The sequence below is a fragment of the Pyramidobacter sp. CG50-2 genome, from assembly GCF_003612005.1.
In the GTDB taxonomy this organism is placed as follows: domain Bacteria; phylum Synergistota; class Synergistia; order Synergistales; family Dethiosulfovibrionaceae; genus Pyramidobacter.
This window is the reverse complement of sequence record NZ_RAWT01000019.1, coordinates 1-43305: the sequence shown is the minus strand read 5'-3', so window position 1 is coordinate 43305 and position 43305 is coordinate 1. Positions and strand designations below refer to the sequence as shown.

Sequence of the window (43305 nt, the reverse complement as noted above, 5' to 3'; positions counted from 1 at the left end):
CAGTTTGGCTTCGATCTTCTTGTTGCGATTCTTTTTCCGCGCTGCTTCGATTTCCGCCTGCTGTTCCGATGTGATCTCGTATTTTACGGGCATTCTCCATCACCTCGGGTGCATTATAACTGAGGTACGGGAAGTTTGGCTATACTATAAAGAAGTAGTATCAGAACTCCCTCGCAGCGCCCTTGTGTTTGCCCTTTTAATTGAGAAGTAGTATAAGAAGCGCCGCTCCTCTAAAAACATTATAGGACTTTTTTGAAAAAAGATTTATCCTTACAGAAGATGTCGAAAGGCCAAGCAGGGAAGACGCCGTGGGCAACGGCCATGAAAGATTGTAATCCAGGCGGACTGTGCTAGAATGATCGTGCTACGTAAAAAATAGAAAGTAGCGTTATTTTTACTCTTTGAATCGGAGGTTATGGATATGGCATCGTTGAAAATTCCACCGGAACTAACGCTCGTCGTCGCTTTTCACGGACATCTGTGTCCCGGCCTGTTGATCGGCTGGCGCGCTTCTCGAATGGCCATGAAGCTGCTGAATCTGTCCCGCGACGTGGATGAAGAGATTGTGGCGGTTGTGGAAAATGACGCCTGCGGCGTGGATGCGATCCAAGCAGTTCTTGGCTGCACGTTCGGAAAGGGAAATTTCATTTTCCGCGATTACGGCAAGCACGCTTTCACCGTTTTCCGCCATTCTGACGGACGCGGCGTGAGGCTGGTCTATCGCTCGCCTGAAAACGCACTTTCGCGCGACGAACACATGGGCCGTCTTTTGACGGAACCTGATGAAGCTCTGTTCGACGTGAAGAAACCCGAAGAGGCGATCCCGCAGAAAGCGCGTATTCACGATTCGGAAAACTGTTCCGTGTGCGGCGAGAAAGTCATGGTCACTCGCCTCGAGACGTGCGCGGACGGACGAAAAGTCTGTGTGCCCTGCGCGGAAAAGATCAGGAGGATGACAAAATGAAGAGTTCGATGAAATTTCTTGCGTCCCTTGTGTTAGCGATGCTGTGTGCGTCTGCGGCATGCGGCGCGGAGATGACGGTCACGGACTGCCTCGGGCGTTCCGTGACCGTGCCCGTCGCGCCGCAGCGGATCCTTGGCTCGGGATCCGGAGCCTTGAGGCTGCTGACCTACCTTCAGGCGAACGATCGCGTGATCGCGGTGGATTCCATCGAAAAGCGCAACGATCCTCCGCAGAGCAAAGCATCGCGTCCTTATGCCTTCGCTCATCCTGAGTTTGCCGCTCTGCCTCTTTTCGGCGAGTTTCGCGGCAAAGACAATCCCGAACTGATTGCCGGGCTTTCTCTGCAGCCGCAGGTGATCTTCAAAGTGTCGCCTCTTTCCGGTCCTCATCCCGACCAGCTGACAGCCAAAACGGGGATTCCCGTGATCGGCCTGGAATACGGAAATCTGAGCGACGAAAAGGAACAGTTCTACGCGACGCTGCGTCTGATGGGGAAAGTCCTTGACAAGGAACAGAGGGCGGAAGAAGTGGTGGCTTTCTTCGAAAAGCACCTCGCCGAACTGCGCCGGAGGACTGCCGGCGTTCCCGAAGAAAAGCGCAGAAGCTGCTATATCGGCGGCGTATCCATGCGCGGCACGCATGGTTTCACCTCGACGGAAACGGGATATCCGCCGTTCCTTTACACCGGCGCGAAAAACGTGGCCTCCGACGGTTCCGGCAGATCGGAAACGGTCAACGTCGCCAAGGAAAAGATCTTGCAGTGGGATCCCCAAGTCGTCTTCATGGACATCAACACCCTGCGGGCGAAAGGCGAGGCCAGCGGCCTCTGGCAGCTCAGTTTCGATCCCGTCTACGCCGAACTGTCGGCCGTCGAAAACGGCGAGATCTGGAGCGTGCTTCCCTACAATTCGTACACGATCAATTACGGTTCCGTGCTGGTCAACAGCTATTTCGTGGGGAAAACTCTCTATCCCGACCGTTTCGCCGACGTCGAGATCGCGTCCGTCGCCGACGAGATCTATTCTTTCCTTGTCGGAAAACCGCTCTACGCTCAGATCAGCGAAGCCCTTTCCGGCAAAATTTTCTGCCGCCTGAACCTTGAAGGGAAATAAGTCGTGCTTCAGCAGGAGCATCTCCTTTCGTTGGAGTACGAAGCCTACGTCGGCCGTAAAAAGCTTTTCCTTCTCGGATTGGGGGGGCTCTGCTTGCTTTTGGGCTTGCTGTCCGTCGCCTGGGGAGCCGTCAGGATCCCTGTCTCCGAGGTGATCGAGGTTCTTCTCGGCGGCGGGGAAGGGCGGGCCAAGGTGATCGTCGTGAATATCCGCCTGCCCCAGACTCTGGCCGCCATGCTGGCGGGAGGCGGGCTGTCGCTCGCGGGGCTGGTCATGCAGGCAGTGCTGCGCAATCCATTGGGGTCTCCCTTCACGTTGGGGATCTCCAACGCGGCCGCTTTCGGCGCGGCCTTCTCGATCATCGTCCTCGGCTCGGGAACGATGCAGAGCACTGCGGCGGACGCGGTGACGATCATGGACCACTGGCTCACGACGGGGGCGGCCTTCGCAGCCGCTCTGGCCTGCATGGGCATCGTGCTTTTCATCGTCTCGGCGACCGGCGGCGCGGGCGAAGTCATGGTGCTGGCTGGCGTCGCGCTGAGTTCGCTGTTTACCGCCGGGACCATGTTTCTTCAGTATTTCGCCGACGACGCCCAGCTGGCGGCTACCGTCTTCTGGACTTTCGGCGACGTCTCGCGCGCGTCGTGGCGCGAGATCCCCATGATGTCGGCTCTGTTGGCCCTTTCTTCGGCGTTGTTCTTTTACAGGCGCTTCGATCTGAACGCTTTGTGCTGCGGCGATGAGACCGCTGTGTCGCTGGGCGTCTCGGCTTCGTGGATCCGTCTCGAAGCCATGGTCGTGACGTCGCTGCTTGCCGCCGTCATGGTGGCGTTTCTCGGCGTGATCGGTTTTGTCGGACTTGTCTGTCCCCATATGCTGCGCCGTTTCCTCGGGGGCGATCATCGTTTCCTGATCCCCGGCTCGGTTCTCTTGGGAGCGGCCCTTCTGACGGGCGCCGACATGGGGGCGCGGCTCCTGCTCGCGCCGCGTCTTCTTCCCGTCTCCGTCTTTACGGCGTTCATGGGCGCGCCGGTGTTCGTGGCGCTCCTGATGAAAAGGAGAAGCCGAAAATGACGCTGTCGGTATCGGGACTTTCCTTCGCCTACGGGCGCAACGACGTTTTGAAGGACGTGAGTTTTTCTCTGGAACAGGGGGAGATCGTCGTGCTGCTCGGTCCCAACGGCACGGGAAAGACCACGCTGCTGCGAGCCATTAACGGGATCCTGCGCCCTGCGATGGGGACGGTCTTTCTTGATGGGCGTACGCTCGCCTTGTGTCCGCGGCGCGACCGGGCCAAGATTTTCGGTTACGTCCCCCAGAGGGACGAACCGCAGCATCTGACCGTTTTCGACGCGGTCCTGCTTGGCCGCCGCCCGCACATCGCATGGACGATAAAGGACGAAGACGTTGAAAAAGTGGAAGCGGCGCTAAAAGCTCTGTCTCTCGAAAAATTTTCCCTGCGGTTCCTCGACGAGCTGAGCGGCGGCGAGTTCCAAAAGGTCGCTCTTGCCCGCGCTCTCGTGCAGGAACCCAAAGTCCTGCTGTTGGACGAACCGACGAGCAGCCTTGATCTCAAAAATCAGATCGACATGCTGCGGACGCTGCGGCAGATCGTTCAAGGACGGAACGTGGCGATTCTGATGTCGATCCACGATCTAAACACGTCTTTGCGCGTCGCCGACCGTTTGATCTTTCTGCGCGACGGCGCCGTTTGCGCGGCCTGCCGGCCGGCGGAGGCGACCGCCGATCTGATCGGCGACGTTTACGGGATTCCCGTAGACGTGATCGCGCACGACGGCGCGCCTTTGGTGATTCCGCGCCTGCGGAGCGATCCCGCTTTTCGCGCGTGATGCAAATTTTTGCTTTATGAAAAAACAATGACGCGGAACAAAAAAATGACGTTGGAAGTTCGTCCTTCCAACGCCATTTTTTTGTTCTTCACGCGCTTTTCCCTTGCGCGCGCCGTGTTTCAAGGTTCTAAATGTAGCTGGCGGCGGCGAGGATCTTGCGGGCTTCTTCTTCTTTGCTCTTGTTTAGCTTGACGACGGGGCCGGTGCAGCCCATCGAGCTTTCGGCGTAAATGCCGTGCTTCCACAGCTCGCGCACGGCGTCCTCGATGGCGAGCACGTCGACGCCGTGGATTTCCTCGTCGGTCGGCTCGGCCGCCGGGGCTTTGATTTCCTCTTCGGCCGCGGCCGGTTTGGGCATGAAGCTGGCGATGATTTCCTCGAGACCGCAGCCCTTGGCCGCTTCGACTTCCTTGGCGACCAGTTCGGGAAGTTTGCCTGCCGCCGCGGCGCCGCAATAGGCGACGGCGTTGGCGATCACGGGAGCGCCGGAAGCGCGGGAGATGATGTTGACGACGTGCTTCCAGCCTTCGCCGGCGGAGGGGCCGTAGCCCCAGCCCAGCGCTTCGTACGAACCGCCGGTGCTGAACGAGGAGAACATCTTCATCAGCACGTTGCCGGTCAGCGTGTCGCAGACGCACACGTCGACGACGCCCTGGAGGATGTCGTTGCCGCGCAGGACGGAACCGCCGTCGGCGCGTTTGCTTTCGCCGAAAGTGATGTCGTAGCCGTTTTCCTGGAGCTTGCGCAGCGCCTTGAAGACCACCTGCGCGCCTTCGACGTTGAGGATCCCCACGGTGGGGTTCTGTTTGCCGATGGACTTGGCGACGGCGATGCCGTAGACGGCGTTGCGGATCATGGCTTCGACGCGGTTGATGGCGCTGGTGCCGGTCGTGGAGGCGACGATCATGTCGCGGCCGCAGGCGGGCGTAAAGACGCGGCCGATCGTGGTCACGCCCATGGGGAACGGATGGTGCATGGCGACGATGCCGGCGACTTTGCCGCTGTCCATGGCTTCGTCCATGGCTTTCTCGAGGTCGATCTCGCAGTCGGGGGTCTCGATCCACTCGAGGTCGTCGAAACCTTCGACTTTTTTAGGGCCGATCATCACAACCTGGATGTTGGGGTTCTGGCGCTGGGCGAGGCGTGCGGCGTTGGCGATTTCTTCGGAGCCGTGCTCGCTGCCATTCGCCTGCAGGCCGACGCGGACGCGGGGGCCGCCGTGAGCGGCAAAATCGATGATCTCGGAGAGAGCCTCACCGATGAGCTTGCGAACGTCAGACATACAAAAGCCTCCTTACTTCTTGAGGTCTGCTGCGATTTCGGAAAGAGACTCCAACAGCAGGCTCTTGATGTCGTCCTTGCTCACTGCCGCGGCCACGGGCGCGGGCTTTTCGAGCAGGAACGAAGCGCCGTCGGCGAGATTGGTCAGGCGGGCGAGGAACAGGCTGCCCTTGCCGATGATCATGGCGCGGTTGATCTTGCCCTCCTTGATCCAGTCGGCGGCGGGGCCGATGAAGGGCGCGCCGGCGGGGATGTGTCCCTGAGTGTGGGCGAAGCCGTGCAGTCCCTTCTCCTTGACGAAGGTCATCATGTCCTTCTTTTCGATGCTCTTCTTCATGACGGCCAGAGCGGCGATCATTTTGATGTTGGCGAGCGGCACGTTGCCGGCGCCGGCGGGTTCGGTGATCTCGGGGATATGAAGTTCGGCGCCGAACTTGTCGACGTCGGCGAAGGTCAGGCCGGCCTTCTGGAGCGGCTCCCAGGTGAGGGCCTGCGTGACGGCCTGAGGCGAGGCGCCCGCGCCGACGGAGTGTTTGCCGAGGACGTCCAGACGCATTTCGGCGCTGACGCCGTCGCAGGGAGTGATCAGGATCGCGAACGAGCCAAGGCAGTCCTCGAGAGCGGGCATGTCCTTCTTGACGTGGTCGCGGCTATTCATGTAAAGCTTGGGGATGGCGCCGCCGGCCAGAACGACGACGTTCTTGCGGGCGCCCGCGGCGACCTGGGAAGCGCCGTTGATCATGGCGTTGACGGGGCCGGCGCAGAAACCGCGCACGTCGCAGCCGCTGGCGTTCACGCAGCCGGCGATCTCGGCGATGGCCTTGGCGAAGTTGCCGCCGGCGCGCTGGCAGGCGTCGCCCGCGCCTTCCTCGGAACACTCGATCACGAAATCGACCTCTTCGGGTTTCAGGCCGGTGTTGCGGAGCAGATGGAGCAGGGCGAGCACGGAGCCGGCCTTGCTGGCAAGATTCTCGAGCAGAACGTGGGCAAACAGATTGTCGTCCACGGCGTGCGCCGCGCGCGCCATGCCGACGACCTTGCCGTCGAAATAGAGCGGCAAAACCTGAGTATGATCGCTGCTCTTGAGGTGTTCTTCGATCTCGGCGCGATCGTGTCCGGCTTCGAGGCGGGCGAGAATGGACTCGGTGATCAGTTCGTGCTTGGAAAGCTTTTCGCGGACGGAGGCGGCAAAGTCCTTTTCGAGCCAGATCAGGTCGAAAACGTCGCAGATGTCGAGCAGGCCGAGGAATTCGTCTTCGGGCATGATCTCGCCGTATGTGCCGAAACGGGGCGCCTCGAGATTGTAGTTCTGGTACATGGGCGTCGGCTGCGCGTCAAGATCCTCAAGGGGCAGAGCTCCGATGTACGTCATGTTGGGAGCATATCCCTTCGCCTGTTCGTAGGTCTGAAGATGCTTGGGAAGAGCCTGAAGATACTCTTTCTCGCCTTCGCCAGCCGTATAGGGCGTGTTGCCGTAGTGAAGCCCCAGCTGGGGAACATGCTCAAGGCAGTAAGCGGAACCTTTGATTGCAACTCTGGACATTACTGAAAATACCTCCTCAGGGATTTTGTGGAGCGAAAATTTATCGCAAGGACTTTGCCTTGTAACCGACGCTATTATAATACAAGATGTCGCAATAAAAACCAAGATCCTTGATTTCTCAAGTGATGATGAAAGTTTTTATGTTTTTTGCTGAAATTGCCTTTTCCCCTTTCGCGACGAACATTCGCAGTTTTTATAATTGTAGTGATATTTCAATGAGAAGAGATTTTTTTACCGTGAAATGAGGCCTGTAGAAATACGATGGGCGACAAAATCAAGCAAATATGAAAAAGAGGCGGTGTCGAGCCGCCTCTCCTTATGATCATCGCCGCTGATTATTTGACGAAGACAAGTTTGTTCGATTGATCAGGCTGAATATCGTTTGTCTTGAGCTGATAGCCTTGGTTTGTCATGAAGCGGGTAACGTTCGTGATCGACGTCGGGTTATCGAGAAAAATCTCGATCTCCTTTTCTCCCGTCGCCGCCGCTTTTTTGGCCTCGACGACAGGCTGAGGACAGGAAAGTCCGCGTGCATCAACAACCATTTTTTCTCCTCCTTAAGCCTTCCTGCGCATCACGAAACCGACGCAGAGACAGAAAATCATGCCGATGACGAAAGCGGTCGGGGCGTGAGCGCCGATCCCGGCGCCGCTGCTGGCAAGACCGAAGTTATGGGCCACCGCCGCGCCCGCGATCATGCCGAAGACGAAAACAGCCGCATCGCCGTCGCCCTCGCCGGCCATGACCAGCTGACGGCCGGGACATCCTCCGGCGAGCGTGAAGCACAGGCCGGACAGGACCATGCCGAGGAAATTCCAGAGCGAGTCGGTATGAGCCACGGGCTGCCCCGCGAATCCGGACTTGAAGCTCCCCAGCACGAAGTTCATGCCGAACGCAGCCACCAGCAGGGCGACGATCCCCCAGAACAGATAGCCGTCGCGGGCGAGAACGAGATCCCTGAGCGCTCCGATCGTGCAGAAGCGGCTGCGCTGCGCAAGCCAGCCGACCAAAAGCATCACGGCCAGACTGACATACCACGGCGCGTGCATCGAGCCGGGCCCCTTTTCGGAGAAGAAAATCGGTCCCGTCCCCTCGGCTCCCAGCTTGGGCGCGATCAGCAGCAGCGCCAGCAGCCCAAGCGCGAACAGCGGCATCATCAAACCGGATAATTTCGCTTCGGCCGGAGCGGGATAGGCTCTACCCAAATTGTAGTTGGAACTGATAAAATAAATGCCGATCAAGATCCCCACAAAGAGTCCGGCGATGCCGTAAAGGGCGTTGAAATCGCCGCCCGCCAGACGGAGATACGCTCTCCAGGGGCAGCCGAGGAAGATCAGCGCGCCGATGGAAGCGAAAATGCCGAGCAGAAAGCGCACGGCGGGGGCCGATCCCGCGCGCGGCTTGAATTCCTTGAACGCCAGCGCGGAACCGAAAGCGCCGAGGATCAGGCCGATGATCTCCGGACGGATATACTGGACCACCGCCGCCCTGTGAAAGCCCAGCGCCCCGGCGATATCGCGCTCGAAACAGGCAACGCAGATCCCCATATTGCCCGGGTTCCCCAGAAGCACGAGAACCGGCGCAAGTATGCCCACGGCAAGCCCTGCGATAACGGGGCCCAACCGCGACACCATGAGAGAATCAAAATTTTTCAATGACAACCGCCTCCTGCGATGAAATGAAGTTTGAACAAGGCATAGTATAAATAACTATCATTGACCTTATTCTTGTTCTTTAGTATATTCGAAAAAAGCCGGAAGTCAAATTATCAAAACGCATGAATAAAACCCTTGCATAAATTCATAATCTATAAGGAGTTCTGTATAATGAAATGTCTTGCGACCTTTGACGTCACCAGTATGGCCCTGATGTTCGAGAAACAATGCCGCCGCGCCGGTTTCGACGTGAGGATCATCCCCGTGCCCCGGCAGATCTCGGCAAGCTGCGGGCTGGCCTGCTCCTATCCCTGCGACCGCGAAAACGAGATCATACGGCTTTGTGAAAAGGGGGGGATCGAGATCTCCGAGACGCATCACATGACAGACTGACGGTTTCACGGAAATTCCGCCTTGAGAGAAAATGTGCGATGCATTATACTGCAACCGTGTGAGACGCGTTCCCGCGTTTTCATATGGATAAAGTTTGGAGAAGAGAGAATGCTTGACAGGAAGTTGATCGAGATGATGTACGAAACGGCGGCCAAGAGCGAGCTGCAGGGCGCTCGTTCGGCGGCGGTTTATCGGCAGATGCTGGAGATGCCGCTGGATTCGCAGATGACGGCCCGTTTTCAGGAAGGCGAAGATTTTATCGTCACCTGCCGCGAAGAAGGGTATGAGCTTGCGTAGTTCCAAAAAGAAGATCGATCTGCAGAGCCTGGACGCCGAATCCTTCACGATTGCCGACGCCATGGGGCTGTCGCGGGAACCGGCCCGCCTGTCTGCGAAGGAGCCGTCTCGCGCCGACGCCGAACCGGCGCGAGACCACGCGCTTGAGACGGCGCCGTTGAGGCTTTTCCTGGAACGCAAGGGCAGAAGCGGAAAAAACGTCACGCGGCTTGTCGGTCTGCCGTCGGGAGAACGGAGCGGCCGTTTTGTGAAGGAGCTGAAGCAGAATTTGGGCTGCGGCGCCGCAATCGAAGAGGAGGATGTTTTCTTTCAGGGAGATCAGCGCGCGCGGTTGTCGAAACTTCTGAAGGATCTCGGCGCGCGGAATGTGAAGATCGTTTGAGGCAACGGGGATTTTTGTCTTATAATGATTTTATAAAACGGTGATCGAAAAATTTCATGCGGAGGCGTAAAAACGATGGTGTTCGATAAGGCTGTCAAAATAAATTCTTTTCAATGGGAAGAACTGCCGCCGGCCGAAGAGCGGCAGCTGGACAAAGCCGCGCAAGTCTGCAAGGGCCTCGCGGTGGCGATGGTCGCCCGCGCCAACAGCGGGCACCCCGCGGGGGCGCTCTCCAGCATGAAAATGTACATGGCCGCCTACGGCGCTGCGAACGTGTCGCCACAAAACTGCGACTCGCTCGACCGCGATTTCGTCGTGATCAGCCACGGACACACCTCGGCCGCGGCGTATGCGACCCTGGCGTATTACGGATTTGTGGACGCGTTCGACGCCTTGAACGAGTTTCGCCGAACGGGCAGCCGCTTTCAGGGACACGTCGAGCGCATGGTCCCCGGCATCGACTGGGGTTCCGGCTGTCTCGGCCAGGGGCTGTCCGCGGGAGCGGGGTTCGCCCTGGCGCAGAAGGCGCGCGGCTACGACGGCCGCGTCTACGTTCTGATGGGGGACGGCGAGCAGCCGAAAGGGCAGATCGCCGAAGCGCGCCGCTTGATCGCGGCTCGAAAACTGACCAGCGTGACGGCGCTGATCGACGTCAACGACATCCAGATCTCCGGGCGCTGCGGCGACGTCATGCCCGCGCATATCAAGGAGCTCTGGGAAGCCGACGGCTGGCAGACGCTCCTGTGCGACGGCGATTCGTTCGCGGAGCTGTACGCCGCTTTGAAGGCGGCGCGCGCCGCCGGGCGCCCGACGGCGATCCTCTGCCGGACGACTATGGGCAAGGGCGTTTCCTTTATGGAAGACAAGCCGGACTATCACGGCAAGGCCGCTTCGGGCGACCTCTACCGGCAAGCGATGAAAGAGCTGGGACAGCCGGATCTCGTCGCGTTGGCCGCGGAGCACAAAAAAGCGAAGTTCAGCGCCGCGCGCGCCGTCGAACCGCTTAAAGCGGTCCTCGATCTGGGCGCAGCCAAGGTCTACGGCCCCGCCGACACGACGGACAACCGCTCCGCCTTCGGCTCGGCGTTGGCGGAAGTGGGGCAGCTCAACTACAAAAAGACCGGGCGCGCCCCCGTGCTCGTTTTCGACTGCGACCTCGCCGGTTCGGTCAAGACCGGCGAATTTGCGAAAAAATGCCCGGACAACTTCATCCAGTGCGGCATTCAGGAGAACACCACGGCCACGGCCGCCGGAGCGGCGTCTGCCGGCGGCGTCGTGTCAGTCTGGGCGGACTTCGGCGTTTTCGGCCTGGCGGAAGCCTACAACCAGCAGCGCATGAACGACGTCAACCACGCGAACGAAAAGCTCGTCCTCACTCACGTGGGGCTCGACGTCGGCGAAGACGGCATGACGCATCAGTGCATCGACTACGTTGCGCTGATGTTGAACTTCTTCAACTGGAAGCTGGTCGTTCCCGCCGATCCCAATCAGACGGACCGCGCGACGCGCTGGGCGCTGAAAACGGCGGGCAACGTCTGCCTGGCGATGGGGCGCAGCAAGCTGCCGGCGCTGTGCGCGAACGGCAAGCCGCTGTTGGCGCGCGATTTCACGTACGGCGAAGCCGTCAAAGTCCGCGAGGGCAAGGACGCCGCCATCTTGGCGCTGGGGGCGATGGCGGGGCGCGCCGTGCAGGCGGCGGAGCTGCTTGCCGAAAAAGGCGTCGAAACGGCGGTCTACGCCGTCTCGTGCCCGCTGGAGATCGACGAGAGAGCGTTGACGGAAGCGTTTCAGACCGGTACGGTGTTGACCGTCGAAGATCACAATGTCGTCAGCGGCATGGGCAGCCTCTGGCTGGCCCGCGCCGAAGAACTGGGACTGCATTCCGTCGCGCGCCGTTTAGGCGTGCATCGTTACGGCGATTCCGGCCCGAGCGAAGAAGTGTACGCCGCCATGGGGCTTTCCGCGGACAAAATCGCAGAATCTCTCGAGGAACTGAAAAAAGTCGCGCGCTAAGAGCTGTCGATGGAAGAAAAATTACTGTTCCACGCCTGCTGCGGTCCCTGCGCGACGACCGGCGTCCACGCTCTGACCGAGGAGAAACGGGAAGTGACGCTTTATTTTTACGGCGGCAACATCCATCCCTACGATGAATGGCAGCGGCGGCTGGAAGCTTTGCAAAAACTGGCGGCGGCGTATTGCCTCCCGCTGATCGTCCGCCCTTACGACACGTCCGAATGGGACCGCCGCACGGCGGGATTGGAAAACGAACGGGAAGGCGGCCGCCGTTGCGAGCGCTGCATGCGCCTGCAGCTGGAAAGCGCCGCGGAAAAAGCGGCCGAGCTTTCCGTGTCGACGCTTTGCACCAGCCTGACGCTCAGCCCGCAGAAACACCCCGACCTGATCAACCTCTGGGGGAGGGAGCTTGCCGGCCGTTACGCGCTGAACTGGGAAGAACGAATCTGGAGAAAAAAGAACGGGCAGCTCTTCTCCGTTCGGGAGTGCAAGCGGCTGGGGCTTTACCGGCAGAATTACTGCGGGTGCCGTTACAGCATGGAGCGCCCTCACCATTTTTAGGAGCGTGAAGATCGTATGCCTCATGAGAATTACATGGAGAACCGTCTGGTCGGTCTGAGAAAAAAACTGCTGGAAGAAAAACTCGACGCCCTGCTTTTGATCGATTCCGAGTCGAGCGGCTGGGAGAATCTGTTTTATTACAGCGGATTTCACGGTTCGTCCGCCGTCGTCGCGGTGACGCAGGAGCGGGCGATCCTTGCCACGGATTCGCGTTATCTGACCCAAGCCGCGCAGCAGTCGCCTTTCGAGATCCGCGCGGTGAAGACGGGGGAGAGCCAGGTCGCGACGGCCGGACGTCTTCTCGGCGAGCTGAAAATCCGCCGCTGCGGCTACGACGGCGCCATGCTCAGCGCGCAGACTTATCTGGCGCTGAGCGAGTTTTCCGTCGAATGGCGCAACTTTTCCTCAGCCATGGCTGAACAGCGCCGCCGCAAAGACGCTCATGAAATCGAATCGATCATCAAAGCGGCCGACATCGCTTCCGCCGCGTATCTGGAAACGCTGCCGCTGGTCAGGCCCGGCATGAAGGAAAAAGAATTCGCCAAGTTGCTCGAATTGAACATCGCCCGCCACGACGGCGAAGGCGTGTGGCACAAAAACGAGATGATCGTCGCTTCCGGCGTTCGCAGCGCCATGCCGCACGGCGTGGCCAGTGCGAAAAAAATGGAAGCGGGCGACCAGGTCACCGTCGATTACGGCGCGATCTTCGGCGCCTACATGTCCGACCTGACGCGGAACTTTTCTCTGGGCGCGCCCAAAGACGCCGAGTTTCTGGAGATTCACGAAGTTCTCCTGAAAGCCCACCGGGATTCCGCGGCGCTGCTGAAGCCGGGGGCACGCGGCTGCGATGTGCATGAGGTCGCCGCCCAGGTTATCGCCGATGCCGGTTACGGCGCGTATTTCGGTCACGGACTCGGGCACAGCTTCGGCCTGGAGATCCACGAAGCGCCGCGCCTTTCGCCTCTGTACCAGGGAACGCTCCAGTGCGGCGACGTGATCACGATCGAGCCGGGCATTTACATTCCCGATCGCGGTGGCCTGCGCATCGAAGACGATTATCTGATCACGGAAGACGGAGCGCGCCGCCTTTCCGCCAATTTACCGCAGGAGTTCGTTCACCTGCCGCTGTGATTGATAAACTTGAATCATCGTCGTCGCGGTGGCGGCCGGGGGATTTATATGATAGAATTTCGGTAATGTTTCACAGATACGATATGGGGGAGGAAAAAACATGAAAAAGTATGTGTGTTCTGTGTGTGGGTGGGAATACGATCCGGCGGTGGGCGATCCCGATAACGGCATCGCGCCCGGCACGGCCTTCGAAGATCTTCCCGAGGACTTTGTCTGCCCCGTCTGCGGTGTAGGCAAGGATCAGTTCGAAGCGGTCGAATGATTTCAGGTTCGTAAGATAAAAAGAGACTCTCGAGTTCATCTTTCTCGAGAGTCTCTTTATTTGTGCCGTTCCGTTCGCCGAGCGGACGAGGCGCGGCGGAAAAGCGGGGTTCTTTTCGAAGAATGCTTTATTTCGCCGCCCGTTCGGGTATAATTGACGGGAAGCTATTCTGGAATGTACTCGTGGAGGTTTTTTCAGTGTACGGTTTTGCGATGAAAGTTTACGGGTGTCAAATGAATCAGTACGACGCCGACAAGATCAGGACGGCGCTCGTCGCGCGCGGGGCTTACGAAACCGCGGAAGAAAGCGCCGACGCGATCGTCTTTATCGGCTGCAGCATCCGAGACAAGGCCGAGCATAAAGTCTGGAGCGAATTGGGGCATTACGAAGAACGCTGGCGCAAAGAAGGGCATCCCGTCGTCGCCATGACGGGCTGCATCGCTCAAAACGTGGGCGTCGACATGTCCAGACGTTATCCGTGGATCCGCGTCGTTTCCGGCCCCCGGCATATCGGTCTGGTGCCCGACGCTTTGGAAACGGCCTTGTCGGGCAGCGAGAAAGTCGTCCTGCTCGACGACGATCCCCGCGAACTGCACGAACTGCGCTTTGCCCCGCTGGAACGCCAATTTCCCTGGAAAGCTTCGGTAATGATCTCGCACGGATGCGACAATTTCTGCACCTACTGCATCGTCCCTTACGTGCGCGGGCGATTCGCTTCCCGCAGCCCCTGGGAGATCATGGACGAGGTGGAACAGCTTGTCGAAGGAGGGGTCAAAGAGATCTGTCTGCTCGGGCAGAACGTCGACACCTACGGAAAAGATCTCGACCGTTACAGCTTCGCCGATCTGCTGAACGACGTCGCTCATATCGCGGGGCTGGAACGTCTGCGCTTCATGACTTCTTATCCGACGGATTTCACGAAAGACGTGGTCGAAGCGATCGCCGAAAACGCCAACATCTGTCCCGCGATCAACCTGCCGATCCAGGCGGGCAGCGACCGGATCCTGAAAGCGATGAACCGCCGCTACACGGTGGAGGAGTATGCCAAGGTCGTCGACGGCATCCGCCGCGGCCTGCCCGAAGTCGGCCTGACGTCGGACCTTATCGTGGGTTTTCCCGGCGAGACGGAGGACGATTTCGCCTGTTCGATGGCGGCGCTGGAACGGTTCCGCTTCGATCAGGTCCACACGGCGGCCTATTCGCGTCGGCAGGGGACGCCGGCCGCCGCGATGAAGGAGCAGGTCCCCGAAAGCGTAAAGAGTCGGCGCTTGAACGAGGTCAACCGACTGCAGACGGAAATCGCCAAAGAGATCAACGAAAAACTGATCGGGCGGCGCTATCGCGTGCTGGTCGACGGCAAGGCGCTGAAAGGGGATTTGCTGCAGGGGAGAAATCCGGCCGATAAAGTGATCCTTTTCGAAGGCGGCGAAAGCTTGATCGGAACGTTCACCGACGTGGAAGTGACCGCCGCCGACAGCTGGTCGCTGAAGGGGAGAATCCTTTAATAAGGGAGGGGAGCCGCCTGTGGAGAATCGGACGAAAATTTCTTTGTGCGTCGCCGGGGCCATATTCTGCATAGGCTGCGCCGGCGCCGCGGTGCGGATTTTCAGGGGGAGCTGGCAGGACGAAGCGCCGACGGCGGTCGCGGGGCCCGCCCTGTGGCTTCAGTCGCCGTCTTACAAGCTGCCCGCTTCGTCTTCGCCCGAACACTACGCTTATATCACCGGCGCCGTTTCCCGTCCGGGCGTTTATCCCATCTCGGCGGACGCGCGGGTCTTTCAGCTCGTGGAAGCCGCCGGCGGTTTCCGCTTCGACGCGGATCAGTCGCAGGTTAACCTCGCCGCGCCGATACGCGACGGCGCGCATGTCCACGTCAAAGCCGCCGCGCTTACGCCCCGGACTTCCGCCAAGAGCGCATCCTCTCAGGACAGGAAGCGGGACAACAAAACGCAGTACGTCTACGTCAACACGGCAACGGAAGAAGATCTGTGCACGCTTCCCGGCGTCGGCCCGGCCACGGCCCGGAAGATCATAGAGTACCGCCAGACCCACGGGCCTTTCCATTCCGCCGAGGCGCTGCTGGAAATTCCCGGCATCGGCAAAGGCAAACTGAGCCAGATGCAGACGCTGCTTCGGTTTTGACGCCGCATGGATTCTCTGTTGAACAGGATCCCCGCGCTCCTGCTGCTGCAAGGCGGCGCGCTCTCGCTGGCGGCAGTGGAAAGCGGGCTCCCTTTATGGCTGGCGATTCCCCTTTCCGTCTGCGCGCTCAGCGCGGAAATGCTGCTTTCGGAAGAGCGCTGGTATGCGCGCAAGTTTTGTTTCGCGCTGGCGCTCGTGGTGCTTTCAGGCGTTTTCTCCGTGTTCCTGCAGTCGCGGCTCGAAGAGGGGCCGACGTCCGTAAAAGCCGTTTCCGGCCGTTTCCTTGTGGCGGAGCGGCGGCAGTGGGGAGAACGCGAAGTGCTTCGATTGACCGACGCGCGCGGCGCCGGCTGGCTTCTCGCCGTCGGCAAAGGACTGCAGGACGTCGAAGAAGGGGACGAGCTCTCGTTGGAAGCTTCCGTCGTTCCGCTCCGGAACGGTTCTCTGAGAAGTTCCTTTTCCCCGCGTCGGTACTGGCGGGCGCGCGGCGTGCAGGGGGAACTGCGCCGGGCCGCGCGCGTCGAAAAACGGGGCAAAAGCCTTTCGCGCCACAGCTTCCGCCAGTATTTAAGGACGCGGCTCGAAACGTTGCCGTGCAACACGCGCGCTCTGGCGGCCGCCGTCCTTCTCGGCGACCGGGACGCCGACCTCCGCGAGGATTACAGGAGATGGGGGATCAGCCACATCTTGGCCGTCTCGGGGTGGCACGTCGGGCTGGCGCTGACGCTCGGCTGCCTGATCTTCGGCGGCGGACGGCGCGGCCTTCTCTGGTGCTCGCTGCTCCTGTGGGGATACTGTCTCACCAGCGGGGCGTCGATGAGCGCCGTACGCGCCTCTTTGATGGTCCAGATCGGCATGTTCGGGCTTTACTGGGGGCATCCCGGACGCGCCCTGAACGCGATCGGCGTCGCCGGGATCGCGATGCTTCTGTGGAATCCGTGGTGTTTTTTCGATCTTGGCTGGCAGTTGTCGGTGATCGCCGCGATCGCCGTGACGGCTTTGGAAAAATGCAAGTCGGCGCTGCTCGTCGTCTTTTCTCCCCTTGTCATGTGGATCTTGACGTCGCCGCTGATCGCGCCGCTGGCCGGAGGCGTTTATCTGTCCTCCCTGCCGATCAACGCCATGGCTTCCGCGTTGTTTGCCGTGATCCTTTTTGCCGTGCTTGCCGCGGCGCTTCCTTGGATCTTGGGGATCCGGCTTTTCTGGCTGGCTTGGCCGGCGGAAAAGCTGATGCAGATCTGGGCGCTGGCGGCCGATCAATGGGTGGAATGGCTGCCGCAGGCGCTCCCGGTCCATTTCTTCCCCGCCTGGCTGTGCGCCGGCGTTTTGTTCTTTCTCGTCGCCCTGGCGGAAAAAGTTTCCCTCGGGCGGGCCGTCCTGCTGGGAGGCTGCGGCGCGTTCATCGCCGTCATCTTTTAGAGAGAGTGTCTGAGAGGATTTTATGGAAACGAAACTCGTGATCGGCGGGGTGGAAGTCGAGAACCCCGTGTTTTTTGCGCCTTTGGCCGGCGTCAGCATCGCGGCGGTGCGGCGGCTTTTCCGCCGGCTGGGGGCCGCTTTGACCCATACGGAGATGATCAGCAGCGCGGGGCTTCTTTACGCCGGGACGAAGACCTGGCGGATGACGGAATGTACCGACGGGGAAAGACCGCTCGTCCTGCAGCTTTTCACGGGCGACGCGGACAGTCTGTGCCGCTCGGCGGAGCGGTGTCTGCAAAGCCGTTCGTACGCCGCCTTCAGCATCAACATGGCCTGTCCGATGCCGAAGGTCCACAAAAAAGGCGCCGGCAGCCGCCTGCTGCAGGATCCCGACGTCGCTTTCGCGATGGTGCGCGAGCTGAAAAAATTCGGCCTGCCCGTCTGGCCCAAGATCCGCAAGATCGTTCCGGACGGCCGCGAATATCGCCTGGATACGCTGCAGTTCGCCGAGGGATTGCTCGCGGCCGGGGCCGACAACGTGACGATCCATGGACGCACGCCCCAGCAGCGGTACGAGGGGAAAGCCGATAAAAGCGAAGTCGTCCGCGCGGCGCGGCGCTTCGAAGGCAGAATCACCGCTTCGGGGGACGTTTACGCTCCCCGCGACGTCGCGTTCTATCTCGACAACGGCTGCGCGGCAGTGCTCTGCGCCCGCGGCGCGATCGCCGATCCGTTCATGGTCGTGCAATCTTTGCGGGTTTTGGGTTATAATACTCGAATGTCAGATGGCGAGCCCTCGCTGGAAGAACGCGCGGAAATCCTTATCGGCTTTGCGGACGATCTCTATCGGCTCCATGGCGAACGCGTGGCTCTTGTGCTCTTGAGGCGTTTCCTTGCCGGATTTTTCAGGGGCAAGGCGGGGACCGCGGAATTCAAACGCACGCTGGCCAGCGCGAAAGACTGGGATTCTGCGTACAGGATCCTGTGCGACTGGCGCTCATATTTTGAAAGGGGATTCATGTAAAATGGCGGAAATTGCAGCCGGCACTCAGGAAACGGAAATTCTCAGACAGCGCATCGACAAACTGAGACGACTTCGCGAAGAGGAAGGCTATAATCCTTTCGAAAACGAAAAGTGGAACGTCGATCACACCGTTGCGCAGGTGCGGAAAGATTTCGATTATCTCAAGGCGGAAGAAGCCGTCCCCGAGACGAAATTTTCCATGGCCGGACGCCTGATGACGCTACGCCGCCAGGGCAAAGCGGCGTTTGTCAACATGCAGGACGAGACGGGAACGATCCAGCTCTATTTCCGTTACGACACTCTGGGCGAGAAAGACTACACCTTCTTCAAGAAGTGGCTCGACTCCGGCGATATCGTCGGCATCGTCGGCCATCCGTTCCGCACGCAGCGCGGCGAGCTGACGGTCGCCGTCGAGCGGTTCCGCCTGCTGACCAAGGCGCTCCGCCCCCTGCCCGAGAAGTGGCACGGCCTGACGGACCTTGAGATCCGCTACCGCAAGCGCTATCTCGATCTGATCGTCAATCCCGAAGCGCGCGAAGTCTTCAGGAAAAGGGCCAAGATCATCTCCACCTTCCGCGCCGTGCTCGAGAAACACGGCACGCTGGAAGTCGAGACGCCGGTGCTTTCCTATCTCGCCGGCGGCGCCAACGCGCGTCCTTTCATCACCTATCACAACGCGCTGGGCGCCAACATGTACCTGCGTATCGCCACGGAGCTCTATCTGAAGCGGCTCGTCGTCGGCATGATGGGGCGCGTGTACGAGATCAGCAAGGATTTCCGCAACGAGGGCATGGACCTGACGCACAATCCCGAATTCACGATGATGGAAGTTTACTGGCCCTATGCGGATTACGTCGACATGATGGATCTGACCGAAGAACTGATCCGCGAGTCCTGCATCGCCGCCAACGGCGCGCCGTTCATCGAGCACAACGGCGTGACGCTGGATTTTGCCAAGCCGTTCCGCCGCGCCACGATGGTGGAGCTGGTGAAAGAGACCTGCGGCGTCGATTTCGCCGCCATCACCGACGAAGAAGCGCGCGACGCCGCCCGCAAGAACAAGATCGAGATCACGGGGCACGAGTCGCGCTTCAAGATCCTCACCATGTTCATGGAGGAGTTCGTCGAAGAGAAACTCGTGCAGCCGACGTTCGTGATGGGACATCCCGTCGAGATCTCGCCGCTGTCGAAGAAGGACCCCGAGCACCCCGACTACACCCACCGCTTCGAGCTTTTCTGCTGCGGCAAGGAACTCAGCAACGGCTACAGCGAGCTGAACGACCCCATCGACCAGAAAAAACGCTTTCTCGATCAGGCGCAGAAAAAGACCGAAGGCGAGGACGAAACGCATCCTTTCGACGAGGACTTTGTCGAAGCCCTGGAGCAGGGGCTGCCGCCGACCGGCGGGCTGGGGATCGGCATGGACCGCGTCGTCATGTTCCTCACCAACTGCCGCTCGATCCGCGACGTCATCTTCTTCCCGACGATGAAACCCATCGAGAACCGAGAACCGTCCGCCAAGCCGGAAGATTAAAGAGGCGATCATCCGACAGATATACAAGGGAGCGGGCGGCGTATGCTGCCGGTTCTCTTGTATATCTGTAGCGCACACGCAAAAAGGCAAGGATCCGAGCGGGAAAAAGAACGCAGGAGCGGAAACAGGGGGGGGAGAAACATCGTGTTGGCTGCGAAAATAAAAGAAGCAGAACGCGCCGGCATGTCGTCGGAGGAGTTTGAAAAAACGACGTTGAGGAATCGCATTATCGTGCGTACCAGTATCATCGGAATTCTCGCGAATGTCATGTTGGCCGCATTCAAGGCGGTGATCGGTGTGATGACTGGCTCGATTGCCATCACGATGGATGCCGTCAATAATATCAGCGACGCAGCCTCTTCGCTGATTACGATCATCGGCACAAAATTGGCGACAAAGCCGGCAGACCGGAAGCATCCGTTTGGATACGGCCGGATCGAATATCTGAGCGCAATGATCATTTCTATTATCGTCTTCTATGCCGGCATTACCTCTTTTGCGGAATCGGTCAAGAAAATCGTACACCCGGAAACACCAGAATATTCTATGACATCTTTGTTGATTGTCGCGATAGGCGTTCTCGTCAAAATCGTGCTTGGACATTTTGTCAAGAAAACCGGCCAGAAGGTAAACTCAGATTCGCTTGTCAATTCCGGCGAGGATGCCAAGCTGGATTCCGTTATTTCCGCTTCGACGCTAGCGGCAGCAGTCGTTTTTATGATCTTTCACGTGTCGTTGGAATCTTGGCTTGGAGCAATCATTTCTATTGTCATTATCAAGTCTGGTCTGGAAATGTTGAGGAACACAGTGTCCGAAATTCTTGGCGAGCGAGGGGATGCCGAACTTGCAAAAGGAGTCAAAGAGACGGTCTCGTCTTTTCCGGAAGTTCGTGGAGCTTATGATCTGGTCCTGAATAATTACGGACCAAATGCATATAGCGGCTCTCTCCATATCGAAGTCCCAGATACGATGACTGCTGATAAGCTGGACGTTTTGACGCGGCAAATCACAGCGGAAGTCTCCATGAAAAATCATGTATACCTTACGGCAATCGGCGTCTATTCCTACAACACAAAAGATCTGGAAGCTGCCACAATGCGGGACAGGATTAGAAAGAAAGTCATGGAGCATGAAAATGTTATGCAGATGCATGCATTTTACGCAGACAGAGAACGGAAGGTGATCCGTTTCGATATGATTGTAAGTTTTGACGCAAAAGACAGAACGGCGCTTTATCATGAGGTTACCGAGGAGATTCAAGAAATGTATCCGGAATATACAGTCATTACCGCTCTCGACACAGATTTTTCGGAGAGTTAAATTGAAGGGGCATCTCTTTGTTCATTATGATGCAGAGATCAGCAACGGAGAAACGAGATTCCTATTAGAATTTGTGCCGATGATCGTGATCAGCAAGGAATCGGCGCATAAAATCCCAGGGACAACGCAAACCGTCGGAGCACGCAGCTCCGGCGGTTTCTTTTATATCCATCTGCCGGCGAATGGCGCCGAAGTCCGCGTGATTTATCGTCTTCCGCATTCGAACGGCGGGAATCTCTTGCTGGAAAAGCATTTTGGGGTTAGAATTTATCAATGTTCTGCATACATAATGAGCATCTGTCCCGCTTCGCTCCATAAAATCGGGAAGATCGCTCGGGCAGCGGCTTTTTCCCCGCCGCTGGCAATGTGACAGGGGTGGTGTTCTGCGTGGAACAGGAAAAACTGGACCGCTATCATTGGCTCGTCGACGAGCTGAATCGTCACGGGCACCTCTATTACGTTCTGGACGCCCCGGAAATCGAGGACGACGAATACGACGCGCTGATGCGCGAGATGCTTCAGTTCGAAAAGGAACATCCTGACCTGATCCGCGACGATTCTCCGTCGAAGCGCATCGGCGGTACGGTGCTGGAGGCGTTTGAAAAAGTTGCGCACGCCAAACCGATGCTCAGCCTCGAAGACGTTTTCTCGAAGGGAGAACTTCACGACTGGCTGCAGCGGGCGGCGGACAGCCTGGAGCAACCGTGGATCCCCTGGTGCTGCGAATTGAAGATCGACGGCTTGGCGGTGTCTTTGATTTTCGAGGACGGCAAATTCGTTCAGGCTTCGACCCGCGGCGACGGTATCGTCGGCGAGGACGTCACGGAAAATCTGAAAACGGTCAAAGACCTGCCGCTTCGCCTCCTCGGCGATGTCCCGGGGCATCTGGAGCTGCGCGGCGAAGTGTACATGAGCAAAGAGGGATTCGCTCGACTGAACGCCGCAAGGGAAGAAGCGGGGCTGCCGCTTTTCGCCAATCCCCGCAACGCGGCGGCGGGCAGTTTGCGACAGCTTGACACGGCGGTCGCCGCCAGACGGAATCTGCGCCTTTTCACCTACTATGTGCAGGATGCGGAATCCTACGGCCTGCACAGCCAATCGGAAGTCCTCGGATGGCTGAAAGCCCGCGGGCTTCCCGTGCAGAGAGCCTGGCGCCGGGCCGGGACGGAAGCCGAGGTTCTCGATTTCCTGGAGCGATGGAGCGGTGAACGTTTCAGTCTGCCCTACGCGACGGACGGCGCCGTGTTCAAGGCCGATCCGACGGAATACTGGAAGATCCTGGGAAACAACGTCAAAACGCCCCGCTGGGCCGTGGCCTACAAATATCCGCCGGAAGAGCGAAAAACGAAACTCGAGAGCATAGAGATTTCCCTCGGCCGCACGGGCGTGCTCACGCCGGTGGCGAATCTGACCCCTGTCTTGATCTCGGGAACGGTGGTGAAACGCGCCAGCCTCCACAACGACGAGGAGATCCAGCGCAAGGACATCCGCGTCGGCGACCAGGTCTGGGTCCGCAAAGCCGGCGAGATCATCCCCGAGATCGTCCGCGTCGACACCGCCAGCCGCACGGGCACAGAGGAATCTTTCACGATGCCCGCAACGTGTCCCGTGTGCGGAGCGGCCGTGGCCAAGCTTCCCGGCGAAGTGGCGCTTCGCTGTCCCAACAGATCCTGTCCGGCGCAGCTGACCCAAGGGCTGATCCATTTCGCCTCCCGCCAGGGCATGGACATTCGGGGCATCGGCGACCGTCTGGCGGAACAACTCGTCCAGAGCGGGCTGGTCAAGAGTTTCGGCGATCTGTACGCCTTGCGCGTCGAGCCGCTTATCCGTCTGGACCGCATGGGAGAAAAGTCCGCGGGGAAACTGATCCAGGCCATCGCAAAATCCAAAGAGCGGCCGCTGAAATTTTTGATCACGGCGCTGGGGATCCGGGAAGTCGGCGCGGGAGTCGCGGCGGAGCTGGCGAAACGCTTTTCGTCGCTCGATGAGATCGCCGCCGCCGACGAAGAACGGCTCGCCGCCGTCGAGGGCGTGGGACCGGTGATCGCCGGGTCGATCAAAGCTTTTTTCGGCGAAGAGCATAACCGGCGGCTCATCGACGAACTGCGCGAAGCCGGCGTATCCATGCGGAGCGAAACGGCGCCGGAAGCCCCGATAGGGCCGCTGGCCGGCAAGACGTTCGTCTTTACCGGGGAGCTTTCGCGTATGTCCAGGGCGCAGGCGCAGGAACTCGTGGCGCAGCGCGGGGGAAAAAACGTCGCTTCCGTGAGCAAAAAGACGTCCTATGTCGTCGTCGGCGAGGCGCCGGGCAGCAAGGCCGAAAAAGCGCTCAGCCTGAACGTGCCGACGCTGAACGAAGAGGAATTTTTCGCCATGATCGATAAATTACCGCAGCACATGTATGGAGGAACGAACGATGCCTAGATTGTCCAAGGAAGAAGTCCTGAAGATCGGCAAGCTTGCCCGTCTGGAGATCGCCCCTGAAGAGCTCGATTCTTTGTCGGAGCACTTCAACGGCATTCTCGATTATTTTTCCAAACTCGAGGAGCTCGATCTCAGCGCCGTCGATCCGTTCACGATGGAAGATACCCGGCCGGTCCGCCTCCGCGACGACGAAGTGGAGGAGAACGACCGGAGGGAAGCGATCCTGAACCAGTCGCCCTCGCGCGAAGGCGACTTCATCAGAGTCCCCCGCATCGGAGGCGACAAGTGATGGAGCTGTACAGACTGAGCGCCGCGGAAATCGTCGCGGGACTGAAGGCGCGCCGTTTCAAGTGCGCCGACGTCGTGCGGTCGTGCCTTGAGCGCATGCGGGAAATGGAACCCCACCTTCACGCCATGCTTCATATCGCGGCGGATTCCGCGCTTAAAACCGCCGCCGCCGTCGACGCCGCCGTCGCGGAAGGCCGCGATCCGGGGCGCCTGATGGGCGTGCCTGTCATCCTCAAAGACAACATCTGCACCGGCGACATGCCGACCACCTGCGCCAGCAAAATCCTCGCCGGCTGGGTGCCTCCCTACGACGCGACCGTCGTGAAGATGTTGAAGGCCGAAGGCGCCGTCATTCTCGGCAAAGCGAACTGCGACGAGTTCGCCATGGGAGGCTCCACGGAAAACTCCGCTTTCGGCCCGACGATGAACCCCTGGGACGTCGGCCGCGTGCCGGGCGGCAGTTCCGGCGGCAGCGCCGCCGCCGTCGCCGCCGGTTATGCGCCGATCTCCCTGGGCAGCGACACCGGCGGTTCGATCCGCCAGCCCGCTTCGTTCTGCGGGCTCTACGGCATGAAACCGACCTACGGGCAGGTGAGCCGTTACGGGCTGGTCGCCTTCGCCTCGTCGCTCGACCAGATCGGCCCCTTTGCGCGCACCGCCGAAGACCTCAAACTGATCCTCTCGGCGATCTGCGCGTTCGATCCTCACGACTCGACCAGCGAAGATCGTCCCGCGCCCCGTTTCGATCTCAGCGACGCGCCGTTGTGCGGGAAGAAGATCGGCGTGCTGACGAAGCTCGTCGACGGCAAGCTGACGGCCGACCTGCAGGCGGCGATGGACGGACAAATCGAAGAATGCCGCCGCCTGGGGGCGGAGATCGTCGAAGTCGCTCTGCCGAAAGCGCTTGAGTACGGACTGGCCTGCTATTATATCCTCGCGCCCGCGGAGGCAAGCTCCAATCTCGCCCGTTACGACGGCGTGCGCTACGGAGCTGCTTACGGGGATGCCAAGTCGCTGCTCGAGCTTTACGTCAAGACGCGTGGGGAAAACTTCGGCCCGGAAGTGAAGCGTCGTATCCTGACCGGCACCTACGTGCTCAGCTCGGGATTTTACGACGCCTATTATCTGACGGCGCAAAAGGTCCGCAAAGTCATCAAGCAGGAATTCGCCGCAGCCTTCGAACAGGTGGACGCCATCCTGCTGCCGACTTCGCCGAAGCCCGCCTTCAAACTGGGGGAGATGAGTGCGCCGCTGACGATGTATATGGCGGACGTTTTCACGATCCCCGTCAATCTGGCCGGTCTGCCCGGCATTTCCTTCAACGCCGGCTTTTCGTCCGCAGGACTGCCGCTGGGGATGCAGTTGATCGGCCCGCGCTGGTCCGATGCGGCGATTCTCGACATGGCCGCCGCTCTTGGCAAAAAGGCGGAAGGCCGCATCGCCGAGGGAGGTGTCCGTTAATGGCTCTTGAATTCACGACCGTCATCGGGCTGGAAATCCACATCCAGCTCAACACGAAAACGAAGATCTTCTGCAGTTGCTCGACCGACTACATCGGCGCGACGCCGAACTCCCATGTCTGTCCGATCTGCACCGGACAGCCGGGCGCTCTGCCGGTCCTGAACGGGAAAGTCGTCGAGTTCGGCGTGCGCGGCGGTCTGGCGCTGCACTGCAAGATCAACAAACTGACGCGCTTCGACCGCAAGAACTATTTCTACGCCGACCTTCCCAAGGCGTATCAGATCACCGAATACTACGTGCCGCTCGCCGAGAACGGCTATCTGACCATCACCGGCGACGACGGGCAGCCCCGCCGCATCGGCATCACGCGGCTCCATCTCGAAGAAGACGCCGGCAAACTCGTTCACGTCGCATCCGACGGACGGATCGTCGGCTCCAGCCAGTCTTTCGTCGATTACAACCGCGGCGGCGTGCCGCTCGCCGAAGTGGTGTCCGAGCCCGACATCGCTTCGCCGCGCGAGGCCCGCGAGTACGTGTCGGCCATGCGCCAGCTGGTGCGCTATCTGGGCATTTCCGACGGCGACATGGAAAAGGGATCTATGCGCGTCGACGCGAACATTTCGCAGAAAGTTTCCGACGGCCGCTGGGGCAACCGCGTCGAAGTCAAAAACATGAACTCGCTCAAGGCGCTGGAACGCGCGCTCGAGTACGAGACGCTGCGCCAGCGCGACCTGCTCGCCCGCGGCGAACGGATCGCTCAGGAGACGCGCAACTGGGACGACGCCGACGGCATCACGACGCCGTCGCGCAGCAAAGAAGAGTCCAACGACTACCGTTATTTCCCCGAGCCCGATCTGCCGCCGCTGATGCTCGACGACGAGTACATCGAAGGCATCAAAGCCGCCATGCCGGAGCTCCCCGACGCCAAGCGCGAACGGTTCCTCGCGCAGTACAAGCTGCCTGTGGAAGACGTGCTGGTGCTGACGGAGACGCCCGAAGTCGCCGCGTATTACGAGAACGTCGTGAAAGCCGGCGGCGAGCCGGTCAGATCTTCGAACTGGGTGCGGACCGACCTGATGAGAGCGCTGAAAGAGCGGGGCCGGGAGATCGCCGACGCCCCGGTGAGCGCCGAAACTTTGGCCGGGCTGATCAAGCTCGTCGACGGCAAAAAAATCTCCACGACGGCCGCGAAAGACGTTTTCGAGAAACTCGCCGGCAGCGAGATGACGCTCGAACAGGCCATTCAGGCCTGCGGCATCCAGACCGGTGCGGTGGGTGGCGACAGACTGCGGGAAATCATCGCCGCGGTCGCCGGCGCCAACGCCGACGTCGTCGAGGTGATCCGTTCCGGCCAGGACAAGAAAGACAAGAAGCTCAAGTTCCTCATGGGGCTGGTCATGAAGGAGAGCCGCGGACAGGCGAAACCGGACGAAGTTTTGAAAGCTTTGAACGAGTTTCTTGCGAAGGAGTAGTGTTATGTTTGAATAAATCTGTTAAAATACGGGAGTATAGAAAAACTTAAACAAGGAACTGTGTCATCGCCGAAATCATCGAGGAGGTTGGCAAGAGATATGGGAATGAAAACGGAAGACATCAGAAGTATCGCGATTGTTGCTCACGGAAGCGCAGGCAAAACTTCGCTTGCGGAAGCGTTGCTCTTTGACGCCGGCGTCACGACCCGCCGGGGCAGCGTGGAAAACGGGAACACCGTTTCCGACTACACTGCCGAAGAACAAAAACGCCAGATCTCTATCAGCACCTCCCTCCTGAATTACGATTACAAGGGCAAAAAAGTCTTTGTCCTTGACGTTCCCGGCTATGCCGACTTCATTGGCGACCTGCGCAGCTCGCTGCGCGTCGCCGGTTCCGCCGTGATGCTCGTGAGCGCGGTCGACGGCGTTGAAGTGCAGACGGAAAAAGCCTGGGAGTTCGCACGGGAGTTCGAGACGTCTACCATTTTCTTCGTCAACAAGATGGACCGCGAAAACGCCGATTACAACGGGGTTTACGAACAGATCCGCGCCAATCTGAGCAAGGGCGCCTACCGTTTCATGCTCCCGATCGGCAGCGAAGCCTCCTTTAAGGGCGTCGTCGATGTCCTCAAGGACATCGCTTACGTTTACAACGACGATTCGGGGAAATTCGAAGAGCAGGGGATCCCCGAAGAGATGATCAGCGACGCGCACCGCGCCCGAGGCTATCTCGTCGAAGCCATCGTCGAAGAAGACGAAGAGATGATGATGCGTTATCTCGACGGCGAAGACATCCCCATCGACGAACTGCTTCCCGTTTTGCAGCGCTGCATTTACAAGTGCAAGATCTTCCCGGTCATGCCCGGTTCCGCGCTGAAAAACATCGGCGTCCGCCAGCTCATGGACCTGATCGTCGATTATCTTCCCAGCCCGCTGGAGATGCGCGAACGCCCCGCGGTCAAGGGAGGGGAGAAAGAGATCACGATCAAGCCGGACGACGACGCCACGTTCAGCGGCCTGTGCTTCAAGGTGCTGGTCGATCCCTACGTGGGCAAACTTTCCTATGTCCGCGTCAATTCCGGCAAACTGACCACCGACGAACCGATCTTCAACGTCAGCACCGGGCAGGAGGAGCGCGTCAGCACCTTCAAGATCATGCAGGGCAAGGAGAGCGTCGACGTCAAGGAAGTCACGACCGGCATGATCGTCGCCATTCCCAAGCTGCAGAGCACGCGGGCCGGCGATACGATGGGCAAGGCCGGCAGCACCGTGCTCTATCCGGCCATCAAGTTCCCGCGCCCGGTGTATTCGGTCGCCGTCGATCCCGAGAGCCGCGCCGACGAGGACAAGCTGGGGACGGCGGTCCGCCGTATCACCGAAGAAGATCCCACGGTCAGCTTCGAGAAAAACGCGGAAACGAACGACAACATCCTTTCCGGCATGGGCAATCTCCATCTCGACATCGTTCTCGCCAAGCTGAAAGACCGCTTCGGCGTCAACCTGAAGACCCGCGTGCCGCAGGTCGCGTATCGCGAAACGATCCGCAAGTCGGCCAAGGCGCAGGGCAAGCACAAAAAGCAGACCGGCGGCCACGGCCAGTACGGCGACGTTTATATCGAGTTCAGCCCCCTCGAGCGGGGAGAGGGCTTCGTCTTCGAAGACAAGATCACCGGCGGCACGGTGCCGAGGCAGTACATCCCCGCCGTCGAAAAAGGGCTGCGCGAGTGTCTGAACAAGGGCGTGCTGGCGGCGTTCCCGACGGTGGACTTCAAAGCGTCGCTGTATTTCGGTTCGTATCACGACGTCGATTCCTCGGAAATGGCCTTCAAGACGGCGGCGCACCTGGCCTTCAAGAAGGGGATGGCCGAAGCTTCGCCGATCCTGCTCGAGCCGATCATGGACGTGAAAGTCATCGTCCCCGATCAGTATCTCGGCGAGATCATGGGGGATTTCAACACCCGCCGCGGCCGCATCATGGGCGTCGACACGCTGGGGCATCTCCAGGTCGTCAACGCGCAGGTGCCTCAGGCGGAGATGTTCCAGTACGCCATCAACTTGCGTTCGATGACTTCCGGACGCGGAACTTACGAAATGGCCTTTTCGCACTATGATCCCGTCCCCGAAGAGATCACGAAAAAGATCGTCTCCGAACGCCAGGGGTTGCTGACCGAGGAAGAAGAGTAGTTTTTGATGCGACGGAAGCCTGCTTTTCGAGTGAATGCCATGCCGGGAAGCAGGCTTTTTGACAACCAACGGTGCAGAAAAGCGAGGTCAGGCATGAAAAGAATTTTCCTGTTCGGCAATTGGAAAATGAACCAGAGCCTTCACGCCATAAATGATTTTGCCGCCGAGAGCGCCGCCTTCTTTTCGGAGCGGCCGGGCTTGAACGCCGAAACGGAGATTTGCGTTTTTCCTCCTTTCGTCCTCATTCCGGAAGCGGTGAAAAACTTCACGAACCTCGGCATCAACGTGGGGGCGCAAAACGCCAGCGACCACGGCGAAGGCGCTTATACCGGCGAGGTCGCGCCGTCGATGCTGAAGGAAGTCGGCTGTCGGTACGTGATCGTCGGGCACAGCGAGCGCCGTCATATCTATGGCGAATCTTCGGAGCTGGTCAACAAAAAAGCGCTGAATTGCTTGGCGTCCGCTTTGATCCCGGTGCTGTGCGTCGGCGAAACGCTCGAACAGCGCGACGCCGGGCGAACGGCCGCCGTCATTTCCGATCAGCTTCAAAAAGGCGTGAAAGACTTTCCCGCCGGCGCGGCGTATATCGTCGCTTACGAACCGGTCTGGGCCATCGGCACCGGCCGCGCGGCCAGCGCCGAAGACGCGGAAAAAGTCTGCCGCCTCATCAAAGATTCGGTTCGCGTTCCGGTCCTGTACGGCGGCTCGGTCAAACCGTCGAACGCGGCGGAACTCTTCAGCCGGCCGTCGATCGACGGCGGCCTGATCGGCGGCGCTTCATTGAAAGCGCGCGATTTTTTCGCGATCCTGAAAAATTTCCGCGCCGCTGAGCTCTGATTTGTATCCAGCCAAAATCGGCAAGAATTCCCCTGCGCGTAACATAAGATACATTATAGGACACCATGAAAAACGATCGGGACAAAATCTCAAGGAGGCATATAAACATGTTGGAAGAAAAAACGAAGATCGCTGAATACGTCAAAGGTCTGGGGGTAAAGAAGATCGTTCTGATCGTTCTCGGCGTCGTTTTGCTCCTGAATATTTTGGCTACGGTGACGAACAGCCGTTTCGACTCTTTGAAGGCCGAGCTGGATCAGATCAAGACGTCCGCCGTCGGACAGATGCCGAGCGACGAGATCGCCCAGATCAGAAAAGATCTGGCTTCGATGCAGAAATCCGTCGACGAGCTTACGGCTTTCACCCAGAATCTTGCCCGCGCCGAATACGACGCCTTCAAAGTGCAGCTTGAGCAGATGAACAAGCATCTTGACGAGATGGGCAAGATGATCGGCAAATAAGGTATTCGATTCGATGGCGAATCTTCGGAAAAGAGACGTTTCTCTTCTGGGGATTCGCTTTTATACGCAGGTGAAAGGATTCTTCGAACATGAAGCCACGTGTGACAGTCATCGAACCGGAAGGACCGGAAGCATGGTTCGCCGCTTTGACCGAGATCGCCGCGGTCGAATTTGTCAATCCCAAAGGTCCCGTGCGCCCCGAGGAGATCGACGAGATCCTTGCTCGTTCCGCGGCGGTCGTGATTACCTCTGCGACGGCGGTATCCAACGATCAGCTGCTGGCGGCGACCGGACTCAAGCTCATCGCCAAGTGCGGCGGGCCGCCTTCCAATATCGACGTCGGATATGCCGCCCGCTGCGGCGTCGCCGTCTCATGCGTCCCCGGCGCCAACACGGCGACGATCGCCGAATATACCGTCATGCTGATCATCGCCGCGCTGCGGCGCTTCGACCTGCAGCTGCCGGTCATCCGCCGGGGCGACTGGCGAAGCTCCGATTCTCTGCTGGGGCATGATCTGCGCGATGCCACGGTCGGGATCGTCGGGCTTGGGGCGATCGGCCGCGAAGTCCTCGACCGGCTCGTCCCCTTCGGCTGCCGTCTGCTCGTCTACTCCCCTCATGCCCGGGACGACCGACCGGACGACGGCCGGTTCTCTTTCGCCGAGACTTTGGAAGAGATGCTGCCTCAGTGCGACGCCGTGACCCTTCACTGCCGGGTGAACGAAGCCACGCGGGGATTTTTCGACGAGCGACTCTTCGAAATGATGAAGCCCGGCTCCGTCTTCGTCAACACGGCCCGCGGCGCGCTCGTCGACGAAGCGGCGCTCGCCCGGGCGCTCGAAAACGGCCCCTTGTCCGCGGCGGCCGTTGACGTCTTCCAGATCGAACCGCCGCAGTCTCAAAATCCGCTTCTTCGCTGCGGCAGCGCTCTGCTCACGCCCCATTCCGCCGGCTGGACTGCCGAAGCTCTGCGGCGCGAGTGCCGCGGCGCCGTCGATTCCGTCCTGGCGTTCTTCGCCAACAGGACGATACCCGGCCTGCTGAACGAAGACTATATTCGGCATCTCCGCTAAAAAATCGACACGCCAGTCTTTATGAAGTCTGGCGTGTCGATTTTTAATATTGTCTTATAATAGTTTTATAGTCATCCCGCCGGGATCAGCGGACAGGATTCTGACGAAGCGGCGTGAAACGCGCGGCGATCTGCCGTTCCAACGATTCTTTGTCCAAGATCCACTGCGGCGCGACGAGCTGCGCCGGTCTCGCGCCCGCCGTCAGCCTTTGCAGGACGATCCCGTAGGGCAGTTCCCAAAGAGCTTCGACGAGGCGTTCGACGTATCCTTCCCGGCTCAGCGGCTCGAATCGCCCCGCCGCGTACAGCGTTTCAAGTGGCGTCCCGCGCAGCACATGCAGCGGATGGAATTTGAGCGCCTGCACTCCCCTTTCCGCAAGCCACAGGGCCGACCGTGTCAGCTGATCTTCCCGCTCTCCCGGGATGCCCGCGATCAGGTGCGCGCAAGTTTGCACGCGCGTTTTGTTCAGCCGGGCAAGAGCCCGCTCCACGACGTCCAGCCCATGCCCGCGGCGCAGCCACTGCAATCCCCGCGGATCCACAGTCTGCACGCCGAGCTCCAGCCAGATCTGGCAGTTTTCCGTCAGCTCCTGCAGATAATTCAGGACCGGCTCGGGGAGCAGGTCGGGGCGCGTGCTCACGGAAATGGCGCGCACGTTCGCTCCCAAAGCAGCCGCGGCGTCGCGCGCTTCATCGAGCGCCGACGCGAACCGTTCCAGCGGCAGATTGGTCGCCGAATAGCTCTGAAAGTACAGGATGATGGAACGGGTGCCGTAATGTTTCCAGGCTCCGGCGATCCCCTTCCTGACCTGTTCCCGCAGGGATATGCCTTGAATGAACGCGCCGCTGCCGCCTCCCCTTTCGTCGCAGAAAATGCAGCCACCGCCGCGCAGTCCCTGGCGATGCGGACAGCCGGCGCCGATATCCAGGGAAACTTTCTGGACCCGTTCGCCGAATTGCCGCCGCAGGACGGCCGACCATCGTAACAGGTGCTTCATGAATCTCGCGCTCCTCTGTGATTGGGCGGTTTCGGACCGCTCCGCCGCGATCGCATGGATTTATTTTTTTTGAATTTCTCCGAAGTTAACGCTTCGATTGTCATAATCTACATTGCGCGCGTTCAAAATAGAGATATAATTCAAAATCGGAGTTATTATAACTCAAGCACGGTGAAATTTGCGCGTCTTCTCTCAGGGCGCCGTTCGATGGCGGGAAAGGACGGATAAGATGAAAATTGTCGAAAGTTCGATGCGCAGGCCTGTCGGTGTGATTATCGGCACTCTGGCGCTGATCGTCTTTGGACTGTACGGCCTGTATCAGATCGGCATCGAGCGGATGCCGAACGTCGATATCCCCGTCGTCATGGTTCGCACGACGCTCGAGGGCGCCAGTCCCGCCATCGTCGACAACGACGTGACCGACGTCCTGGAAGCGCGCATCAACACCATCGAGGGCATCAAAAACATCTCGTCGAGCAGTTACGAGGGACGCTCCTTCATCATCGTCGAGTTCGTCCTCGAGCGCGATATCGACAACGCCGCCGCCGACGTCCGCGGCAAGGCCAGCATGGTGCAGAGCAGTCTTCCCGACGACGCCAAAAGCCCGCAGATCGACAAGTTCAACATGGACGACCGTCCCGTCATGTTCATTGCCGTCGAAAGCGCCGGTCAAACCAGCAGACGCGACCTTTCCCGGTTCGTCGACAAAGTCGCCCTCGAACGTCTGCAGACGGTCCAGGGCGTCGGCGGCGCCGAAAGCGGCGGCTTTCAGGAACGCCAGATCCGCGTCTGGGTCGATCCGGACAAACTGGAGTCGCGCAATCTGACGGCCCTTGAAGTGAAGAACGCCATTCAAAACAAGCACGTAGAGCTTCCCGCCGGACGGGTCGAGACCGGCGCGCAGGAGTACGGGATCCGCCTCAACGGAGAATATGCCAGCGTCGAAGAGCTGGCCAACCTGCCGATCAAAAACGTCAACGGCGCCGTGATCCGCCTCCGCGACATCGCCCGCATCGAAGACGGCTTTGAAGACGTCAGGAACGTCGCCCTCTACAACGGCAAGGATTCCATCCTGATTTTCATCCGCAAGCAGCGAGGCGCCAACGAGGTCGATCTTGCCGCAGGCGTGAAAAAACGCCTCGAAGAGCTGAACGGCATCGCGCCTCCCGGCGTGACGCTGAAAGTCGTTCAGGACAACTCCGTCTACATTCTCAACTCCATGCACGGCGTGCGCGACGACATCATTATGGGGATCCTGCTGACCTCTCTGATCATGTTCCTGTTCCTGCGCACTTTCAGGGCGACCATCGTCACGGTCATCACGATCCCCGTCTGCCTTCTGGGAAGTATCATCGTCCTCTGGGGCATGGGATTCACCCTGAACAACATGAGCGCCATGGGACTGTCGCTGGCCGTCGGCATGGTCGTCGACGCGACCACCGTCGTGATCGAGAACGTGCAGCGCCACCGCGAGATGGGCAAGACGGCCATGCGGGCGGCGCTCGACGGCACGAGCGAAGTGGGCGCTTCGGTCATTGCCGGCGCCGCGACGACGATCGCCGTGTTCCTGCCCGTCGCGCTGATGCCCGGCATGATCGGACGTTTCTTCAGTTCCTTCGGCACCACGGTGACGGTGACGATCGCCATCTCCCTGCTCCTTTCGGTGACGCTGACGCCGTTTCTGTGCGCCAACCTGCTCGGACGCATGAAAAAGCCGGTCCGCTGGCAGGACTGGATGGAGAAACCGCTGATCTGGCTCGAGCGCGGTTACAGCCGCGTCCTGAAAGCCGCGGTCCGACACCGTCTCGCGACGCTGGCGATCTCCGTCGGCGCTTTCACCGCAGGCATTTTCATCGCCGGGAAGCTGGGCAGCGAATTCTTCCCCAACGAAGATCAGGGGCGATTCAACATCAGCGTGGAAATGGCGGCCGACGCTTCGATCGAGAGCACGCTCGCCTTCATGAAGGAGCTTTCCGAAACGGTCCAGCAGGATCCGCGGGTTTTGTATACCTACGGCAACGCCGGCGGCGGCGCCGGCTCGGCCGTGTACAAGGGGACGCTGCACGTCCATCTCGTCGACCGCAAGCTCAGGCCCTCGTCCGGCGCGATCATGCGCGAATGGCGCGAGAAGCTCGCCGCGTACAAGGACGTCGACATCAAGCTCGGCAACTGGGGCGGCAGCGATCTGACGCTGGTCATCCAGGGGCCGACCACCGAAGAGCTGGCCAAGCTCGGCGACGAGATCAAGGCCGACCTGCAGCGCGAAAAGCGCGGCCTCGCCGACATCGTCACCGACCTGCAGATGAACAAGCCGCGCATCAACCTCGAGCTCAACCGCGCCCTGGCGGACGACCTCGGCGTCAACGTGAGGACGCTTTCGTCCGAGCTCGACGCCTGGTTCGGCGGCACGACTGCCGGCACGTTCAACGACGAAGGATACCGCTACGACATCCGCATCCGCGCCGACGAACCCGGACGCAACACGCCGGATAAAGTGCTCAACACGCTCGTGCGCACGAACGGCGGCGACCTGATCCGCGCCGACGGTCTGGTCACGCCCGTCATGGATATGGCCCCGAACGTCATCAAGCGCTACAACCGGCAGCGCTCCATCCAGATCCAGGCCAATACCGAAGGGATCTCGCCCGGCGAAGGCATTCAGATCATGGAAGAGGTCTTCCGCCGCCACGCTCCGCAGAACGGGCTCTTCACGATGACGCCGGCCGGGGATTCCGAGAACATGCGGGAGAGCTTCGGTTATATCGTCACGGGCATCGTTTTCGCCATCGTGCTCGTGTACATGGTCATGGCCGTGCAGTTCGAATCGTTCCTGCACCCGCTGACGGTGATGTTCTCCCTGCCGCTCATGACCAGCGGCGCGTTCGGCTTCCTCTACCTGATGGGGCTGCGGCTGAGCGTCATGAGCCTGATGGGGATCATCCTTCTGATCGGCATCGTCGTCAACAACGCCATCATGCTCGTCGATTTCGCCAACAAGGAACGCGCCAAGGGCCTGGACAAGGTCACGGCGATGCTGAACGCCGGACCGCTGCGCCTGCGGGCCATCCTGATGACGACGACCTCGACGATGATCGGCACGCTGCCGATCGCCCTTGGCCTCAGCCTTGGCGGCGAAGTGCGCCAGCCCATGTCCGCGGCCGTGATCGGCGGCCTTTTCACCTCCACGCTGCTGACATTGCTCGTCATCCCCGTCGTGTATCTGTCGATGGACGATTTCGCCGATTTCGTCAAGGGCAAACTCCATCGCGCCAAGGCCGTGCGCCGCGGACGCCGGATGAAAAAGGCGGCGTTCTCGCAGACGAAAGGAGCGTAACATGAAACGGATCATGCGGGCGGTTCTTCTTGCGGTCGCTCTTCTCTGCCCCGCCGGGCTGCGCGCCCAGGACCTCTCGATCGGCGAAGCGATCGCCACGGCCTTGGAACAGAGCCCGACTCTCAACTCCCGGCGGCAGGAGCTCAACAAAGCCAAGGGCGGCGTCGTCCAGGCCCGGGGAAATTTTTTGCCGCGATTGAGCCTGACCGGCCAATACAGCGACAACCGTTCCCCCACCGTCAGCGGCACTTCGCGGACCGACAGCGTCAGCGCCGGCATCGCGTTGACGCAGAACCTTTACGCCGGCGGCAGGCACGCGGCCCAGCGGCGTCAGGCGCAGGCGACGCTGTCGCAGGCGGAACTCGGCGTGCGGGAAGCGGAAGAGGCGTTGGCCGTGAACGTTTACGACGCCTTTTACGGCGTCATCCTCGCGCGCGAGAAAGTGGCCGCGGCGCAGGACGCCGTGGAGACTTCCCGCACGCACGTGCGGGAAGTCCGGCAAATGCTCGGGGTCGGCCTGGCCAATCAGCTCGAAGTCATCCGCGCCGAACAGCAGCTCAGCGCCAACGAGGCGGCGCTGGCTTCCAGCCGCGGCGCCTTCGACGCTGAGCGCATCACGTTGCTGAACCTGATGGGGCTGGCGCCTTCCAGCGCGCTGCTCCCCAAGGGGACCCTCGAACTCGCCGATCCCCGGGGCACGGCGCAGCAGTCCGTCGAGCTGGCTCAAAAGCAGCGCGCCGACGTCGCCATGCTGGAAAAACAGATCGCGATCCAGTCGGAACAGATCAAGATCGTCCGCGGCGCCATGAAGCCAAGTTTCGATCTGAGCGCGGCCGCCGACTACTCCGATCCATATCGTAACCAGGACGCCGGCGACGACTCCTGGAAAGCGACGCTCACCCTCGAGATCCCGCTCTACGACCGCGGGCAGACCCGCGGCGAAGTCATGAAGGCGAAGGCCGTTCAGGAGCAGAACAAACAGGCGCTGCGGCAGAAAGAACTGGACGTCCTCTCGGAGATCGAGCTGGCCTGGGTCGAGATCGGCGACAGCGCCGTTCAAGTCGAAGCGCATCGCAAGTCGCTGGCATTGGCCCGGGAGACGCTGCGCCTCTCCCAGGTCGGTTACCGCGAAGGCGTGACGCCGCAGCTCGACCTGCTGGAAGCCCAATCCAACCTGACGGCGGCGCGCAAGGATTACAGCCAGTCGCTCTTCGACCATTTGATGAAAGTCGTCGCGTTGAAACGTGCCGAGGGAGCCTTGATTCCCTGGACGCTAGAGGGAAAAAAACGATGAAAAAACGTTTCTGCCTGATACCGCTGCTGGCGCTGACACTGTCGCCTCTTCGGCCGGCCCCGATCGCGGCGGCCCCCGCCGGGCCGGCCTATGTGCGAATCAAAGTGCTGCGCGCCGACGCGACGATCCGCGAAGGCTTCACGCAAAACACCTCGCTCGAGGCGCTGCAGCGCGTCGTCCTCTATCCGCGCGTCACGGGACGGCTGGAAAGACTGACCGTCGCCAAAGGCGCCGTCGTCAAAAAAGGACAGCAGATCGCCGTCCTCGCCCACGCCGAACAGGACGCCCAGATCGCCGCGGCCCGGGCCGCCGTCGCCCGCACCCGCGCCGAATGGGCCAACGCGCAGATCGAGCTGCAGCGGTACCAGCGTTTGAAAAAAGAGGGTTTCAGCACGCAGCAGCTGCTCGACAGCAAAGACACGGCCTATCGAAGCGCCCGCGCGCAATACGACGCCGCCAGATCCGATCTGGACCGCCTCACGGTCACCCGCGACGAATACATCATCACCGCTTCGATCGACGGCACCGTGCTGAACGACTATGCCCTCGCCCCCGGCGCCATGCTCTCCCCCAACACGCCCGTGGCGGAGCTGGCCGACCTGAGCGTTATCAAGGCGACCTTCCGCGTGCCGGAAAAGCGCTTTTACTCCGTCCATCCAGGCATGTCGGTGCTTCTCTCTCTCGACGCGCTCCCCAGGGAAGAGTTCAGGGCGCAGATCGTCGCAGTGGACGATTACATCGATCCGCAATCCCGCACCGCTTCCGTGGAAGCGCAGCTGGAGAACGCCGCGGCGGGCGACAAACTTCGCCCCGGCATGTTCGGGCGCGCCTTCGTCGTGGAACGGGAAGCCGTCGGCGCGTTCGTCGTGCCGACAAGCGCGCTGCGCCTCGACCGCGCCGCCGATCCGGAAAACAATGAACTGGTGCTGCACGAGCATGGAACGGCGAAAGTCGTCAAGGTCAAAACCGGCATCTCGCAGGGAGTCGATGTGCAAATCCTGGCGGGCCTGAAAGACGGCGACGAAGTGATCGTCTTCGGCGGTAACGCCCTCAAAGACGGCGATCCCGTCAGGCTGATGCAATAGAAAAAATTTCTAAATAAATGTTGGGTTGAGGCAAACGATATCCGTTCACCTCAACCCAACATTTATTTTAGAACCAGAATCCCTGTCATACTTAATTCTTGATAGAAAGTATTAACATAGTTTCCCGGGCGCTGCGGAGGAGTTCAGTCGCTCAGCACTCCCTCGACCGCTGCGCGGTCTGCGCAGCTCGCTTTGTGAATCTCCCCCGCAGCGCCTCTGTATCCGGCATTTTAATTGAGAAATAGTATCAGATCAGGACGATCCATTCTCCGCTTCTGTTATTTCCCTGGCGCGCTATTAGCTTTCTCTTACTGAGTGACCGAACATAATATTTCACAGCATTGACGTTCATTTCGAGTTGTCTTGCTAACTGGCTCTGCGAAACTGAACTGTTTGCTTTCATGGCATCGATGATTTTGATCTCGGTATCTGATAATGAATGTTTTTCATCAGAACGGGTGGAAAATTGGGTGGATTGGGTAGTTTCGATTACCCATTCACTCCCCGTTTTTCGATAGACCGTCACCTTGATGCCGTCCCCAAACTCAACAAACTTCGGTTCAGGCAGATTCATTGCCTTGCATTGGGAATACAAACGCGGCAATCCGGTTCCCCATCCCTCAATAATTTTCATGTAATAGAACGCTTCTGCGATGGCTTTATTTCGGCACTTGGATTTTCCCGTAAGAGCATCTTCCACACGCAGTCCGTCATACAGCATCCCCGGGGAATCCACTTCAACGCGGTCATCATAGATGGACACCTGAATGGAAGAAGAATCCAGATAACTACGATGCAGCACAGCGTTCGCAATCATCTCGCGAATGGACTGAATCGGCAGTTCATAATTATCTCTTTGGGAATCTTCTCCTTGAATTCGACGTATGCCCCCTCGCCGAAGAATTCTTTCTGAGCGATCATGACTTGTTCATTCCAGCGCGATCCGCCCGTCCGCGCCGTGGCGGAAGCTTTTGCCGTAGAACGCGCGCGCAGCGGCGATCAGGTATTCGGCGTCCTTGACGCCGGCGATTTCATAGCAGCTGTGCATGGCCAGCTGCGGCAGGCCGATGTCGACCGTCGGCACCGACAGGTGCGAGCCGCTGATGTTGCCCAGCGTCGAGCCGCCCGGCAGATCGGCGCGGTTGCTGTAGCGCTGCACCGGCACGCCGGCCAGTTCGCACAGCCGCGTGAAGACCGCGCCGGAAAGGCCGTCGGTCGTGTACTTCTGCGCGGCGTTGTACTTGATGACGACGCCGCCGTTCAACACCGGGAACTCGTTGCCGTCGGCGTATTCGGAATGCGCGGGATGGATCGCGTGGGCGTTGTCGGCGGAGATCATGAAGCTGTCGGCGACGGCCGCGCCGCGCTCGTCGGCGCTCATGCCCAAGCTTCCGCAGATGCGGCCGACGGTGTCCTCCAAAAAGGTGGAATTGGCGCCCTGGCGGCTGCCGCTGCCCACTTCTTCGTTATTGAAGACGCAGAACAGCGGCGCCGAAGCAGACGGTTCGCTTTCGCTCTCGACAAAACCGTTATAGCAGCAGAACACGCATTCGAGGTCGTCGAGCCGCGGCGAGGCGATGAACTCTTCGTTCAAACCCACCAGCGCGCCGGGCGTGCGCGGATAGAGGAACAGCTCCGTCGAAACGATCTCGTCCGCGCCGACGCCCGCGGCTTCGGCGACCAGACGGCGGAACGCGCCCTCCTCGCCCGCCGCGGAAAACAGCGGCAGCATGTCGACGTTGGCCTTGAGCTCGACGCCCTTGTTCATCTCCCGGTTCATGTGGATGGCCAGGCTGGGGATGACGAGCAGGTCGCGGTCGATGTCGATCAGTTTGGAGGCAAGCCCCGCGCCCTCCTTGACGAAGACGCGTCCGGCCACGGACAGCGGTTTGTCGAGCCACGAGCGCATGATGGCCCCGCCGTACCCCTCGACGCTGAGGCGCACCGTATTGCCCGCGGAAGGGACTTCGGCGTTCTGGCGCAGCTTGAACGTCGGCGAGTCGCTGTGCGAGGCCGTCAGCATGAAGCCGCGCAGCTCGCCCGCGGGGAGCCGGAACGCGATCAGCGACGATTCGCCCCGCGTTACGAAATATTTGCCGCCGCGCGCGAGCGCCCAGCGTTCGGACTCGCGAAGCGGCGCGTAGCCCTTTTCCCGCAGTCGGGAAGAAAGATTTTCGATCGCCTGGTAGCACGTGGGACTGCCGTTGAGAAAGTCGATCAGCCGCCGCGAAACGTCGTTTTTCATGAGGATCCCTCCGCTGTCATCGCAAAATTTTTACGGCCGCGCAAGGTCGTTGCCGCCGCACGCATCATAGCACGATCGCCTGGAATTGCCAAATCGCCGCGAAAGGTCGATAAAAAACAAAAATTTCTCCGGAACCTCTTGACTGACCAATATTGACCATATATAATGCAGCTGTGAAAAAGAAGCGCACCCCGAAAGGAGGGTTCTCCATGAACCTCAATAAATTGACGCAAAAATCCCAGGAAGCCCTGTCCGAAGCCCAGAACCTGGCCATCCAGCGCGGCCATCAGGAAGTCGACGTCGAACACCTCACGCTCGCCCTGCTCTCGCAAAAGGACGGGCTGATCCCCTCGATCCTCGAGAAGACCGGCGCCAACGCGGCGGCGCTGAGCGCCCGCACGGCCCAGCTTTTGGAGCGCAAGCCGCGGATCACCGGCGGCTACGACAAAGACCGCATCTACCTGTCGCAGAATCTGTCTAAAGTCCTGACCGACGCCGAGAAAAGGGCGCAGGCGCTTGGCGACGAATACGTTTCCGTCGAGCACCTGTTCGCGGCCATCCTCGACCTGCCCGGTCATCCCGTCGCCCAGCTGCTGGCCGAGGGCGGCGTCGGCGCCGACGCTTTTCTGAAAGCGCTCGAGAGCGTGCGCGGCGGCGCGCGCGTGCAGAGCGCCAATCCGGAAGAGACCTACGAAGCCCTGAAAAAATACGGCATCGACCTCGTCGAGTACGCCCGGAACGACAAGCTCGACCCCGTCATCGGCCGCGACGACGAGATCCTGCGCGTGATCCAGATCCTCAGCCGCAAGACCAAGAACAACCCCGTGCTGATCGGCGAGCCCGGCGTCGGCAAGACCGCCATCGTCGAAGGTCTGGCGCAGCGCATCCTCAAGGGCGACGTGCCCGAAGACCTGAAAAACCGCACCGTCTTCTCCCTCGACATGGGTTCCCTGATCGCCGGCGCCAAATACCGCGGCGAATTCGAGGAGCGCCTCAAGGCCGTCATCAACGAAGTGAAGCGCAGCGAAGGCCGCGTCATCCTCTTCATCGACGAGATCCACACCATCGTCGGCGCCGGCAGGACCGAAGGCTCGATGGACGCCGGCAACCTGCTCAAGCCGATGCTGGCGCGCGGCGAGCTGCACTGCATCGGCGCCACGACCATCGACGAGTACCGCAAGAACATCGAGAAGGACGCCGCGCTTGAACGCCGCTTCCAGCCCGTGATGGTCGATCCGCCCTCCCAGGAGGACGCCATTTCGATTTTGCGCGGCCTGAAGGACCGCTTCCAGGTCTATCACGGCGTGCGCATCACCGACGGCGCCATCGTCGCCGCCGTCACGCTCTCCGACCGTTACATCAGCGACCGTTTCCTGCCCGACAAGGCCATCGACCTGATCGACGAAGCCTGCGCCATGGTGCGCACGGAGATCAACTCCATGCCTTCGGAACTGGACGGCGTTTCGCGCAAGGTCGTGCGCCTGGAGATCGAAGAAGCGGCGCTGAAAAAGGAAAAGGACGACGCCAGCGCCGCCCGTCTGGCCGAGCTGCAGAAAGAGCTTTCCGACCTGAAAGACCGGCAGAAGGAACTGACGGCGCGCTACAATTCCGAAAAGGAAAAATTGACGGAAGTGCAGCAGCTGCGCCAGAAGATCGAAGCGACCAAGCACGACGTCGAAACGGCGGAGCGCCGGTACGATCTGAACAAGGCCGCTGAGCTCCAGCACGGCGTGCTGCCCCAGCTGCAGAAGGAGCTGAAAGAGAAAGAAGCCGCCCTGCGCGGCGCATCGGGCGACGGCTCGCTGCTGCGCGAGTCGGTGACGGAAAACGAGATCTCGCGCATCGTCAGCGACTGGACGGGGATCCCCGTCACCAAGCTGATGGAAGGCGAACGGGAAAAACTCCTCCACCTCGACGACGAACTCCACAAGGGCGTCATCGGCCAGGACGAAGCCGTTTCGCTGGTCGCCGACGCCATCATGAGAGCTCGGGCCGGCATCAAGGATCCGCGCCGCCCCATCGGTTCCTTCATCTTCCTCGGCCCCACCGGCGTCGGCAAGACCGAACTGGCCAAGACGCTGGCGCGGACGCTCTTCGACAGCGAAGACAACATGGTCCGCATCGACATGTCCGAGTACATGGAGAAGTACTCCGTCTCCCGCCTGCTCGGCGCGCCTCCCGGATACGTGGGCTACGACGAGGGCGGCCAGCTCACCGAAGCCGTGCGCAGCAAACCGTACAGCGTCATCCTCTTCGACGAGATCGAAAAAGCCCACCCCGACGTGTTCAACGTCATGCTCCAGATCCTCGACGACGGCCGCCTCACCGACAGCCACGGCCGCACCGTCGATTTCAAGAACACCGTCATCATCATGACCAGCAACCTCGGTTCCGATCTGCTGCTCGAAGGCGTGCGCGACGGGACGATCCCGCCGGACGTCAGAGACGGCGTCATGGATCTGCTGAAAAGCCGCTTCCGCCCCGAATTCCTCAACCGCGTGGACGACATCGTGCTCTTCTCGCCGCTGGACAAGGCGCAGCTCCGCAAGATCGTCGGACTGATCCTGAACGACCTCGCCAAGCGCCTCGGCGAGCGCCGCATTGCGCTCAACGTCAGCGACGCGGCCCTCGATTTCATCACCGAGCACGGCTACGACCCCGTTTTCGGCGCGCGCCCGCTGAAACGCTACATTAGCCACAACGTCGAAACGCTCGTGGCGCGCTACCTGATCGCCAACTCCGTCGTCGAAGGCGCCACGCTCTCTATCGACGTGCAGGGCGACCGGCTGGCGCTTTCCGCGCACCCGCCCCGGGAATAACGATATCAAAAACGAAAAGGTCACGGCAAAATGCCGTGACCTTTTCGTTTTTGCGGTGCGAAACGAGCGCCGGAGCGCGGGGCGATACGTTTTTTCCCGTATCCGCGCGTCCTGGCTGCGTCTGTGCTAGCGCCGCGAAGCGCGAAGCAGACGCCTCATTTCCTCCATGTTCGCCTTCAATTCCGCCTGCATCGCCTTCAGTTCGGCGATCTCCTGGCTCTGCAGCGCGTTCGTTTCGGCCTGCTGGGCGTTCGTTCGTTTCAGCGAGGTTACCTCGGCCTGCAGCTGAGCGTTCTCCTTCTGCATCACGTAGACGCTGTTCATGGGGCCCTTGCGGTAGCGTTCGGGGATCGCCTCCTTGTCTGCCTTCTTGCCGATCTTCCACGTCAGCCCGGCGTTGGCCATCGACTCGCCGTGGTGGGTGACGGACACTCCGGCGTGCACCATA

38 protein-coding genes are annotated in these 43305 nt (G+C 60.1%); 30 read left to right on the top strand and 8 right to left on the bottom strand.

The window, feature by feature from the left end; all coding sequences use genetic code 11:
* Nucleotides 1–421: 421 nt before the first annotated feature.
* Genes D7D26_RS05615 through D7D26_RS05600 form a run of 4 tightly spaced genes read left to right on the top strand, consistent with a single transcriptional unit; the run spans nt 422 to nt 3926 of the window.
* On the top strand, nt 422–964 hold the full coding sequence (locus D7D26_RS05615; RefSeq protein ID WP_120372373.1) for an FmdE family protein: 543 nt from the start codon (nt 422–424) through the stop codon (nt 962–964).
* On the top strand, nt 961–2076 hold the full coding sequence (locus D7D26_RS05610; RefSeq protein WP_120372372.1) for an iron ABC transporter substrate-binding protein: 1116 nt from the start codon (nt 961–963) through the stop codon (nt 2074–2076). The genes D7D26_RS05615 and D7D26_RS05610 overlap by 4 nt, the downstream gene beginning before the upstream one ends.
* Nucleotides 2077–2079: 3 nt before the next feature.
* Nucleotides 2080–3150, top strand: a complete 1071-nt coding sequence (locus D7D26_RS05605; RefSeq protein ID WP_120372371.1) for a FecCD family ABC transporter permease — start codon at nt 2080–2082, stop codon at nt 3148–3150.
* Nucleotides 3147–3926, top strand: a complete 780-nt coding sequence (locus D7D26_RS05600) for an ABC transporter ATP-binding protein (protein ID WP_120372370.1) — start codon at nt 3147–3149, stop codon at nt 3924–3926. Before D7D26_RS05605 ends, D7D26_RS05600 begins: the two co-directional genes overlap by 4 nt.
* Before the next feature lie 127 nt (nt 3927–4053).
* On the opposite strand, the gene grdD is transcribed toward D7D26_RS05600, so the two are convergent.
* The 4 genes from grdD to yedE form a co-directional block, all read right to left on the bottom strand.
* A complete protein-coding gene (grdD, locus tag D7D26_RS05595; RefSeq protein WP_120372369.1) occupies nt 4054–5208 on the bottom strand; it encodes a glycine/sarcosine/betaine reductase complex component C subunit alpha in 1155 nt (384 codons plus the stop codon).
* Between the two features lie 12 nt (nt 5209–5220).
* Complete coding sequence (gene grdC / locus D7D26_RS05590; protein ID WP_120372368.1) at nt 5221–6750, bottom strand: glycine/sarcosine/betaine reductase complex component C subunit beta; 1530 nt, start codon at nt 6748–6750, stop codon at nt 5221–5223.
* A gap of 335 nt (nt 6751–7085) precedes the next feature.
* Nucleotides 7086–7295 (bottom strand): sulfurtransferase TusA family protein, encoded by a 210-nt coding sequence (locus D7D26_RS05585; protein ID WP_078016591.1) that lies wholly within the window; start codon nt 7293–7295, stop codon nt 7086–7088.
* A 12-nt stretch (nt 7296–7307) separates the two neighbouring features.
* Nucleotides 7308–8405: a YedE family putative selenium transporter gene (yedE, locus tag D7D26_RS05580; protein ID WP_120372367.1), complete on the bottom strand. Its 1098-nt coding sequence runs from the start codon at nt 8403–8405 to the stop codon at nt 7308–7310.
* Nucleotides 8406–8576: 171 nt separating this feature from the next.
* Here yedE and D7D26_RS05575 point away from each other — a divergent pair, with 171 nt between their 5' ends.
* From D7D26_RS05575 to D7D26_RS05470, 22 genes are all read left to right on the top strand, one after another.
* Nucleotides 8577–8798 (top strand): DUF3343 domain-containing protein, encoded by a 222-nt coding sequence (locus tag D7D26_RS05575; RefSeq protein WP_078016592.1) that lies wholly within the window; start codon nt 8577–8579, stop codon nt 8796–8798.
* Nucleotides 8799–8906: 108 nt separating this feature from the next.
* Entirely contained in the window at nt 8907–9095 is a 189-nt protein-coding gene (locus tag D7D26_RS05570) for a hypothetical protein (RefSeq protein ID WP_120372366.1), read from the top strand.
* Nucleotides 9082–9477, top strand: a complete 396-nt coding sequence (locus D7D26_RS05565) for a translation initiation factor (protein WP_199674706.1) — start codon at nt 9082–9084, stop codon at nt 9475–9477. Before D7D26_RS05570 ends, D7D26_RS05565 begins: the two co-directional genes overlap by 14 nt.
* A gap of 75 nt (nt 9478–9552) precedes the next feature.
* A complete protein-coding gene (locus D7D26_RS05560) occupies nt 9553–11490 on the top strand; it encodes a transketolase (protein ID WP_120372365.1) in 1938 nt (645 codons plus the stop codon).
* A gap of 9 nt (nt 11491–11499) precedes the next feature.
* Nucleotides 11500–12051, top strand: coding sequence for an epoxyqueuosine reductase QueH (locus tag D7D26_RS05555; protein WP_120372364.1), 552 nt, complete (start codon nt 11500–11502; stop codon nt 12049–12051).
* Nucleotides 12052–12066: 15 nt separating this feature from the next.
* Nucleotides 12067–13182, top strand: coding sequence for a M24 family metallopeptidase (locus D7D26_RS05550; RefSeq protein WP_120372363.1), 1116 nt, complete (start codon nt 12067–12069; stop codon nt 13180–13182).
* Nucleotides 13183–13282: 100 nt separating this feature from the next.
* Entirely contained in the window at nt 13283–13444 is a 162-nt protein-coding gene (rd, locus tag D7D26_RS05545; protein ID WP_078016597.1) for a rubredoxin, read from the top strand.
* Between the two features lie 197 nt (nt 13445–13641).
* Entirely contained in the window at nt 13642–14949 is a 1308-nt protein-coding gene (gene miaB / locus D7D26_RS05540) for a tRNA (N6-isopentenyl adenosine(37)-C2)-methylthiotransferase MiaB (RefSeq protein WP_120372362.1), read from the top strand.
* Between the two features lie 19 nt (nt 14950–14968).
* Complete coding sequence (locus D7D26_RS05535) at nt 14969–15586, top strand: ComEA family DNA-binding protein (protein WP_120372361.1); 618 nt, start codon at nt 14969–14971, stop codon at nt 15584–15586.
* Between the two features lie 6 nt (nt 15587–15592).
* Complete coding sequence (locus D7D26_RS05530) at nt 15593–17005, top strand: ComEC/Rec2 family competence protein (protein WP_120372360.1); 1413 nt, start codon at nt 15593–15595, stop codon at nt 17003–17005.
* Between the two features lie 22 nt (nt 17006–17027).
* Nucleotides 17028–18029 (top strand): tRNA dihydrouridine synthase, encoded by a 1002-nt coding sequence (locus tag D7D26_RS05525; protein WP_120372359.1) that lies wholly within the window; start codon nt 17028–17030, stop codon nt 18027–18029.
* A 1-nt stretch (nt 18030) separates the two neighbouring features.
* Nucleotides 18031–19563 (top strand): lysine--tRNA ligase, encoded by a 1533-nt coding sequence (lysS, locus tag D7D26_RS05520; protein ID WP_120372358.1) that lies wholly within the window; start codon nt 18031–18033, stop codon nt 19561–19563.
* 42 nt (nt 19564–19605) lie between these two features.
* Nucleotides 19606–20883, top strand: coding sequence for a cation diffusion facilitator family transporter (locus D7D26_RS05515; RefSeq protein WP_199674704.1), 1278 nt, complete (start codon nt 19606–19608; stop codon nt 20881–20883).
* A 1-nt stretch (nt 20884) separates the two neighbouring features.
* The gene (locus tag D7D26_RS05510; RefSeq protein ID WP_147413046.1) at nt 20885–21253 is read left to right on the top strand and encodes a hypothetical protein; all 369 of its coding nucleotides are present in this window, start codon (nt 20885–20887) and stop codon (nt 21251–21253) included.
* An 8-nt stretch (nt 21254–21261) separates the two neighbouring features.
* The gene (gene ligA / locus D7D26_RS05505) at nt 21262–23307 is read left to right on the top strand and encodes an NAD-dependent DNA ligase LigA (protein WP_120372356.1); all 2046 of its coding nucleotides are present in this window, start codon (nt 21262–21264) and stop codon (nt 23305–23307) included.
* Complete coding sequence (gene gatC / locus D7D26_RS05500) at nt 23300–23596, top strand: Asp-tRNA(Asn)/Glu-tRNA(Gln) amidotransferase subunit GatC (RefSeq protein ID WP_078016605.1); 297 nt, start codon at nt 23300–23302, stop codon at nt 23594–23596. The genes ligA and gatC overlap by 8 nt, the downstream gene beginning before the upstream one ends.
* Nucleotides 23596–25056, top strand: coding sequence for an Asp-tRNA(Asn)/Glu-tRNA(Gln) amidotransferase subunit GatA (gene gatA / locus D7D26_RS05495; RefSeq protein WP_120372355.1), 1461 nt, complete (start codon nt 23596–23598; stop codon nt 25054–25056). The genes gatC and gatA overlap by 1 nt, the downstream gene beginning before the upstream one ends.
* On the top strand, nt 25056–26528 hold the full coding sequence (gene gatB, locus D7D26_RS05490; RefSeq protein WP_120372354.1) for an Asp-tRNA(Asn)/Glu-tRNA(Gln) amidotransferase subunit GatB: 1473 nt from the start codon (nt 25056–25058) through the stop codon (nt 26526–26528). The genes gatA and gatB overlap by 1 nt, the downstream gene beginning before the upstream one ends.
* 99 nt (nt 26529–26627) lie before the next feature.
* Nucleotides 26628–28712 (top strand): elongation factor G, encoded by a 2085-nt coding sequence (gene fusA, locus D7D26_RS05485; protein ID WP_078016608.1) that lies wholly within the window; start codon nt 26628–26630, stop codon nt 28710–28712.
* Between the two features lie 93 nt (nt 28713–28805).
* Nucleotides 28806–29549: a triose-phosphate isomerase gene (gene tpiA, locus D7D26_RS05480; protein ID WP_120372353.1), complete on the top strand. Its 744-nt coding sequence runs from the start codon at nt 28806–28808 to the stop codon at nt 29547–29549.
* Nucleotides 29550–29656: 107 nt separating this feature from the next.
* Nucleotides 29657–30010, top strand: a complete 354-nt coding sequence (locus D7D26_RS05475; RefSeq protein ID WP_120372352.1) for a hypothetical protein — start codon at nt 29657–29659, stop codon at nt 30008–30010.
* 89 nt (nt 30011–30099) lie between these two features.
* Nucleotides 30100–31083 carry an NAD(P)-dependent oxidoreductase gene (locus D7D26_RS05470; protein WP_120372351.1) on the top strand — a complete coding sequence of 328 codons (984 nt, stop codon included), beginning with the start codon at nt 30100–30102 and terminating at the stop codon, nt 31081–31083.
* Between the two features lie 85 nt (nt 31084–31168).
* On the opposite strand, the gene D7D26_RS05465 is transcribed toward D7D26_RS05470, so the two are convergent.
* Nucleotides 31169–32080 (bottom strand): TIGR01212 family radical SAM protein, encoded by a 912-nt coding sequence (locus tag D7D26_RS05465; protein ID WP_120372350.1) that lies wholly within the window; start codon nt 32078–32080, stop codon nt 31169–31171.
* 229 nt (nt 32081–32309) lie between these two features.
* Here D7D26_RS05465 and D7D26_RS05460 point away from each other — a divergent pair, with 229 nt between their 5' ends.
* Genes D7D26_RS05460 through D7D26_RS05450 form a run of 3 tightly spaced genes read left to right on the top strand, consistent with a single transcriptional unit; the run spans nt 32310 to nt 37793 of the window.
* The gene (locus D7D26_RS05460; RefSeq protein WP_120372349.1) at nt 32310–35414 is read left to right on the top strand and encodes an efflux RND transporter permease subunit; all 3105 of its coding nucleotides are present in this window, start codon (nt 32310–32312) and stop codon (nt 35412–35414) included.
* 1 nt (nt 35415) lies between these two features.
* Nucleotides 35416–36708, top strand: coding sequence for a TolC family protein (locus tag D7D26_RS05455; protein ID WP_120372348.1), 1293 nt, complete (start codon nt 35416–35418; stop codon nt 36706–36708).
* Nucleotides 36705–37793, top strand: a complete 1089-nt coding sequence (locus D7D26_RS05450; protein WP_120372347.1) for an efflux RND transporter periplasmic adaptor subunit — start codon at nt 36705–36707, stop codon at nt 37791–37793. The genes D7D26_RS05455 and D7D26_RS05450 overlap by 4 nt, the downstream gene beginning before the upstream one ends.
* 247 nt (nt 37794–38040) lie before the next feature.
* On the opposite strand, the gene D7D26_RS05445 is transcribed toward D7D26_RS05450, so the two are convergent.
* Both D7D26_RS05445 and D7D26_RS05440 read right to left on the bottom strand, forming a co-directional pair.
* Nucleotides 38041–38610, bottom strand: coding sequence for an ATP-binding protein (locus D7D26_RS05445; RefSeq protein ID WP_233543474.1), 570 nt, complete (start codon nt 38608–38610; stop codon nt 38041–38043).
* Between the two features lie 111 nt (nt 38611–38721).
* Nucleotides 38722–40038 carry a M18 family aminopeptidase gene (locus D7D26_RS05440; protein WP_120372346.1) on the bottom strand — a complete coding sequence of 439 codons (1317 nt, stop codon included), beginning with the start codon at nt 40036–40038 and terminating at the stop codon, nt 38722–38724.
* A gap of 209 nt (nt 40039–40247) precedes the next feature.
* Here D7D26_RS05440 and clpB point away from each other — a divergent pair, with 209 nt between their 5' ends.
* Nucleotides 40248–42857 (top strand): ATP-dependent chaperone ClpB, encoded by a 2610-nt coding sequence (gene clpB, locus D7D26_RS05435; protein WP_120372345.1) that lies wholly within the window; start codon nt 40248–40250, stop codon nt 42855–42857.
* Between the two features lie 126 nt (nt 42858–42983).
* Here clpB and D7D26_RS12295 read toward each other — a convergent pair.
* Nucleotides 42984–43305, bottom strand: a 322-nt coding sequence (locus D7D26_RS12295; RefSeq protein WP_199674702.1) for a hypothetical protein, incomplete at its 5' end; no start/stop codon positions are given.

What these genes read in the sequence shown, in the direction of transcription:
- D7D26_RS05615 (WP_120372373.1), top strand. Translation starts at nt 422, where the DNA reads ATGGCATCGTTGAAAATTCCACCGGAACTAACGCTCGTCGTCGCTTTT.
- D7D26_RS05610 (WP_120372372.1), top strand. Translation starts at nt 961, where the DNA reads ATGAAGAGTTCGATGAAATTTCTTGCGTCCCTTGTGTTAGCGATGCTG.
- D7D26_RS05600 (WP_120372370.1), top strand. Translation starts at nt 3,147, where the DNA reads ATGACGCTGTCGGTATCGGGACTTTCCTTCGCCTACGGGCGCAACGAC.
- grdD (WP_120372369.1), bottom strand. Translation starts at nt 5,208, where the DNA reads ATGTCTGACGTTCGCAAGCTCATCGGTGAGGCTCTCTCCGAGATCATC.
- grdC (WP_120372368.1), bottom strand. Translation starts at nt 6,750, where the DNA reads ATGTCCAGAGTTGCAATCAAAGGTTCCGCTTACTGCCTTGAGCATGTT.
- D7D26_RS05585 (WP_078016591.1), bottom strand. Translation starts at nt 7,295, where the DNA reads ATGGTTGTTGATGCACGCGGACTTTCCTGTCCTCAGCCTGTCGTCGAG.
- D7D26_RS05575 (WP_078016592.1), top strand. Translation starts at nt 8,577, where the DNA reads ATGAAATGTCTTGCGACCTTTGACGTCACCAGTATGGCCCTGATGTTC.
- D7D26_RS05570 (WP_120372366.1), top strand. Translation starts at nt 8,907, where the DNA reads ATGCTTGACAGGAAGTTGATCGAGATGATGTACGAAACGGCGGCCAAG.
- D7D26_RS05565 (WP_199674706.1), top strand. Translation starts at nt 9,082, where the DNA reads ATGAGCTTGCGTAGTTCCAAAAAGAAGATCGATCTGCAGAGCCTGGAC.
- D7D26_RS05560 (WP_120372365.1), top strand. Translation starts at nt 9,553, where the DNA reads ATGGTGTTCGATAAGGCTGTCAAAATAAATTCTTTTCAATGGGAAGAA.
- D7D26_RS05555 (WP_120372364.1), top strand. Translation starts at nt 11,500, where the DNA reads ATGGAAGAAAAATTACTGTTCCACGCCTGCTGCGGTCCCTGCGCGACG.
- D7D26_RS05550 (WP_120372363.1), top strand. Translation starts at nt 12,067, where the DNA reads ATGCCTCATGAGAATTACATGGAGAACCGTCTGGTCGGTCTGAGAAAA.
- rd (WP_078016597.1), top strand. Translation starts at nt 13,283, where the DNA reads ATGAAAAAGTATGTGTGTTCTGTGTGTGGGTGGGAATACGATCCGGCG.
- D7D26_RS05530 (WP_120372360.1), top strand. Translation starts at nt 15,593, where the DNA reads ATGGATTCTCTGTTGAACAGGATCCCCGCGCTCCTGCTGCTGCAAGGC.
- D7D26_RS05525 (WP_120372359.1), top strand. Translation starts at nt 17,028, where the DNA reads ATGGAAACGAAACTCGTGATCGGCGGGGTGGAAGTCGAGAACCCCGTG.
- lysS (WP_120372358.1), top strand. Translation starts at nt 18,031, where the DNA reads ATGGCGGAAATTGCAGCCGGCACTCAGGAAACGGAAATTCTCAGACAG.
- D7D26_RS05515 (WP_199674704.1), top strand. Translation starts at nt 19,606, where the DNA reads ATGCTGCCGGTTCTCTTGTATATCTGTAGCGCACACGCAAAAAGGCAA.
- gatC (WP_078016605.1), top strand. Translation starts at nt 23,300, where the DNA reads ATGCCTAGATTGTCCAAGGAAGAAGTCCTGAAGATCGGCAAGCTTGCC.
- gatA (WP_120372355.1), top strand. Translation starts at nt 23,596, where the DNA reads ATGGAGCTGTACAGACTGAGCGCCGCGGAAATCGTCGCGGGACTGAAG.
- gatB (WP_120372354.1), top strand. Translation starts at nt 25,056, where the DNA reads ATGGCTCTTGAATTCACGACCGTCATCGGGCTGGAAATCCACATCCAG.
- fusA (WP_078016608.1), top strand. Translation starts at nt 26,628, where the DNA reads ATGGGAATGAAAACGGAAGACATCAGAAGTATCGCGATTGTTGCTCAC.
- tpiA (WP_120372353.1), top strand. Translation starts at nt 28,806, where the DNA reads ATGAAAAGAATTTTCCTGTTCGGCAATTGGAAAATGAACCAGAGCCTT.
- D7D26_RS05475 (WP_120372352.1), top strand. Translation starts at nt 29,657, where the DNA reads ATGTTGGAAGAAAAAACGAAGATCGCTGAATACGTCAAAGGTCTGGGG.
- D7D26_RS05470 (WP_120372351.1), top strand. Translation starts at nt 30,100, where the DNA reads ATGAAGCCACGTGTGACAGTCATCGAACCGGAAGGACCGGAAGCATGG.
- D7D26_RS05465 (WP_120372350.1), bottom strand. Translation starts at nt 32,080, where the DNA reads ATGAAGCACCTGTTACGATGGTCGGCCGTCCTGCGGCGGCAATTCGGC.
- D7D26_RS05460 (WP_120372349.1), top strand. Translation starts at nt 32,310, where the DNA reads ATGAAAATTGTCGAAAGTTCGATGCGCAGGCCTGTCGGTGTGATTATC.
- D7D26_RS05455 (WP_120372348.1), top strand. Translation starts at nt 35,416, where the DNA reads ATGAAACGGATCATGCGGGCGGTTCTTCTTGCGGTCGCTCTTCTCTGC.
- D7D26_RS05450 (WP_120372347.1), top strand. Translation starts at nt 36,705, where the DNA reads ATGAAAAAACGTTTCTGCCTGATACCGCTGCTGGCGCTGACACTGTCG.
- D7D26_RS05445 (WP_233543474.1), bottom strand. Translation starts at nt 38,610, where the DNA reads ATGATTGCGAACGCTGTGCTGCATCGTAGTTATCTGGATTCTTCTTCC.
- D7D26_RS05440 (WP_120372346.1), bottom strand. Translation starts at nt 40,038, where the DNA reads ATGAAAAACGACGTTTCGCGGCGGCTGATCGACTTTCTCAACGGCAGT.
- clpB (WP_120372345.1), top strand. Translation starts at nt 40,248, where the DNA reads ATGAACCTCAATAAATTGACGCAAAAATCCCAGGAAGCCCTGTCCGAA.